Genomic DNA, 57,122 nt, shown 5'->3' on the forward strand with positions numbered 1-57,122 from the left:
GCGAACGGAGCACCGAGCATCCTGTAGCCCCATTGTTCGTGCAGCGTGACGCAGGGATAGCGAGTACGCACATACCCCCGCGGCCCCGCCCCACAACCGAACAACAGGCGCCCCAGCCACAACGCACCCGCACCCGCACCCGCACACACCCCACCCCTCCCTTGACCGGCAGAAAGCTTCGGGATATCCGTTGCTCCTGAAAGTAACTTTCCCCAGCCCGCAGGAGCCCCCCGTGCCCCACCCCGAAGACCGCGACCGCGACCGCGACCGCCATCGCGACCGCAAGCTCCGCGACCTCATCGGCACGATGCCCCTGGAGGACAAGGTTGGCCAGCTCTTCGTGATGCACGTGTACGGGCACACCGCCACCGACCCGGACCCCGCCGACGTCGACACGAACCTCCGGGAGCTAGGCGTCCGCGACGCCGCAGAACTGATCGCCCGCTACCGTCTCGGCGGCGTCATCTATTTCGGCTGGGCCCACAACACCCGCTCCCCGCACCAGATCGCCGAACTCTCCCACGGCATCCAGCGAGCGGCGGCGACCGCCACCGACCCCGTCCTCCCCGTGCTCATCTCCGTCGACCAGGAGCACGGCGCCGTCGCCCGCATCGGCGCCCCCGCCACGCTCCTGCCCGGCGCCATGGCCCTCGGCGCGTCCGGCTCGCACGAGCACGCCCGCGAGGCCGCCCGCATCGCCGGCGCCGAACTGCACGCCCTCGGCATCCGCCAGGACCACGCCCCGGACGCCGACGTCAACGTCGACCCCGCCAACCCGGTCATCGGCGTACGCTCCTTCGGCGCCGACCCGGAGGCGGTCGCGGGCTTCGTGACCGCGCAGATCGAGGGCTACCGGAGTTCCGGCATCGCGACCGCGGCCAAGCACTTCCCCGGGCACGGCGACACACGGGACGACAGCCACACCGAGCTGCCGCACATCCACCACACCCGCGAGGAGTGGGAGCGCTACGACGCGCCCCCGTTCCGGGCCGCGATCGCCGCCGGCGTCGACTCGGTGATGACCGCCCACATCGTGGTGCCCGCCCTCGACCCGTCGGGCGACCCCGCGACGCTCTCCCACCCGATCCTGACCGGCCTCCTGCGCGAGGAACTCGGCTACGACGGCGTGATCGCGACGGACTCGCTCGCGATGCGCGGCGTACGGACGAAGTACGGCGACGACCGCGTGGCCGTACTCGCGCTGAAGGCGGGCGCCGACCAGCTCCTGAATCCGCCGCGCCCGGACGTCGCATGGAACGCCGTGCTCAAGGCGGTGGCGGACGGCGAGCTGACGGAGGAGCGCATCGACGAGTCCGTACTGCGCGTGCTCCGCATGAAGGCGGACGTGGGCCTCCTCACCGACCGACTGGGCGAACAGCCGACCACGCACCCCACCCCCGAGGCCGTCGACGCCACCGTCGGCACGCCCGCACACCAGGTCACCGCCGACCGCATCGCCGACGCCACCACGACCCTGCTGCTCAACCCCGACGGGCTCCTCCCGCTGTCGCCCGACACCCACCCCGACATCCTGGTGGTCGGCGCGGACCCCAGTTCGCCGTCCGGCACCACGGGCCCGCCGACCACCGTCCTCGCGGGCGCCCTCAACAGCCTGGGCTTCCGGGCCGTGGCCCTGCCCACCGGAACGGCGCCCGACGAGGCGACGATCGAGAAGGCCGTGGCGGCGGCGCAGGAGCAGGACGCCGTCCTGGTGGCGACGTACAACGTCACCACCCACACGGCCACCAAGGACAACACCCAGGCGGCCAACACGGAGCTGGACACGGACCTGGACGCGAGCCCGGACAGCCGGGGGAGGCCGCTCGGGGCTGACGAGAGCGCCGACGGCCAGGCCACCCTGGTGGCCGCCCTCAAAGCCACCGGCCTGCCCGTCGTCACCCTCGCCATCCGCAACCCGTACGACGTGGCGCACCTGCCCCCGGTCGACGCCGCCCTCGCCTCCTACTCGTGGACGGACGTCGAACTGCGCGCCGCCGCACGCGTGATCGCGGGCAGGACGGCACCCCAGGGGCGGCTGCCGGTCCCGGTGCGCCGGGCGGACGACCCGGCGCGGGTGCTGTACCCGGTCGGCCACGGCCTGACGTACTGACACACGGATCGGCGGCATACGACGGAACAAGGCGTACGACGGGACAAGGCGTACGACGCGTCAGAGGGGCCGAAGCAGCGCCTCGGCCCCTCTGACGACGGGCAGAACCCGTCAGAGCGTCAGAGCCCGTCTTTGAACCGCCGACGCCTCACGGCCGCAGCGTCAGCTCCCTCTTGACGTCCCGCCGGTCGAGCTTCTTGTCGTACGGGGCGAGCGGCTTGCCCGAGGCCGACGGGGAGGAGACCCCGGCCCACGCCTGGATGCGCTCCGTCGCCTTCGCCTTCTGGTCCGCGACGAGCTGCGAGACGCTCGCCCCGTGGTTCGCGCCGGGCGCGGTGAAGACGTAGCTGTCGTGGCCGGCGCCGCGCGCGGGACGGAACGGCTCTGCGCCCCACGGGTCGTTCTCGCCGTAGACGTACATCATCCGCCGCGCGTTGTGCCGCACCCACCGGTCCACGTCCTGGATCGGCTGCTGCCGGAACCTCATCGGGATGTCGCGCGGCACGAAGTTCCGCGGCGGCTGGTAGCCGTAGCGGCTCAGCTTGCCGAGCCAGGGCTGCTTGATGTCGGGCGAGCCGAGCTCCGTGCCCGCCTGGTAGTAGTACGGCGTGTAGGCGCTGAGGTCCTGGTCGGTGTAGGAGGACCAGCCGCCCACCGAGTCGACGTAGTCGTAGAGCGCCTGGTCGGTCGCGGTGGCCGCGTCCGGGATCTTCCCGCAGGCGGTGGCGGCGGGCTGGTACTGCCAGAAGCCCCACACCAGGTCCAGGACGACGGCCTCGAAGGCCTTGTCGAGCGTGCCGACGGTGTTGAAGGTGTAGCCCTCCGCCGCCGCGTAAGCCGCGAGCTTCGCCGACAGCGGTTCCCTGCGCACCAGCGCCTCACGCTGGACGGCCTGGATCCTTTCGCGGCACTCCTTGGTGCCGACGCGCGCGAGGAACCTGTCGTAGGCCGAGTCCTCCTTGTCGACCACGTCATTGGGCGCGACGTAGGAGACGATGCCCGCCATGTCGCGCGGGTAGAAGCGCTCGTAGTACGTCGCCGTCATGCCGCCCTTGGAGGCGCCCGTGGCCAGCCACTTCTTGCCGTAGATCGGCTTGAGGGCCTGGTGGATGCGGTGCTGGTCGGAGGCGGCCTGCCAGATGTCCAGCTTGGACCAGTCGGCGGGCTCGGGCCGCGAGGGCGTGAAGAAGCGGTACTCCATGGAGACCTGGTTGCCGTCGACGATCCGTGTCGGCTCGCTGCGGCCGGGGTTCGTGGAGACGCCGTATCCGCTGGTGCTGAAGACCGTCGGGCGGGCGGTGTCCTTGTGCAGCACGGTCAGGCGCTGCTTGAAGGTGCCCTTGGACGGGTGCCGGTGGTCCACCGGCTGGGTGTAGTTGAGGACGAAGAAGCGGTAGCCCGGATACGGCTTCTCCTCGATCAGGCTCATGCCGGGTATGGCGAGCAGCCTGTCCTTGATGTCGGTTTCAGTGCTGTTGGCACTGGTGGTCCCGTCCGGTTCCGCGGCTGTGGCCGCCCCGGTCGTCGCTCCGGCCACGCCCACCGTGCCTATCAGCACCACGAGCGACAGCAGCCATCTGAGCGCCTTGCGCATGCACCCTCCCCTGTCGACACAGCAATGCCCCGGAACCTAACGGAGCAACTGAATCCGCACCAGGGGGAATTGCCTTGCGGCAACAGCGGGCACAGCCCGCATCAACAGAGAATCCAGCCCGAACTGACCCCGCGCCCGCCGACCTTCCCCTTCACCCAGACGCAGCGGTGACCGGCGTGGACCGTCACCGGGCCCGCGTGGTGGGTGTAACGGCCCGCGTCGCGCGCGGGCCTGCCGCCGCGCGCCTTGATGCTGACGGACATCGTCCTGCGGCCGCCGGAGTGCTTGGCGAAGACCACCGCGCAGACGTAACCGCGGCTCTTGAAGACGTCGACCCGGCCGCCGCTGAAGGGCAGCGTACGCACCTTGCGGCCGGCGCAGGGGGCGACTGCGGCCTCCGCCGACGCGGTGCCGGGGCCCGCGAGGGCGAGCAGGACGGCGCCTGCGAGCACGGCGGTGCCGAGCGCCAGCCGCCGTCGTATCCGACCACCGCCGCGACCACTGCTCACAGCTGCCCCTCCCGTCACACCTGACGCGTCTGCCACGCCCGCCACATCTGCCTCACGTTCTGATGTACGGACGCAGCCCGTGCCCCGTGCGGTTGCGCGATCCTCCGCCTTTTCCGTCCGCCCCGCCCAGGGTCCCTAGGGGCTGCCCTCAGACCGCTTCCACCGGCTCCCCCACGAACGTCCGCCACAGTCGCGCGTACCGACCGTCCAGCGCGAGGAGCTCCTCGTGCGTGCCGTCCTCCGCGACCCGGCCGCCGTCCATCACGACGACGCGGTCGGCGCGGGCCGCCGTGGTCAGGCGGTGGGCGACGACCAGGGTGGTGCGCTTGCCCGCGATGCGGTCGGTGGCCTGGTTGACCTGCGCCTCCGTGGCGAGGTCGAGCGCGGCCGTCGCCTCGTCGAGGAGCAGGATGTCGGGGTCGACGAGTTCGGCGCGGGCCAGCGCGATCAGCTGGCGCTGTCCTGCGGAGAGGTTGCGGCCCCGCTCGGTGACCTCGTGGAGGTAGCCGCCGTCCAGCGTGGCGATCATGTCGTGCGCGCCGACCGCGCGGGCGGCGGCCTCGACCTGGGCGTCGGTGGCGTCGGGACGCCCGTAGGCGATGGCGTCGCGGACCGTGCCCGCGAAGAGGTACGCCTCCTGCGGCACCACACCGAGGCGGTGGCGGTACGCGGTGAGGTCGAGGGAGCGCAGGTCGGTGCCGTCGACGGTGACGCGACCGCCCGTGGGGTCGTAGAAGCGGGCGACGAGCTTCACGAGCGTCGACTTGCCCGCGCCGGTCTCGCCGACGAAGGCGACGGTCTGCCCCGCGGGTATCCGCAGGGTCACACCGCTGAGCGCCTCCTCGGGCGCGCCCTCGCCGGTGGCCGCGTACGCGAAGTCCACGCCCTCGAAGGCGATGTCGCCGCGCAGCGAGGCCACCTCCTTCGGCTCCTCGGCGGTCTTCGTCGACGTCGGCTCCTGGAGCAGCTCCTGGATGCGGCCGAGCGAGACGGTGGCTTGCTGATAGCCGTCGAAGACCTGGGAGAGCTGCTGCACGGGGGCGAAGAAGAGGTCGATGTAGAGCAGGTACGCGACGAGCGCGCCGGTGGTCAGCGTGCCCGCCTCGACCCGGCCCGCGCCCACGATCAGCACGGCGACGACGGCGACGGACGACAGGAACTGCACGAACGGGAAGTACACGGAGATCAGCCACTGGCCGCGGATGCGGGCCTGGCGGTAGCTGTCGCTGTTGCGGGCGAACCGCTCGGCGCCCGTGCGCTCGCGCCGGAAGGCCTGCACGATGCGCAGCCCCGCGACGGACTCCTGGAGGTCGCCGTTGACCACGGACACGCGCTCGCGCGCCAGCTCGTACGCCTTCACGCTGGACTTGCGGAAGAAGTACGTGCCGACGACCAGCAGCGGCAGTGTCGCGAAGACGACGAGCGCGAGCTGTACGTCGATGACGAGCAGGGCGGCCATGATGCCGAAGAAGGTGACGACGGAGACGAACGCGGTGACGAGTCCGGTCTGCAGGAAGGTGGACAGCGCGTCCACGTCGGTCGTCATCCGGGTCATGATGCGCCCGGTCAGCTCCCGCTCGTAGTAGTCGAGCCCGAGCCGCTGGAGCTGCGCGAAGATCTTGAGCCGGAGCGAGTAGAGGACCCGTTCCCCGGTACGTCCGGTCATGCGCGTCTCGCCGGTCTGCGCCGCCCACTGCACGACGACGGCGGCGAGGGCCAGCCCGGAGGCCGCCCAGACGGCGCCGAGCGCCAGCTGGCTGACGCCCTCGTCGATGCCGTGCCGGATGAGGACGGGGAGCAGCAGCCCCATGCCCGCGTCGACGGCGACGAGCAGCAGGCTGAAGAGCAGCGGAAGCCCGAACCCGGCGAGCAGCCTGCGCAGCCCGTAGGACTCCTCGGGGGTGACGGCCCGCGCCTCGTCGATGCCGGGGGTGTCGTCGGCCGGGGGCAGCGCCTCGACCTGCGCGAGGAGTTCGGGCGTGGACGGCATCCCGGAGAGGGCGGTGTCCTTGGGCTCCCTGTCGCCGGTCCACAGGGCGGGCGTGATGCCGCGCTCGGCGTCGAACTCGGCGTCGAGTTCGTCGCGTACGGAGGTGTCCTCGGGCAGGTCGGCGGGGAGTGCGTGGCCCGGCGAGACGCCGCCGAGCTCGTCGGGGTCGGTGAGCAGCCGCCGGTAGAGGGGCGAGCGCTCCTCCAGCTCGGCGTGGGTGCCGAGGTCGGCGAGGCGTCCGTCGTCGAGGACTGCGATGCGGTCGGCGAGACCGAGGGTGGAGCGGCGGTGGGCGATGAGGAGCGTCGTACGCCCCGCCATGACGCTCCGCAGCGCCTCGTGGATCTCGTGCTCCACGCGCGCGTCGACCGCCGATGTGGCGTCGTCGAGGACGAGGAGGCGGGGGTCGGTGAGGATGGCGCGGGCGAGCGCGATGCGCTGGCGCTGGCCGCCGGAGAGGGTGAGGCCCTGCTCGCCGACCTTGGTGTCGTACCCCTCGGGGAGGTCGGATATGAAGCCGTGGGCCTGGGCGGCGCGCGCGGCGGTCTCGATCTCCTCGCGGGTCGCGTCCGGATGGCCGTAGGCGATGTTGGCGCCCACGGTGTCGGAGAAGAGGAAGGAGTCCTCGGGGACGAGCCCGATGGCGGCGCGCAGGGAGTCGAGGGTCAGCTCGCGCACGTCGCGGCCGCCGATGAGGACGGCGCCGTGCGTGACGTCGTAGAAGCGCGGCAGGAGCAGCGAGACGGTGGACTTGCCGCTGCCGGAGGAGCCGACGACGGCGAGGGTCTCGCCGGGGGCTATCCGGAAGGTGAGTCCGTCAAGGACGGGGCGGCCGTCCTCGTACCCGAAGCCCACCTCGTCGAACTCGACCGTCGCGGGGGCGTCGGCGGGCAGCTCCTTGGTGCCGTCGCTCATGCTCGGCTCGGTGTCGATGAGTTCGAGTACGCGCTCGACGCCTGCGCGGGCCTGCTGTCCGACGGTGAGGACCATGGCGAGCATCCGCACCGGACCGACGAGCTGGGCGAGGTAGGTGGAGAAGGCGACGAACGTGCCGAGCGTGATCTCGCCCTTGACCGCGAGCCAGCCGCCGAGGGCCAGCATGGCGACCTGGCCGAGCATGGGGACGGCCTGGAGGGCGGGCGTGTAGCGGGAGTTGAGGCGGATGGTGCGGAGCCGTCCGGCGAACAGCTTGCGCCCGACCTCCCTGAGCTTGCCGGTCTCCTGGTCCTCCTGGCCGAAGCCCTTCACCACGCGTACGCCGCTGACGGCGCCGTCGACCACTCCGGCGACGGCTGCGGCCTGGGCCTGCGCGTACCAGGTGGCGGGGTGCAGGCGGGAGCGGGAGCGGCGGGCGATGAACCAGAGGGCGGGGGCGACGGCGAGGGCGACGAAGGTGAGCGGCAGGGAGAGCCACGCCATGATCACCAGGGAGATCACGAAGAGCAGGATGTTGCCGATGGTCATCGGCAGCATGAAGAGCAGGCCCTGGATCAGCTGCAGGTCGCTGGTGGCGCGCCCGACGACCTGCCCGGTGGACAGCTCGTCCTGGCGCCGCCCGTCGAGCTTCGTGATCGTTCCGTACATCTCGGTCCGCAGGTCGTGCTGGACGTCGAGGGCGAGCCGGCCGCCGTAGTAGCGGCGGATGTAGGTGAAGACGTAGACGAGGACGGCGGCGCCGATCAGCGCGCCGGCCCAGGGGCCCATGGAGCGGTCCCCGCCCCGGCCGTCCTGCCCGATGACGTCGTCGATGATCACCTTGGTGATCAGCGGCACGAGGGCCATGACGGCCATGCCGGCGAGCGAGGAGCCCAGCGCGAGCACGACGTCCTTCGGATAGCGCCACGCGTATCCGGTGAGTCGCCTTGCCCAGCCGGATTTCTCCCGCTCGGCTCCACCCCGTTGCTCCGCCACGTGCTGCCTCCCGTCGACCTGACCTGCCGAGAGGCCCAACACGGCGCGATGCGATTTTCATCCCGCCGCAACAAACCCGCGCCCCATGAGGGGCGCGGGAGCTGCGCGACGAGCCACGGCGGAGCCGCGGCTGCCCGAGTGGCTCAGGCCGCAGGCACGGCCACGAAGGCCTCCCGCGGCGTGTCCGTCGGCACGTACCTGTTCACCGCGGACGCGCGGGGCGTGAGGTCCTTGTGGATGGCCTTGGCCACGCCCTGGATGGTCGCGACGCCGTAGTTCATGGTGCTGTTGCCGTGTGTGAGCACGGAGATCGTGTAGTCGTGGCCGCCGCCCTTGAACGCGCCGATGCTGTGCACCCGCCAGCCGTGGGTCGACCGCTGCAGCCAGCCGTTCTTGACGTGGATGGCGACACCGGAGGGCGCGCCCGCGGGGGTGCCCCAGCGCTGCGAGGAGGTCACCTTGCCCATCAGCTTGAGGATGTACGCGCGCGAGTTGTCGCTCAGGACGGCGTTCTTGGCGGTGACCAGGGCGAGGAGCTTCTGCTCGTCGGCCGCGTTGATCCGGGTCAGGCCCCAGTAGCCGCCGGTGCCGGGCACCGTCTTCGTCATCTTGGCGGCCTTGAGGAAGCCCTTGACCTTGCCCGTGCCGAGCTGGCGCCAGAGCGCGCTGGTCGCCGCGTTGTCGGACTTGGTGATCATGGCGTACGCGAGGTCGGACTCGCGGGTCGTCAGCCTGCGCTCGGTCTTCTTCGCGTCCCACAGGAGCGTGGCGAGGACGGTGACCTTGACGACGCTCGCCGAGTCGAACGAGGTGCCCGCGTTCAGGGTGCAGGTGGTGTCGGTGGTGCGGTCGCGCAGACCGACGGCGATCGTGCCCTTGCGGTTCTTCAGGGCGGCCGTGATGTCCTTCTTCAGCTTGGCGGCCAGGCCGGCCTGCGCTGAGGTACAGCTGACCTGCGGCGCCGCGGTGGGCGTGGCGGCGGTGGCAGGCGTGGCGGCCGCGGCGAGCGGCACGAGCACTCCGGCGGCGAGACCCGCCGAGAGTACGCGGGCACGGCTGGATATACCGGATGTCCGGTGAGTCATGGAGCTTCCCATCCCCTTGTGTGAAACGAGTGCACCCCCGGCGCACTCGCCTCACTTGACTCACCCATGGTGGCGAAAGGTTGCACTAAAACAGAAAATGTGTGCGAAATTTCACCAAGGCTCGGCTGCTCCGGCCCCGCCGCCCCGCCGCGCCGCCGAGCTCCCGGGCCCAGCCGCGTCGGCCGAGGGCTCAGCCGCTCAGCCCAGATGCGTCGGCGCGAACATCCGCAGCAAGAGCTAGACGATCTCCCCCATCCACATCCGCCGTCCCAGCTCATCGAGATCCGCTCTGCGCTGCTCATACTCGGGCAGGGCGATCCGCACGAGTCGCCAAAAATCCGCGCGGTGTCCCGGTACTGCAACATGCGCCAGCTCGTGCGCGATGACGTAGTCGATCAGGTGCATGGGGAGCTGGAAGAGCGGCCATCCAAGACTCATCAGGCCCGGATGCCCCGCTCCACCCGGTGGACGGTAGGAACCCCACCGCTGTCCGAGATCCCGCACCTCAAGCGTTGGCTCGACCACTGCCATGCGGGCCGCCCAGGGCTGGAGCCGGTTCCGCGTCCAGGCCCGGCCAGTCCGGCAGTACCAGTCGACCAGCGCCGCCCGGCCCGTCTCCGGGTCCTCGGCCACAGCCCGTCCCATGACGAGCCGCCCCGCCATGAGCCGGACCCGGACGTCCGCCTCCTCGCCGTCCGAGAGGGCGAGCCGGTACGTCCTGCCGAGATAGCGGAAGAGTTCACCGTCGATCAGCCGCTTCGCCGCGTTGACCGGCCGGACACGTTCCCGCTCCGCGAGCTTGGTGACCAGCCACGACCGGTGCCCTCGAACAAAGCTCTCCGCCTCTCGGACCGTACGCTCCCGCGGCATGTGCAGCACGAGACTGGCGTCGGGCGTGACGGTGAGTGCGAACCTCTTCCTGCGCGCGCTGACCCGCATCCGCAGGGCCAAGCCGTCGACGGTGAGCAGCTCACCGTCGACAGGGGCGGTCTGATTCTCGGCGAGGGCGGTCACACCCTCTATTCTCCCCGGGCCCTGCCCAGGAATCTCGGCCGGTTGTCCTGCGCGTATGCGGCGAGTCGCTGAGCCGCCGCCTCCAAGGCTGTCCAGTCCCCTCCGGCCGGTCTCAGCCCTCCCTTGATCAGGTCGGTCTGGAGAGCACTGGCGAGAGTCGTGATGTCCTGATGCTGCCCTTGGTAAGAGGCCTTGGCCATGGTGTAGGCGGCGGTGTCGCAGACCGCGCTCACGAGGGGCCGGACATCGTCCACGGTACGGCGGATACCGGGGCTCTCCGCCACGAGCTGCTCCACCAGGCGGTAGACCTTCTGTTCCAGCGGGGAGAGACCGGCGAGCGCGGGGTCCTCCTCCTCTTCCTGCCTGGCCTCGTCGATCAGCTCCTTGAACTTCTCCACCTGTTCCTCGAAGCGTCCGGGGATCTCCCGCAGGATCTCTTCGAGCCGCTGGGAGAGCCGGGTGTACTTCTCGGGGTCCTCCCGCTTGACGCGCTCCTCCAGGTGGAAGCGGAGTGCGTGCCCCATCTCGGCCGCGGCGTCCTTCGCCGGCAATGGGCGTACCGCGTCGTCGAAGCCGTACGCCGCGATCGAGACCGGCGGGATCGCCTGCTCGATCTCGGGCCCTTCCAGATGGTCAGCGATCATGGCCCGGACCTTGCGGCCGTAGCGACGCATCGTGAAGGTCCCGCCCTCGCCGTCCCGATGCAGGCGACGAATGCGCTTCTGAAGCAGGGCCCACCGCCGGGCGTCCGCCACGTAGTGGAGAGCCTCTTCATGGGGCAGTACGCGTTCCATGGTGGCGAGGAAGGCGTGCAGGACCTCGTCGTAGCCGAACCGGACGTCTTCCGCGTCGAACCGCGCCAGGGCGTCCCGCAGCCGGACGGGGTCGGCCAGGTCCGCGTCCGTGACGCCGTTCCGGAGCAGGAACGCACGCACGGTGTCGGCGGCCGGTTTCAGGGCGTCGACCTCGGCGGACATGCTGCGCATGGTGTCGTCGACATCGGCGTCCCGGTATCCGGCCAGGGCCTCGGTGAGGTGTCCGAAGATGCCGTAGTAGTCCACGACATACCCGATTTCCTTCCCCGGGTACGGCCTGTTGACGCGGGCGACCGCCTGCAGCAGCTCGGCGTCCCTGATCGGCCGGTCAAGGTAGAGCACCTGCTCGCGCGGGGCATCGAATCCCGTCAGCAGCATGGACTTCACGATCAGGAAGGCGATGGGGCTCTCTGGGTGCACGGGGTCGGGAACGGTCCGCCGCTTGGCCCCCTGTCCACCTGCCGGGGCTTCGGACCAGGGAGCATTGCCGCTCCCCGAGCCTGCCTCATTGTGCCCGTCACTCGGTGCGGGAGACGGGTACAGGGGCGTCGTGGCCACCCACTCGGGCTCCGGCGCCGGCTGCGGGAACCCCTTCTGGAAGCGTTCGATATACGCCTCCTGCCGCTTGCCGTCGGTCCACTCGGCCCACCGGCCGCGCTTGTCGTCGGCACTCGACGAAATGACGGGCACGAAGTCGATACGGCGAAGCAGCGACCGGAAGCGATACGCCTCATGGAGATACCGAAGCCGCCCCCCGAGCTTCTCCGGCGGGATACCAGCCACGGACTCCGGGTCGTAGCCGTCGAGTTCCGCAAGCAGCCGGTCGCGCGCCGCCCGCAACGCGTGGTGGTACTGCACGGCCGCCTTACGGCTTACGGCCGCGACCTGAGCCTTGAAACTCCCGCCGGACAACACGGTTGTCACCCAGTGCTCCAGCATGTCGTCGGCCTTCGCCGCGATCATCGGCACGGATTCGGCGACGTCCCGCTCGGTGGGCCACCGTCTGAGCAGGGCTGCCCGCTCTTCGGTGCTACGATCCCGCACCAAGTCGTCGAAGTTCCGGTCGAGGCTCGCCCCGTCCCGGACCTCGCCCTCCCCGGTGCGCCCTTCGTAGCGGATACGGACGACGACGCCGTCGTGCTCGGCGTCCTCCATCCGGTACTCGTCGAGGAAGCCCCGCTCGGAGTCCCCGCGCCCGAAGATCCGCCGGGTGTCCTCCTCCCTGCCGGTGACGATGGGTGTTCCCGTGAAGCCGATCTTCGCGGCGTTGGGGATCGCCTTGCGCAGGGCGGCGTGCAGGAAGTTGGTGTGTGAGCGGTGGGCCTCGTCGACGAGTACGAGGATGTCGGACGAGGTGCTGCACTCGGGGAAGTCGGGCTCCCGCTTCTTGTCCTTGCCGCTCTTTTTGGCCTTCTTTGCTTTCTTGGCCTGCGCGTATTCCTCGACGAGATTCCGGTCGTCGGCCTCCGAATCGGCCTCCCCGGAGAAGGCCAGCCCAGCACCGTACTTCTGAATCATCCCGAAGACGACGCGCGGCCCTCCGTCCCTCAGCAGCCCCTCCAACTGCGTCCGCGTGATGGCTGTCTCGACATCGGACTCGCTGAGCTTCAGCGTCCGCGTCAGCTGGCGCTGCAACTGAGTCCGGTCGGTGACGACCACGACCATGAACTGGCTGAGCCTGGGATGCAGATGGATCCGCCGCACCAGGAACGTCATGGTCAGACTCTTGCCTGAGCCCTGGGTGTGCCAGATGACCCCGCCGCGCTCGTCCTCGTCACCGGTCTCAGGCCGAGTCCTGCCGGTCAGCAGCCTGCGTACGGCCTTCTCGGCTGCTCGATACTGCTGGTGCCGGGCCACGGCCTTGACGAGCCGTACAGCCCCGTCATCGGACTCGACGGGCAGCGGGATGATGTAGTGACGTACGACGTTGAGCAGCGCCGCCGGACGCAGCACGACACCGACGAGCTTCTGCTGTTCGGTGAGAGGCCGAGGGCGGTCCAAACTTCTGCCGTCATCGGTCGCGACCAGCTCGGCGTCGCGCAACTCCCGCCGCAGTGTGCTCTCTTCCTCAGGCTGGACGCTGCGCCAGGGGTGGAAGTGTGCGGGGGTGGAACTTATCGTTCCCAAGTGCGCGGTGTCACCGGTGGCGGCGACGAGGAGCTGCACGGTCCGGAAGAGCTCGGGCACCTCAGCGGGCGCCGTCACCTCGGCGCTTGCCCGAACGTCGTCATCGTCCTCGTCGAGCGGATCGCCCGCGTAGTGCCGCAGATCCATAACGGCCTCACGGACCGGCTCGGCCAGATCTGGACTCTTGCATTCGACGGCCACGAGCGGGATGCCGTTGACGAAGAGGACGATGTCGAGAATGGACAGCTCACCGGAGCTGTTGATGACGCGGAGCTGATCAACGACCGTGAAGTCGTTGGCGTCGACGCGGTCCGGGGCCCACTCGACGTACTGCACGGTGGCGGAGGGGCCACCGTGCCCGGCAGAGGGCGCGTTGAGCACATGCCCGTTGAGCAGAAGGTCGGTGGCGGCGAGGTTGGCGGTGAAGACGCCCTGGCCGAGCGGCACGGAGGCGAGCTCTTGGATGGAGCGCTCGATGTCATCGCGGTCCATCCACGGTGCGCCGTCGGCAGCGCGGAGGTTGATGCGCCGCAGCGCGTCGGCCAGCTTGCCCTTGAGTAGCGGCATGCCCGCGTCGAGCGTGCCGACGTCCGCACCGGACTGGTGTTGCCACCCCATTGCCTTCAACTGCGCGACGAACGGCCGCTCCACCTCGTCCCGCTCCACCTGTGCCACCGTGAACCCGCGCCTCTCTTCGCACAAATGCCCTGGTGGTCCATTGTGCGCTTTGGGTGCGGAGTGCGGGAGGGGAATCCGGGGCTCAGATGGTGAGGCCCCTGTCCGTTTCTCCCTCCTCGTCTCCCACTTCCTCTTCGTCACCCTCCTCTTCGGGATCGTCGTCGTACACGGGTACGGGGAGGCGGGCCCCGCGGCTGCGGGCGATCCGGGTCACATCTCGCAGGGACTCGGCCATGCGGGCGGCCATGTAGCGGAGCTGGGGCGCGGTGGCCCTCGAGTCGCCGGCCAAGTCGTCGACGTGGCCGAGTAGTTCGTCGGCCATGCCGAGCTGGATGGATTCGATGTTGTCGGCGACACGGGAGACATGGCCGGTTCCGTCGCCGATGAGGTAGCAGGGGTTGCCGTCGGGGGTGGACCAGGGGAGGAGCCGGGGAGCAGTGGTGTCGGTGGAGGAGGTCTCGGCGGCGTTCGGTGTCATCACGCGGTGGCCACCTCGATGCCATGGATATGGCGGGGGCCTACGTCGACGCCGTGTACGGCGAGCCACAGGGCGCGGCGGCGGGCGCGTTGACGCTTAGCTTCCTCCTGCTGTCTGTGGGTGAGCAGGTAGGGGCGGACGAGGGGGGTGTCTTCGCCGCGCAGGATGGTGTCGTGTGGGAGGGGGCGGCGTGGCGGGCAGCCATCTACGGATAGGTCCCGTCCGCCTCCGGGCTCCACCCCCGCGAGGCGGTGTCGCCCGGAGGCGGGCAGCAGAAACCGCAACAGCGGCTCTGCGAGGCGGGTGATACGGCGCAACACGTCTTCAACTCCTGAGTGGGGGTCTTTGTGTGCGGGCCGGCCGTAAAGGCCTCAGCACCGCATACGCATCGCTGTGTAGCGATCCACTCACAGAGTGAGACGGGTCGGACTACTCTCACCAGGGGGAAGCGCGTGACGAAGCGCCTGTCACACGGGAGCTGACGATGAGCAACATCTATGGGGAATGGCTGAGGGCCCAACGGGAAGCCGCTGGGCTCACACAGCAGGAGCTGGCTGACATGGCACTCATGACGCGTTCGCACATCGCGCACATCGAGGCGGGCCGCCGGATCCCTTCCAAGGAAGACGCGCGGAGGCTCGACAGGGCGCTGGGCACGGGAAATGTACTGAGCAGCTTCCTGCCGGACGATGACATGGCGGTGGCCGAGTACTTCGAGACGGCACTGCAACTCGAACAACAGGCGACGATGATCCGGGAGTTCGCCCTGTCGTTCATTCCCGGCATCCTCCAGACGGAGAGGTACGCGCGTGCGGTTCTGGGCACGTCGTTCCCTCCTGTGAGTGAACAGGAATGTGACAGGCGCCTTGTCACACGCCTAGAACGCGCGAAGATCCTCGACGATCCTGTGACGCCCGTAGTGTGGGCGCTCCTGGATGAGGCAGTGCTGCGCCGCCAGATCGCTGGACCGGAGGTCATGGCAGAGCAGATCCACCATCTGGTACGCCTCTCCGAGAGCCGCAGGATCCAGGTGCACGTGTTGCCGTTCGAGTTGGGCCTCCACCCTCTCTTGAACAACATGCTCACGCTGATGTGGTTCGAGGACCAGCCGCCCATGGCGTACGGCGAGGGCCTGCACATGGGGAGGATCCACGACAGCCCGTCCGTGGTCCAGGAGCTCCAACATCGCTACGATTTCGCATTGGCCAACGCACTCCCCCGTAAAGAGTCATTGGCTCTGCTCAGGGCAACAGCAAAGGGTTACAGACCATGACTGACCAAAACGTCCCGAACGCTACAACGCTGAAGGGCTGGCGGAAGTCCTCCTACAGCAATGACCAGGGCGGGAGTTGCGTCGAAGTCCTGGATGGCTACCCGGCGGGCATACCCGTGCGCGACTCCAAGTTGCCGCACGGCCCTGCACTGGTCTTCCCGTCGACGGGCTGGTCCTCGTTCATCACGGCGCTCAAGTCCGGCCACCTCACCGACTGACGCCCCCGCTCAGGCGAGCGTGACAGCCTCCCCGTCACACTCTTCCAACCGCCCCTCCTAAGGATGAACCTCGGCCTTCAGGCCTCCATCGCCACCTTGACTCGCCCGGAGAGCAAGTCATCCACGAGCCCTTGCTTCAGCTTGCGGAGCTTGACAATCTCCGCTTCTTGGAGCGCGATCTCGCGCAGTGGAGCAGCACCCAGCTCGGAAATCCTGGTCTGCTCACCTCGCGGTGGAACCGGAATTCTGAAGTCCCGCACATCCGACTTGGTGATGTTTGGGTCCTTGCGTGTACTGGCCGCGACCCGTCGCCACCTGTGTCGACCATGCTGCAGCGCAAGAAGGAGATAGCTGGGGTCAAGTTCAGAGTCCGGGATCAGGACAGAAATCGCCTGGTTCACGGCAGAGGGGCGTTTGAGAATCGCCGTACGGCCGATCTGCTCCCACCCCCCGTACATAGCAACCAGGACTGCGTCCACGGGGTAGATGCGCATTCCAAGTTCACCTACGGCCGCCGAAGTCAGCGCCTCATCCGTGGACGAGATAAGGCCCTCATTTAGATCAAGGGTCTTCACCCACGGCGTGCCCTTGTTCGTAAAGTACGCGGCCCCGGCAGTTCTTGGCGGAGTTGCTCCTGAACCGAGGCGGCAGAGATCGCCGATCGATGCGGTAGGCCAGTCCCTCCGAAACGCAGAATCAAGAAGGCCTTGCCTGAGGTACCGCAGCTTAGCGATCGACGCCTCAATGCCACGCTCCAGCGCCGTGACACTGCCGATCACCTCAACAATCCGCCGCTGCACCCCCAGCGGAAGCCGCGGAACACGAAGGCGACGGAGAGTCTCACCGGAGATCTTGACCATGCTCTCCGAGGTCCCTTGGGCCATCGCCATGATGCTCCGCCGGGTCCGCGGCCAGCGCAGCACGATCTCCAGAAATTCGGTCAGGTACTCATCAGCCGGACGAAGACGCATCATCAGGTCCGGATAGATGCAGGGGGTACCAACGTCCCGGTAGATTCCTGCCAGCCCCACCAGGGCCCGGGTGTTCGCACGGCTAACCAACAGGTCGCCATCCTCAAGGGCAGCTGAGTGTGTCGCTTTCACCGACGAGGGAGCGTTCTTCAGCTGGGCAGGTGCAAACCCATCCGGTGAAAGACAACCCAGGCCTAGCATTTGCACCCCGGTCCACGCCTCACTCTCAGCGGGCGAAAACCCGTTACGGATCGGCTCAGCCAGGACATCGCCGAGCGGCAGCGTCGGCCATACCTCATCCGACATAGCCCAGCTCCTTCAAAAACCCATCCAGCTCCCCCGCAGCCCGCTCCCGCCCCTCCCGAATCTCCCGCAACGAAACCCCGTACTTCCCCTCCCAAACCTCATAAGACGCCGCCAACTCCCGCTGCCACCGGACCACATGGCCCTCCAGCTTCGCCGCCAAGTCATCCCGCAGCAGGTCCAGCACCACCCGGCGTCGCCCTTCCTCCCCCAGCTCGTCCCGCGCCTGGAACAAGCGGGGCGGCTCCTCGCCCAGCTTCGGCGGATCGCTCGGGTACGGCTGGTACCAGAACTCCGCCTCAAGCCGCTTGATCGTCGCGTTGGCCTTCGACCGGGCCTTCTTCACAACGGCGATCTCGGCCAGCAGCTTCTCCAACTCCTCGACGGATAGCGCCACTTCCTCGACGCCCACCGCGTCATCGGTGTCCGGGTGGGCGGCCTCGCCCCCGCCCTCGTCGCTCTCCCCCTCGGACGAGGAACCCGGCACCCGCCCCTCCAACTCCTTCAGCCGCGCGTCCAGCTCCGCCTTCTTCGCGTCCGCCTTCGCCAGCTCCTCCAAGAAGTCGGGCACGATCGCCGCGACCACCTTGTGGTCGTACGCCTGGCGCCGCTCGGCCGCCGTCCGCTTCCGCAGCTTCCGCGTACGGGGGTCCTGTTCCGGCGCCAGCATGGTCTCCACGTTCTCGACCCAGCCGTCGATCACGCCCTTGAAGCCGTTCTCGGACAGCGCCATCAGGTCGTACTTGGCCTCGTACCACCAACCGGCGACCGCCCCCGCCAGCGCGTATCGGTCAAGGAGTCCGACCTCGCTCAGCCGCTCCACGAACGACTTCATCAGCGACGCCCGCACCCGCATCAGCGCGGCCTTCCGCTCCGATGCCGTCGACGTAGCCAGAGACTCCTTCGTCGCCGCCACCGCCTCCAGCTCACGGGCCTCCGCGGCCCACCACGCGGTGAATGCCTCCCGCAGTGCCTCCTCCCGGGGCCGGGCCAGCTCGCTCATGTCAGGGCGCTCGCCCTCCCCCCGGAAGTCCACATACGCCGGGTCCGCCGGCTCCCGCTCCACGAACAGGTCCCCGACCCCGATCCCGTACGCGTCGAGCAGCGGCTTCTTCGCCTCGATCTCCGCGCGTGGCACCCCACCCACTAGGTGGGCCCGCACGTCCTGCGGCTCGGGCGGCGGCGTGTTATCCACGTAGCGGCGGATGTTGAGGTTGTCGTCGTTGGCGGCCAGTTCCTCGCGGCTGACGACCCGTGAGAAACCCGGGACCTCCGCCCACGAGCGGAACGTGGACGCGATCTTCTCGGCATGCTCGGGCAGCAGTACGTTCTGCGCGCGCTCCGCATGGAATTCCCGGTCCGCGTTGATGAACAGAACACCCTTGTTCGTCCGCTTCCCCGGCGGGCGCAGCACCAGGATGCAGGCTGGGATGCCCGTCCCGTAGAAGAGGTTCGGAGCCAGTCCGATGACGGCCTCAACCGCATCGTCCTCCAACAGCTGCGTGCGGATGGCCTGCTCACCGCCGCCCCGGAACAGCACCCCGTGCGGCATGACCGTGATGACCATGCCACCACGCCCCTCCCGCTTCGTCTCCCACAGCATGTGCTGGAGGAACATAAGGTCGGCCTTGCCGCGCTCGCTCGTCGCCCCGTACTTCGTGCGCTCGGTCCGGTGTGCCAGCTCTTCGAGGACGTAATCCATGGAGAATGGCGGGTTGCTGAGCACCCCGTCGAAACGGTCGGCGTCCGATTTCGGCACATGCGTGGGGTGCGCGAGGGTGTCGCCGGTCGTGAGGTCGAAGCGGCGTACCCCGTGCAGGACCATGTTCATCGTCGACATGATCCAGGAGCCGCTGTTCGCGTCCTGGCCGGCGAAGAACATGTCCGAGGTGTCGCCGCCGTGCTCCTCCACGTACTCCTTGGCGTGGATCAGCATGCCTCCCGAGCCGACGCACGGGTCGTAGATCCGCATGCCCTGCTTCGGGGCAAGGAGCTCGACCATCATGCGGACCACGGCACGCGGGGTGTAGAACTCACCGCCCTTGCGGCCCGCGGAGTCCGCGAACTCCTTGATCAGGTACTCGTAGGCGGCGCCGATCAGGTCGGGGAACTCGAAGTCGTCCGTACGCAGCCGAATGCGCCCGAAGTGCGCGATGAGCAGCCTGAGCCGCTGGTCGGCGAGCTTGGCCGCGCCCGAGGCGACACCGGATCCGCCGATGCGGTTGAAGTCAAGGTGGTCGAAGAGGCCCTTGAGCTTGTCGTTCTGCCCTTCGAGAGCCTGGAGGGCCGGGCGCAGGGCGCTCTCGTTGATGTTGGAGGCAGCGGCGGAGATCTCCTGCCAGCGGGCTTCGGCCGGCACGAACAGCACATCGCGCTGGCGGTACTCCGACGGCCGCTCCAGGTAGGTGTCCAAGTCCTCGCCTTCGAGGCGGAGCTCCTTCGCCGCGTACTGCTTGATCTCCTCCCGCGCCGCCTCGAACTCGTCATTGGCCCGCTTCAGGAAGAGCAGACCGAAGATGTAGTCCTTGTACTCGGAGGCATCCATCGTGCCTCGGAGAATGTCCGCGGCGGCGAAGAGATGCCGCTCCAGCTGGGCGAGCGTGAGCTTGGCCACGTACCGACTCCCTACGACCTGTGATGACGGGCAAAGACTATGGCCCGCCCAGGCCGATACCGAAATCAGTCAGTACGTGGTGATCCCGAGCCCTTTCTCCACAAGCTTGAAGACGTCTGTGTACGGATCTCTGTCGATCTTCTGCACGTGGTCCCCGTGTTGAGCGTTCATCCGCTCGGCGTTCTTCTTCGCCGTCTCATAACGCCCAAGGACCTGGTGGGGGAGCACGATCTTGGGGTTCTTTGCGTCGGCAGAGCCCCGCGCGAAAGGCAATCGGTCGGCCACGAGGTCGCACACCCCGGAAAAGTTGCCACTGACCGCGCGGTAGTGGGCAAGGCGCCACACCTCGAAACACGGATGCGAGAAGGCGACCTCGACACCGGCCGCCTTGGCCTGTTTCATGGCTTTTGCGAGATACGGGTAGTTGTCGTGGTCGAAGACGCACCACACCTGAGGCAGGAGTTCCTTCTTCAGCTCGTCGCGCTTGGCCTCACGGGTCTTGTCCCGCATGAGATCGGCTGCCTTCGCGACCATGTCGAGCGGCTTGCGATCGTTCTTCCGGTGGCGCTCTTGAATGTGGATCACGACCTGGAGACCCGGATCCTCGTAGACGCCGTGCTTCGCGATGATGTCGAGGTAGTAGGGCTCGGTGTCCTCACCTTCGGTGTAGATGTAGACCTCGCGCCTACGCCGCCCCTTGCCCTTGGCCCGCGCCAGCGAGTCCCTGCCCCGGTCCCCCCGCGCCATCAGTCCTGCCCCACCTGGTCGGCCATCTCCTCGTACGCACCGAACTCGCGCGCGGCGTAAGCCCGCCGAGCGATCTGGCCCTCCAGCAGCGAGGGCACTCCGCCGAAGACACCGGCCAGATAGGACCGGGTCAGATCCTCGTCCTTACCCGGGTCGGCGTCCGTCAGCGGATAGAGGGTCGTCGCCCCATCCCTGTCCTTCTCCGTCAGCCACACCTGGCCTGGGTCAAGAAGCCGCTCGCCGATCGGGGTGGTGAGGACCGTCGCGTCGTGCGACGTGAAGACCAGCTGGGCCCCGTTCGGGTTCGCCTGCGGGTCGTGGAAGAGCCGGATGACCTCCGCGGCGAAGCGTGAGTGCAGGCTCGCGTCGAGCTCGTCGACGAGCAGAACCGCGCCCTCGTCCAGGGCCAGGAGCATCGGCCCCAGAAGGGCGAACCAGGAGCGTGTGCCGAAGGACTCGGCCTGCCAGTCGAAGGGGACGTCTCCAGCGGCCGAACGGTGGGTCAACTTCACCCCCTGCTGCCCGGGCCTTTCCTGGACCACCTCCGCACCGGTGATTCCGAGGTCGGCCACGCGAAGCAGCTCCCGGATACGCAGTGCCCTCTCACCCGAAAGTTCTCGGGTGGTGAACTTCTCGCGCTGGGGCCGATCGTCCTCCGGATTGATCATCCACAGGTTGCGCCGGAACCAGTGGAACAGGGGGGACAGCTGCGGGTGGTTGTCTGTACCCGCCGTGGACAGCAGGAGTGCGTTCGGACGCGTGCGGCGCATGAGTTGGGCCCTGTCACGGACGCGTCCGCCCGGCCATTTGAAAGCATCCGCACGCGAGGCATCGCGGTCAAGCCACTCCTGACGGCGACCGCGCGGGTAGCTGTGCAGCCATTCCGACTCGACTCGCGTGGGCCCCAGCTCGAAGCCGTACGTCCAGCGGACCGAGTCGATGACGATGTCGACTTCGAAGAAGGACGGTTCGTCGTCACTCTTGGGGCTCAGGGCGAAGACCTTGCGTTTGATGCCTTCGTACGACGCCCAGTACGCATAGGAGTTAAGGACTGCGTCGCGCATGTCGCCCATGGCAGCCAGCACATTCGACTTGCCTGACGCGTTCGCGCCGAAGATGCCGAGCAGAGGGTACACCTCGACGGAGTCGCCTCCCGCAAGCTCCAGCGGATTCGCCGCCCCGTCCTGTCCCTCCTCGGGTGCGATGAAGGACAGTTCCTGCTCGTCACGCAGGGAACGTACGTTCGCGGCACGGAACCTGAGCAGCACACCGTCCTCCTCTCCGAGTTCTCCGATTCTCCGAGCTCAGCGTAGTCGGCGGCTCCGACATCAGCTCGGCCGGGAACGCCCGCGACCTCGGGCAAGATACCCCTCGCCACGAGTCGCGGGCAGCCGAACGGGTGATCAGTTCCCGGTGAGATGCGTCGGCGCGAACATCCGGAGCACCGCCGGAAGCACCACCACGCTCGGCCCCGGCTCGGACAGCGCCTTCGCCAGGTCGTCCCGGAGCGTCTCCGGAGAGGACCGCACCCCCGGCACCCCGAAGGACTCCGCGAGCTTCACGAAGTCCGGCCGCGCCAGCTCCGTCGCCGTCGCCTCGCCGAAGGCGTCGGACATGTACTCGCGCAGGATGCCGTAGCCGCCGTCGTCGACGATCAGCCAGGTCACGGGCAGGTCGTACTGCCTGGCCGTCGCCAACTCCGCGATCGAGTACATCGCGCCGCCGTCGCCCGAGACGGCGAGGACCGGGTGGGAGGGGTCCGCGACCGCCGCGCCGAGCGCCGCGGGGAAGCCGTAGCCGAGACCGCCCGCGCCCTGCGCCGAGTGCATGGTGTTGGGGCGCCGCGCGTCGAACGCCGACCACGCCCAGTACGCCAGGATCGTCATGTCCCAGAAGGACGGCGACGTGTCCGGCAGGGCCTCGCGGACGGCGGCGAGCACCTGCCGCTCCAGGGTGAGGTCCTGCGCGTCGATGCGCTCGCGGACCTTGTCGAGCACCTGGGCGACCCGCTCGGGCGCCGACGGGTCCTCGCGGGGCGCGTCGATGGTCTCCAGGAGTGCGGACAGGGCGATCCGCGCGTCCGCGTGGATGCCGAGCCCGGGGTGGTTGGACTCCAGCTTCCCGGCGTCCGCCTCGATCTGGATCACCCGGCCGCGGGGCTTGAACGTGTGGTAGTTCGAGGACAGTTCGCCGAGGCCCGAGCCGACCACGAGCAGGACGTCCGCGTCCTCCAGGAAGTCCGTGGTGTGCCGGTCCTCCAGCCACGACTGGAGCGAGAGCGGGTGCTCCCAGGGGAAGGCGCCCTTGCCGCCGAAGGTGGTGACGACGGGGGCGTTCACGAGTTCGGCGAGCGCGCGGAGCTTGCCGGAGGCGTCCGCCCTTACGACGCCGCCGCCCGCGATGATCGCCGGGCGCTCGGCGCGGGAGAGCAGGTCGGCGGCGACCGCGGTCAGCTCGGGGCGCGGGACGACGTCCTCGGGCGTCGCGTCCATCGCCGTCACGGCGGGCAGGGTCGTCTCCGCGAGCAGCACGTCCTGCGGGATCTCCACCCAGACCGGGCCGTGCGGCGCGGTGAGCGCCGACTCCCAGGCCGCGGCGATGGCGGAGGGGATCTGCGAGGCCGTGCGGACGGTGTGCACGGACTTGACGACGTCACGGAACGAGGCCTGCTGGTCGCGCAGTTCGTGCAGATAGCCGTGGCGGCCGCCACCGAGCCCGGCCACCGGGACCTGGCTGCCGATGGCGAGGACCGGCGACGAACCCGCCGCCGCCTCCTGGAGCGCGGCGAGCGAGGTCAGCGCGCCGGGCCCGGTGGAGAGCAGCAGCGGGGCGACCTCGCCGGTGACGCGGCCGTACGCGTCCGCCGCGAAGCCCGTGTTGTTCTCGACGCGGAACCCCACGTACGAGAGCGAGGAGCGGCGCAGCGCGTCGAACATGCCGAGCGCGTGCTGGCCGGGGAGCCCGAAGACGGTGGTCGCGCCGAGACCGGCGAGGGTCTCGACGACGAGGTCGCCGCCGTTGCGCCCGGGGGGCGGGTTCAGGGCGGCCTCGGTCTGGCGCGGCGTGGGGCGCAGCACCACGTCGTGGTCGTGGGTCATGCGGCGTCTTCTCCTTCTCGCCCGGGCTCCGGCCCGGCGGGCTCTCCGGCCGCCGGGCCGTACGGGCCCGGCGTACCTAGGCGTTCAACGGCGTTGTGGCCGCGCTCACTTCGCGTTCTGCTCCGCGTCCCGGGCGCGTCCCGCGGCGATCTGCCTGCTCATGATCGTCGTCAGTTCGTACGCGGTGTGGGAGGCGGCGACGGCCGTGATCTCGGCGTGGTCGTACGCGGGGGCGACCTCGACGACGTCGGCGGAGACGAGGTTGCAGGAGGCGAGGCCGCGCAGGATCTCAAGGAGCTCACGCGACGTCATGCCACCGGCCTCCGGCGTGCCCGTGCCCGGGGCGTGCGCCGGGTCGAGGCAGTCGATGTCGATGGAGATGTACAGCGGGCGGTCGCCGATGCGCTGGCGCAGCTGGTCGGCGACCTCGTCGGCGCCGCGGCGGTAGATGTCCGCCGAGGTGACGATGCCGAAGCCCATCTTCTCGTCGTCGGTGAGGTCCTGCTTGCCGTAGAGCGGGCCGCGCGTGCCGACGTGGGAGAGCGCCTCGGTGTCGAGGATGCCCTCCTCGACGGCGCGGCGGAACGGCGTGCCGTGGGTGTACTCGGCGCCGAAGTAGGTGTCCCAGGTGTCCAGGTGGGCGTCGAAGTGGAGCAGGGCGACCGGGCCGTGCTTCTTGGCGACCGAGCGGAGCAGCGGGAGCGCGATGGTGTGGTCGCCGCCGAGGGTCATCATGCGGGCGCCGGAGCCGAGGAGGTCGTCGGCGGCGGCCTCGATGGTCTCCACGGCCTCGTTGATGTTGAACGGGTTGGCGGCGATGTCGCCCGCGTCGGCGACCTGCGCGAGCGCGAAGGGCGAGGCGTCCTGCGCCGGGTTGTAGGGGCGCAGGAGGCGCGAGGCCTCACGGATCGCGTTGCCGCCGAAGCGGGCGCCGGGGCGGTACGAGACACCGGTGTCGAAGGGCACGCCGACCACCGCGACATCCGTCCTGCCGCCGACCTCGTCGAGGCGGGGCAGCCGGGCGTACGTCGCCGGGCCCGCGTACCGCGGGATGCGGGAGGAGTCGACGGGGCCGCGGGGCGTCTCGTTGCTGCTCATGGGGTGCCTTCCTTTGTGCGTCTCTGCACGCTTCGATGCGCTTTGTGGGCGCTTTCTGAACTCTACTGAGGGAGGGGGGACTGAGGTACGGGGGCCGGAGGGGCCTCGGGCTCCGCTCCCCGCCCGGCGAGCCGCTCGCGCCAGGCGGCGAGCACGGCCGCGTCGGTGGGCTTCGTGGCGAGGGAGACCACGACGTAGACGGCGAGGGAGGTCAGCAGGCCGTAGTAGACGGGCTCGTTGGCGAGGATCCCGTACCCCCACATGAGCCCGATGACGGAGAGACCGCCGGTGGCGACGGCGGCGAGCGCGCCGGCCGCGGTGCCGCGGCGCCAGAGCAGGCCGCCGAGGATCGGCACGAGCAGTCCGCCGACCAGCAAGTTGTACGCGACGGTCAGGGCCTCGACGACGTCGTTGAGCGCGATGGAGATGACGATCACGCCGACACCCATGACGAGGATGAAGACGCGGTTGCCCCTGACCTCGTCGTGCGGCTCGTCGCCGCCCTTGGTGACCGTGCCCCGCAGCCGCGACCAGATGTCGTTGTTGGCGACGGTCGCGCAGGCGATGAGCGCTCCGGAGGACGTCGACATCACCGCGGCGAGCGCGGCGGCCAGGACCAGCCCCCGGACGCCCACCGGCAGCTCGTCCTTGACGATGGTCGCGAAGGCCGCGTCGGCGCTCGGCAGGTGCGGGTACATGACCTTGGCCGCGGTGCCGATGACAGCGCCCGCGACCGCGTACAGCAGACAGTAGGTACCGGCGACGGTTCCGCCGTAACGGGCGACCTTGTCGCTGCGCGCCGTGAAGACGCGCTGCCAGATGTCCTGCCCGATGAGCATGCCGAACGTATAGATCAGCACGTACGTGAAGATCGTCTCGCCGCCGATGCCCAGCGGGTCGAAGTACGCGGTGGGCAGCTCGGCCTTCATCTCACCGAAGCCACCGGCCTTGACGACCGCGATGGGCAGCAGCAGGAGCAGCACGCCGACCGTCTTCACCACGAACTGCACCATGTCGGTGAGCGTGATGGACCACATGCCCCCGAGCGTCGAGTACGCGACGACGATCGAACCGCCGAGGACGATCGCCAGGGTGCGGTTCATGTCGAAGATGACGTCGAAGATCGTGGCGTACGCGATGGTCGAGGTGACCGCGAGCATCAGCGTGTACGCCCACATGACGACCCCGGAGATGACGCCCGCGCGCCCGCCGTAGCGCAGGTCGAGCATCTCCGAGACGGTGTACACCCTCAGGCGCGCGATGCGGGCCGAGAAGAACACGCTGAGCGCCAGGATGCCGAGGCCGATGGTGACGACCATCCAGGCACCGGAGAGGCCGTACTGGTAGCCGAGGCCGACGCCGCCGATGGTGGAGGCGCCGCCGAGGACGATCGCGGCCATGGTCCCCGAGTACATCCACGGCCCGAGGCGCCGCCCGGCGACCAGGAACTCGGCCTTGGACTTGGCGCGGCGCATGCCCCACCAGCCCATGGCCAGCATCCCGGCGAGATAGACGACGATCACTGTGTAGTCGACGGCCATAAGGGGGGGGCCTCCTTCGCGCACCTCGGTGGCGTGTCGTGCAGATGGAGTGGGGGTGGCGACCGGCCGCGGGGACATCCGCCCGTACCCGCTGCCTGTGGTCGGCACGACCTTAGGTGGCCGGAATGCGACGCTGAAGTGTACGTTTCCTCTACTCTCCGCGACGGATATGGAGGAATCGTCCACCATGACCGACCCCGCCGCCGGACCCGCCACCCCACCGGCGGTCCCCCCGACCCCGCCCGTCCCGCTCGCCGCGCTGCTCGCCCGCGACGACCTGGGCCTGCGCCAGATCGCCGGACCCGACGCGCGGGCCGCCGGTACGGCCGTGCAGTGGGTGCACACCTCGGAGATGCGGGACCCGTACCCGTATCTGCTCGGCGGCGAGCTGCTGCTCACCGCGGGCGTGCACATCACGGACCCGGCGGCCCCGGACGGCCACCTGGACGACTACGTGGCCCGCATCGTCGCGGCGGGCGGCGCGGCCCTCGGCTTCGGTGTGGCACCCGTGCACGACACGGTGCCGCGCGCCCTGGCCGAGGCCTGCGACCGGTACGGCCTGCCGCTCGTCGAGGTCCCGCCCCGCACCACCTTCAGCGGCGTCGCCCGCGCCGTGTGGCGGCTGATGGCCGAGGCCAGGCACGCGGAGCTGCGCCGGGTCACACAGGCGCAGCAGGGCCTCGCCACGGCGGCGGCGCGCCCCGACCCCGTCCCCGCCGTCCTGCGCCAGCTTGCGGCCCGGCTGGGCGGCGCCGCGGTGCTGTACGGGCCGGACGGGGCGGAGTCGCAGGCAGCGGGGCAGCCCCTGGCCGACGGCGTACGGGACGCGCTGCGGGAGCTGACCGGGATCGTCCGCCGCACCGCCCCCGCCTCCCCCGCGTCCGCCGCCGACACCGCGGGGGCCACGCACCTCGCCGCCTACGCCCTGGGCGGCGGCCGCGGCTTCGCGCTCGGGCTCGCCACGGACCGCCGCGAACCGGGCGACCACACCATCGCCGGAGCCGCGGTCGTCCTGCTCTCGCTCCTCACCGGCGAACACCAGGGCGCCTCCGAGGCGGCCCGCTCGGCGGCCCTCGTACGGCTGCTCCTAGGGACGCCGGTCGACGAAATCGGCCCTCTCCTGGGGAGCGGTCCCTGGACCGTGGTGCACGCGCGCGGGGAGCACGGTCCGCTGGCCGCGTCGGCGCTCGCCACGGCGCTGGGCAGCGCCCTGGTGGACCCGCGCGAGCCCGGGGACGCGGTACGCCTCCTCGTCCCCGCCGACCGCGAGATCACGCCCGCCGACGGCTGGACCCTGGGCGTCTCCGCCGCCGCACCGCCCGGGGAGCTGCCCGCCGCCGACGCGCAGGCGGCCCGCGCCCTGCGCCGCGCGGAGGCCACCCGCGTCCCCCTCGTACGCCACCACGAGACCGGCATCGCCGCCCTGGTCGCCCCCGAGGAGGCCGACGCCCACGCGCGCGTGCTGCTCGCCCCGCTCACTGGCAACGAGGCCCTGACGACGACCCTGCGCACCTGGCTCTCCCTGCACGGCAGTTGGGACCGCACGGCCCTGGCCCTCTCCGTCCACCGCAACACGGTCCGCCAGCGCATCGCCCGCTGCGCGTCCCTCCTGACCACGGACCTGAACGACCCGGACGTCCGCATGGAACTGTGGTTCGCGTTGAGCAGGCCCGGTTAGAGCCTGTGTCATATCCCCGGTCGGATCAGTGGGCGTCGTCTGGTGCGTGCGATCGCAAGGCGCCGGGAAGTCCTCGGTGGGGGTCCCCCCGGGCCGTTCAGGCCTGGGGGAGGAGCTACTAGGGCTTTTCGGCAACGCGGCGAGCGTGCGTGCCAGGCGGCGACCACCCGGCCGGGGATATGACACAGGCTCTCAGAGCGCCCCGGTGGACATCGGGTCCCCGGTGCCGGGGCATTCAGGCGCCGGGGGGAGCTTTCAGGCGCCGGGGGGAGCTTTCAGGGGCGCGGGGAACCGCGCGACAAGCCCCCACGGTCCCGCACCCGAAAAAACAAACCGCCCCACCCCGTCGCCGCTCGACACAACAGCCAACGCCGACCAGGAAATCCCCGAGGCCCCGCGGCCCGAGCACCGGCACAATGGGGGCCATGCCCATACCCACCCGTGCCGACCTGGTCGCCCATCTCATCCGCACCCGCATCGCGGGCGACGTCGCCACCCCCCGCGAGAACAACCTCAGCCACTACAGGAAGCTCGCGAACGGAGACCGCCACTACTGGCTCGGTCTGGAGCTCGGCGACCGCTGGACCGACGAGCAGGACGTCCTCGCGGTGATGGCCGAGCGCTGCGGCGTCATCGACGACCCGCAGTTCCGGCACGGCCAGGACACCATCGACCCGGAGCTGACGGTCGACGCCCTGGAGCGGATGGCGGCCCGCCTGCGCAAGGCGGCCGCCGCCAAGGAGAGCGTGCTGTTCGCGACCGGCCACCCCGGCGGCCTGCTCGACGTGCACCGCGCGACCGCCGCGGCCCTGCGCGCGGCCGGCTGCGAGATCGTGGTGATCCCCGAGGGCCTGACGGCCGACGAGGGAATGGTCTTCCAGTTCGCCGACGTCGCGGTGCTCGAGCGCGGCGCGACGCTGTGGCACACGCACTCGCCCGAGCCGATGAACGCGATCCTGGACGGCCTGGAGCGCGAGGGCCGCCCGCTGCCCGGCCTCGTCGTCGCCGACCACGGCTGGGCGGGGCGCGCGGGCCAGCGCGGCCTGGACTCCGTGGGGTACGCGGACTGCAACGACCCGGCGCTGTTCATCGGCGAGGCCGAGGGCACCGTGCAGGTGACCGTGCCGCTCGACGACCACGTCACGAGCCCGCGCCACTACGACCCGCTGACGGCCTACCTGCTCGACGCCGCGGGCCTTGTGCCCGGCTCCTGAGCCGGTCCCGGCGTGGGGTCCAGGTAGACCCGCCTGATCGCGGGGAAGCGCTCCTGGATGCGGCGGGCCATCCGGTCGCAGGCCCGCTCGATGTCCCCGGCCGACGACACGTCCCGGAAGTCGACCTTCGCGGCGACCAGCGCCTCCTTGGGACCCTGGAGGAGCGTGGTCAGCTCCAGTACGTCCACGACGTGCGGGTCGGCGAGGAGCTCGGCGCGGATCGCGGCGCGCATCTCCGGCGGCAGCGGACGCCCGATGAGCAACTCGGAGTTGGCATGGCCGAGGACCCAGGCCACGTACACGAGGAGCACGCCGATGCAGAGCGAGGCGATGCCGTCCCACGCGCCGGATCCGGTGAGCTGCCCGCCGAGCAGCCCGGCCGCGGCGAGCACGAGGCCCACGAGGGCTGCCGAGTCCTCCATCACGACGGCCTTGACCGCGGTGTCGGGGGTCTGGCGGAGGTAGCGCTTGATGTGCACGCCGAAGCGGTCGGCCTCGCCGCGCGCCTGCTTGAGGCCGGTGCGCAGCGAGTAGCCCTCCAGGAGGAAGGCGACGGCGAGGACGATGTACGAGACGAGCGGGTCGCCGGGGTCCTCGCCGTGGGTGAGGGTGTGGATGCCGTCGTAGACGGCGAAGACGCCGCCGCCGACGAAGGTGGCGACGGAGGCGAGCAGCGCCCAGATGTAGCGGGCGCCGCCGTAGCCGAGCGGGTGCTCCTCGTCGGCCGGCTTGTCGCTCGCCTTCAAGGAGACGAGCAGCATCAGCTCGGTGACGGTGTCGGCCACGGAGTGCGCCGCTTCGGAGAGCATGGCGCTGGATCCGCTGATGACGCCCGCGACGGCCTTGGCCAGTGCGATCCCGAGGTTGGCGACGGCGGCGACGACGACGGTGAAGGTGCTCTCGCCGTTCTCCTGGTGTCCCGTGTTCTCCGACATGTATCGGACGGTATGTCTGATCAGCGGGGAACGCGAACGACGCCCTCCTGGATGACGGTGACCGCGAGCCGCCCGTCCTGCGTCCAGATCCGCGCCTGGCCGAGACCGCGCCCGCCGGACGACGTGGGCGACTCCTGGTCGTACAGCAGCCATTCGTCCGCGCGGAAGGGCCGGTGGAACCACATGGCGTGGTCGAGCGAGGCGCCGACGACGTCACCGACCGCCCAGCCGCCGCGGCCGTGCGCGAGCAGCACGGAGTCGAGCAGCGTCATGTCGGAGACGTAGGTGGCGAGGCAGACGTGCAGCAGGGGGTCGGCCTCGTAGTCGGCGAGTTTGCCGTTGGCGCGGAACCAGACCTGGGAGCGCGGTTCGCGGGGCTGCCCTACGGTGCCCCAGGGCGGCGCGTCGGCGTAGCGCAGGTCGACCGCGGCGCGGGTCTCCAGGAGCCGGTCGGCGACCTCGCGCGGCAGGTGCCTGGGCAGCATCTCGGCGGCGGTGGGCAGCGTCTCCGGGTCGAGCGCGGGCGGCATCACGGCCTGGTGCTCCAGCCCCTCCTCGTACGTCTGGAAGGACGCGGAGAGGTGGAAGATCGGCTGCCCGTGCTGGACGGCGACGACCCGGCGCGTGGTGAAGGAACGGCCGTCGCGGATGCGGTCGACCGTATACACGATGGGCGCGCCGGGGTCCCCGGGCCTCAGGAAGTAGGCGTGCAGGGAGTGGGCAGGCCTGTCGTCGGGGACGGTGCGGCCCGCGGCGACGAGGGCCTGCGCGGCGACCTGGCCGCCGAAGACGCGGGGCACGAGCGCCGAGCGGCTCACGCCCCGGAAGATGTCCTCCTCGATCTGCTCCAGGTCGAGCAGATCGAGGAGGGCTTCAAGTGCCTGGTTCATGAAGGTATTTCTACAGGCGTTCTACAGGCCCATGTTCTTGGCGATGATCATCTTCATGACCTCGCTGGTGCCGCCGTAGATGCGGTTGACGCGGTTGTCCGCGTACAGGCGGGCGATGGGGTACTCGTTCATGAAGCCGTAGCCGCCGTGCAGCTGGAGGCACTTGTCGATGACGCGGTGCGCGACCTCGGTGGTGAACAGCTTCGCGGACGCGGCCTCGGCGGCGGTCAGCTCGCCGGCGTCCAGCGCCTCAAGTGCGCGGTCGGCGACGGCCTCTGCGGCGTCCACCTCGGCCTGGCAGGCGGCCAGCTCGAACTTGGTGTTCTGGAAGGAGGCGACCGTCTTGCCGAAGACCGTGCGGTCCTTGACGTACTCCTTGGCGAACCGGACGGCGGCCTTGGCCTGCGCGTACGCGCCGTAGGCGATGCCCCAGCGCTCGGAGGGGAGGTTGCTGCCGAGGTAGTAGAAGCCCTTGTTCTCCTCGCCGAGGAGGTCCTCGACGGGGACCTTGACGTCGACGAAGGCGAGCTCGGCGGTGTCGGAGGTCCTCAGGCCCAGCTTGTCCAGCTTGCGGCCGATGGAGTAGCCCTCGGACTTGGTGTCGACGGCGAAGAGCGAGATGCCGAAGCGACGGTCCTCCGCGGTGGGCGCGGAGGTGCGGGCGCAGACGATCACGCGGTCGGCGTGCACACCGCCGGTGATGAAGGTCTTGGAGCCGTTGAGGACGTAGTGGGTGCCGTCCTCGGAGAGCTTGGCGGTGGTCTTCATGCCCGCGAGGTCGGAGCCGGTGCCCGGCTCGGTCATCGCGAGGGCCCACATCTCCTCGGCGGAGACGAACTTCTCCAGGTAGCGCTTCTTCTGCTCGTCGGTGGCGAGCGCCTTGATGTACGGCAGGGCGAGCAGCACGTGCACGCCGGAGCCGCCGAAGCTGACGCCCGCGCGGGCCGTCTCCTCGTACTGGATGGCCTCGAACTTGTGCGTGTCCATGCCCGCGCCGCCGAACTCCTCGGGGACGTTGATGCCGAAGAGGCCGAGCTCGGCGAGCTTGTAGTAGAACTCGCGCGGCACCTGACCGGCGGCGAACCACTCGTCGTGGACCGGGACGACCTCGGCCTCGATGAAGGCGCGCAGGGTCTCCCGGAACGCCTCGTGGTCCTCATTGAAAACGGTACGGCGCACGGAGAACTCCTTCTGCCTGCATCTCGCCTGCATCGACTAAGCGCTTGCTCAGAGGCAGGTTACCCGGCGGTCACCAGAGCGTCCAGAGACGCGTGTCACTCGGCGGCGGCCGCGAAGGCCCCCCGTGCCAGGCGGTGCAGGAGGTCCGCCATGGCCGACCGGCTCGGCAGCGCGTCGCGGCGGCTCAGGTGCGGCGTGGAGTTCAGCAGCCCGAAGACCGCGTGCACGGCCACGCGCGCCGCGTTCTCGGCGAGGTCCGGATAGACCTTGCGCACGACGTCGACCCAGATCTCCACGTACTGCCGCTGGAGCTGGCGGACCAGCTTGCGGTCGCTGTCCCGCAGGCGGTCGAGCTCACGGTCGTGCAGGGTGATCAGGGAGCGGTCGTCGAGCGCGAAGTCGATGTGCCCCTGGATCAGCGCGTCGAGGACCCGCTCGGGCGCGCCCCCCACCTCGGCCGCGCAGCGCTTGCCGCCCGTCAGGAGCTGGCCGCTGATGCCGACGAGCAGCTCGGCGAGCATCGCGTCCTTGCCCGCGAAGTGCCGGTAGAGACCAGGTCCGCTGATGCCGACGGCGGCCCCTATCTCGTCGACTCCCACGCCGTGGAAGCCCCGCTCGGCGAAGAGCCGGGCGGCCTCCTTGAGGATCTGCTCGCGCCGGGTGGGCGCGTCGGTTCTGGTGGCCATGGAATTGATTCTAGACAGGCCGGTTAGCGGTCGTTAACCTGAAGGAAACGCGTTAACGGTCATTAACCGCTCCGGGCGACGATCCGCCGGGCCCGGGGAGACCGAACGGACCGAGCAAGGGGGCTCGACTGATGCGGCAGGCACCAGTGCTGGCGAGCGCGGCTGACCCCGCGTCCGAGGCATGGCGGGCGAACGAGGCGGCGCACACCGCCCTCGTCGAGGAGTTGCGGGCCAAGCTCGCGGCGGCCGCCCTCGGCGGCGGCGAGCGGGCGCGGGCCCGCCATGTGGCGCGCGGCAAGCTGCTGCCGCGCGAGCGCGTGGACACACTCCTCGACCCCGGCTCCCCCTTCCTCGAGCTGGCCCCGCTCGCGGCGGACGGGCTGTACGGCGGGGGCGCCCCGGCGGCCGGTGTCATCGCGGGGATCGGCCGCGTCTCCGGGCGCGAGTGCGTGATCGTCGCCAATGACGCGACCGTCAAGGGCGGCACGTACTACCCCATGACGGTGAAGAAGCACCTGCGCGCGCAGGAGGTGGCCCTGGAGAACCGGCTGCCGTGTCTCTACCTGGTCGACTCGGGCGGCGCCTTCCTGCCGATGCAGGACGACGTCTTCCCCGACCGCGAGCACTTCGGGCGGATCTTCTACAACCAGGCCCGGATGTCCGGCGCCGGCATCCCGCAGATCGCCGCCGTCCTCGGCTCCTGCACGGCCGGCGGGGCGTATGTGCCCGCGATGAGCGACGAGGCGGTGATCGTCCGCAATCAGGGGACGATCTTCCTGGGCGGCCCGCCGCTGGTGAAGGCCGCGACCGGCGAGGTCGTCACCGCCGAGGAACTGGGCGGTGGCGAGGTCCACTCGCGGACCTCCGGAGTCACCGACCACCTCGCCGAGGACGACGCGCACGCACTGCGCATCGTGCGCACCATCGTCTCCACCCTGCCCCCGCGCGCGGAGCTGCCGTGGCCGGTGCGGCCGGTGGAGGAGCCCAAGGTGGACCCCCTGGGGCTGTACGGCGCGGTGCCGACGGACTCCCGCACCCCCTACGACGTCCGCGAGGTCATCGCGCGCGTGGTGGACGGCTCCCGCTTCGCCGAGTTCAAGGCGGAGTACGGCCAGACCCTGGTGACCGGCTTCGCCCACATCCACGGCCACCCGGTCGGCATCGTCGCGAACAACGGCATCCTCTTCTCCGAATCCGCCCAGAAGGGCGCCCACTTCATCGAGCTGTGCGACCAGCGCGGCATCCCCCTCGTCTTCCTGCAGAACATCTCCGGCTTCATGGTCGGCCGGGACTACGAGGCGGGTGGCATCGCCAAGCACGGCGCCAAGATGGTGACGGCCGTGGCCTGCACCCGCGTGCCGAAGCTGACGGTCGTCGTCGGCGGTTCGTACGGCGCGGGCAACTACTCGATGTGCGGCCGGGCCTACAGCCCCCGCTTCCTGTGGATGTGGCCGAACGCCAAGATCTCCGTGATGGGCGGCGAACAGGCCGCCTCCGTCCTCGCCACGGTCAAGCGCGACCAGATCGAGGCCCGCGGCGAGGAGTGGTCCGCCGAGGACGAGGACGCCTTCAAGGACCCGATCCGCGCGCAGTACGACGAGCAGGGCAACGCCTACTACGCGACGGCCCGCCTCTGGGACGACGGCGTCATCGACCCCATGGAGACCCGGCAGGTGCTGGGTCTGGCCCTGACCGCGTGCGCGGGCGCTCCCCTGGGCGAGCCCGGCTTCGGCGTCTTCCGGATGTGAGGAACGAATGACGATGTTTGACACAGTTCTGGTCGCCAACCGCGGCGAGATCGCGGTCCGCGTCATCCGTACGCTGCGGCAGCTCGGCGTCCGCTCGGTCGCCGTGTTCAGCGACGCGGACGCCGACGCCCGCCATGTGCGCGAGGCCGACACGGCGGTGCGGATCGGCCCGCCGCCGGCCACCGAGAGCTATCTGTCCGTGGAGCGCCTCCTGGAGGCGGCCGCGAAGTCCGGCGCCCAGGCCGTCCACCCGGGCTACGGCTTCCTCGCGGAGAACGCCGGCTTCGCCCAGGCGTGCGCGGACGCCGGTCTCGTCTTCATCGGGCCGCCCGCGAGCGCCATCTCCCTCATGGGCGACAAGATCCGCGCCAAGGAGACCGTGAAGGCGGCCGGTGTGCCGGTCGTCCCCGGCTCCTCGGGCAGCGGCCTGACCGATGCCCAACTGGCCGACGCGGCCCGGCAGATCGGCACCCCGGTGCTGCTCAAGCCGAGCGCGGGCGGCGGCGGCAAGGGCATGCGCCTGGTCAGGGACGAGGCGCTCATCACCGAGGAGATCGCGGCCGCCCGCCGCGAGGCCCGCGCCTCCTTCGGCGACGACACGCTGCTCGTGGAGCGGTGGGTCGACCGCCCCCGCCACATCGAGATCCAGGTCCTGGCCGACGGCCACGGGAACGTGATCCACCTCGGCGAGCGCGAATGCTCCCTCCAGCGCCGCCACCAGAAGATCATCGAAGAGGCGCCCTCCGTCCTCCTCGACGAGGCCACCCGCGCGGCGATGGGCGAGGCGGCCGTCCAGGCGGCCCGCTCCTGCGGGTACGCGGGCGCGGGCACGGTGGAGTTCATCGTCCCCGGCTCCGACCCCTCCTCGTACTACTTCATGGAGATGAACACCCGTCTCCAGGTGGAGCACCCGGTCACCGAGCTCATCACCGGGCTCGACCTGGTGGAGTGGCAGCTGCGGGTGGCGGCGGGCGAGCGCCTGCCCTTCTCCCAGGACGACATCACGCTCACCGGGCACGCGGTAGAGGCCCGCGTCTGCGCGGAAGACCCCGCGCGCGGCTTCCTGCCCTCCGGCGGCACCATCCTGTCCCTGCACGAGCCGCAGGGCGCGGGCGTGCGCACCGACTCCGGCCTCAGCGAGGGCACCGAGGTCGGCAGCCTCTACGACCCGATGCTGTCCAAGGTCATCGCGTACGGCCCCGACCGCGCCACGGCCCTGCGCAAGCTGCGCGCCGCCCTCGCCGACACGGTCACCCTGGGCGTGCCGACCAACGCGGGCTTCCTGCGCAGGCTCCTCGCCCACCCGGCCGTGGTCGCGGGCGATCTGGACACCGGCCTCGTGGAGCGCGAAGCCGACGGCCTCGTCCCCGACGGCGTACCCGACGAGGTGTACGAGGCGGCGGCCGCCGTCCGCGAGGCCGCCCTCGCCCCGGCCGGCGAGGGGTGGACCGACCCCTTCTCCGTCCCCAGCGGCTGGCGGCTCGGCGGCACTCCGGCACCCGTGACTCACTGGCTGCGCGCACCGGGACTCGAACCCGTCGCGCACCGGCTCCGCGACCCCGGCCACACCGTCACGCCCGACCGCGTCTCGGTCACCCTGGACGGCACCCTGCACACCTTCCGCCGCGCCGGCGACTGGCTCGGCCGGGACGGTGACGCCTGGCACATCCAGGACCACGACCCGGTGGCCGCCTCCCTCACCGGCGCCGCACACGCGGGTGCCGACGCCCTCACCGCCCCCATGCCCGGCACCGTCACCGTCGTCAAGGTCTCCCCCGGTGACCAGGTCGCCGCGGGCCAGAGCCTCCTGGTCGTCGAGGCGATGAAGATGGAGCACGTCATCTCCGCCCCGCACGCGGGCACCGTCACCGAACTCGACGTCACCCCGGGCACGACCGTCGCCATGGACCAGATCCTCGCCGTCGTCACCCCCGAGGAGGAGCAGGAATGACCACCGATCCGACGGCCGCGCAGGACCCCGGGGACACCCCCCTGGAGCTGGCCGAGGCCCCGCTCCCCATGGTCGTGCCGACCCGGGGCCTGCCGTCCCGCGTCCGCATCCACGAGGTGGGCGCCCGCGACGGCCTGCAGAACGAGAAGACGGTCGTTCCGACCGGGATCAAGGCGGAGTTCATCCACCGCCTCGCCGACGCGGGCCTGACGACCGTCGAGGCGACCAGCTTCGTGCACCCCAAGTGGGTGCCCCAACTGGCCGACGCCGAGCAGCTGTTCCCGCTCCTCGACGACCTCCCGGAGGTGCGCCTGCCGGTCCTGGTGCCGAACGAACGCGGCCTGGACCGCGCCCTCGCGCTCGGCGCCGGGCGCGTCGCCGTCTTCGCCAGCGCCACCGACTCGTTCGCCAGGGCCAACCTCAACCGCACGGTGGACGAGGCGCTCGCCATGTTCGCGCCGGTGGTCGCTCGCGCGCGCGAGCAGGGGGCCCATGTCCGCGGCTATCTCTCGATGTGCTTCGGCGACCCCTGGGAGGGCGCCGTGCCCATCTCCAAGGTCGTCCGCGTCTGCCGCGCCCTGATCGACATGGGCTGCGACGAGCTGAGCCTCGGCGACACGATCGGCGTGGCCACGCCGGGCCACGTCTCCGCGATGCTCGCCGCGCTCAACGCGGTACAGGTGCCGACCGAGCGCATCGGCGTCCACTTCCACGACACGTACGGCCAGGCGCTCACCAACACCCTCGCCGCGCTCCAGCACGGCGTGAGCACGGTGGACGCGTCGGCGGGCGGCCTCGGCGGCTGCCCGTACGCGAAGAGCGCCACCGGCAATCTCGCCACCGAGGACCTCGTCTGGATGCTGCACGGCCTCGGCATCGAGACCGGGGTCGATCTCGTCCGCCTCAGCGCCACGAGCGCCTGGATGGCCGAGCAGTTGGGCCGACCCAGCCCGTCCCGCACCGTCCGTGCCCTCACGGCCCGCTCCCACGAAGAGCAGACCGCGCCGGGCGACGCCTGAACCCAGGAGCAGTGAACAACGATGGACCACCGTCTGAGCCCCGAGCACGAGGAACTGCGCCGTACGGTCGAGGCGTTCGCCCACGACGTCGTCGCCCCGAAGATCGGCGACTTCTACGAGCGCCACGAGTTCCCGTACGAGATCGTGCGCGAGATGGGCCGCATGGGCCTGTTCGGCCTGCCCTTCCCCGAGGAGTACGGCGGGATGGGCGGTGACTACTTCGCGCTCGGCATCGCCCTCGAAGAGCTCGCCCGCGTCGACTCCTCCGTGGCGATCACCCTGGAGGCGGGCGTCTCCCTCGGCGCCATGCCGATCCATCTGTTCGGTACGGAGGAGCAGAAGCGCGAGTGGCTGCCGAGGCTGTGCGCGGGCGAGATCCTCGGCGCGTTCGGTCTGACCGAGCCGGAGTGCGGCTCGGACGCGGGCGGCACACGCACGACGGCGGTGCGCGACGGCGACGACTGGGTGATCAACGGCTCCAAGTGCTTCATCACCAACTCCGGCACGGACATCACGGGCCTGGTCACGGTCACCGCCGTCACCGGCCGCAAGGAGGACGGCCGCCCGCTGATCTCCTCGATCATCGTGCCGTCCGGGACGCCCGGCTTCACGGTGGCGGCGCCGTACTCGAAGGTGGGGTGGAACGCCTCGGACACCCGCGAGCTGTCCTTCTCCGACGTCCGGGTCCCCGCCGCGAACCTGCTGGGCCAGGAGGGCCGCGGGTACGCCCAGTTCCTGCACATCCTCGACGAGGGCCGCGTCGCGATCTCCGCGCTCGCCACCGGGCTCGCCCAGGGCTGCGTGGACGAGTCCGTGAAGTACGCCAAGGAGCGGCACGCCTTCGGCAGGCCGATCGGCGCCAACCAGGCCATCCAGTTCAAGATCGCCGACATGGAGACCCGGGCGCACATGGCCCGCGTCGGCTGGCACGACGCGGCCTCGCGCCTGGTCGCGGGCGAGCCGTTCAAGAAGGAGGCGGCCATCGCCAAGCTCTACTCGTCGACGGTCGCGGTGGACAACGCCCGCGAGGCCACCCAGATCCACGGCGGGTACGGCTTCATGAACGAGTATCCGGTGGCGCGCATGTGGCGGGATTCCAAGATCCTGGAGATCGGCGAGGGCACCAGTGAGGTGCAGCGCATGCTGATCGCCCGGGAGCTGGGGTTCGCGGGCTGAGGCCTCAGGACGGGGCCGGAGCCCTCAGGACGGGGCCGGAGTCCTCGGCCGGGCGTGACACGAGGGGTCGCCGAGCCGGAAGTTAGCTTAGGTTAGCCTAAGCTCTAGTTCCGGCCAGCGGCCCCGCTGCCGTACGTCACGAAAGCAGAGACCCTCATGCCCCAGGCCCGCTTCCCCCAGCTCTCCCGTCGCGGCGTCCTCGCCGCCGGTGGCGCCCTCGGCCTCACCGCCGCCCTGGCGGCCTGCGGCACCGAGAAGAAGGACGGGTCCGGCAAGACCGGGGGCGGCGGCAAGACCGGGCCCTGGAGCTTCAAGGACGACCGTGGCACGACCGTGAAGCGCGACGCGACGCCGAAGAACATCGTGGCGTTCACCGGCGTCGCCGCCGCCCTGTTCGACTACGGCATCGAGGTCAAGGGCGTCTTCGGCCCGACGAAGACCAAGGACGGCAAGGCCGACGTCCAGGCTGGTGACATGGACGTCAGCAAGCTGACGGTCATCGGCAACCAGTGGGGCCAGTTCAACATCGAGAAGTACGCGGGCCTCGCCCCGGACCTGCTGATCTCCACGATGTTCGACGACCAGGGCACCCTCTGGTACGTGCCCGAGGAGAGCAAGGACAAGATCCTTAAGCTTGCTCCGAGCGTCGGCATCAGCGTCTACGACCGCCAGCTCACGCACCCGTTGCAGCGCATCCAGGCGCTCGCCGAGTCGCTCGGCGCGGACGTGAAGTCCGACAAGGTCGTCAAGGCGAAGAAGCGCTTCGAGGACGCCTCGGAGCGGCTGCGCAAGGTCGCCAAGGCGCACAAGGACATCAAGGTCCTCGTCGGCTCCGCGAGCCAGGACCTGTTCTACGTCTCCGGCTCGAACCTCTCCGTCGACCTGGAGTACTTCAAGGCGCTCGGCGTGAACCTCGTCGAGCCGCCGGAAAAGGCCAAGAACGAGTCCGGCGGCTGGTTCGAGAACCTCAGCTGGGAGAACGTCGACAAGTACGACGCGGACGTCATCATGATGGACAACCGCACCTCCGCGCTGCAGCCCGCCGACCTGGACAAGTCCAAGCCGACCTGGCGGAAGCTGCCCGCGGTCAAGGCCGGGCAGGTCATCCCGCGCGTCGCCGAGCCCATCTTCTCGTACGACAAGTGCGCGCCGATCCTGGAGGACCTGGCCACCGCGATCGAGCGGGCGAAGAAGCTCAAGTAGGACCGGCTAGCCGGCGGGCCAGGGCACCTGCGGCGACCTGTAGTAGCCGATGCCCAGCGCGTCCCAGCGCGGGGCCTGCGCGGCGAGCCGCACCTTGTACGTGTCCCAGTCGTGCGTGGCCGCGGGCGACCAGCCCAGCTCGGCGATGCCGGGCAGCCGCGGGAACGCCATGTAGTCGAGGTGCGCGGTGGTGGAGAGGGTCTCCGACCAGAGCGGCGCCTCGACGCCGATGACGGAGTCCGCCGGGGCGCCCGCCAGATACGTGCCCGGGTCCCAGTCGTAGGACCGCCGCACCTCGACGTAGCCCGCCCAGGAGAGTCCGAGCGGGGTGTCCTTGGTGTACTTGTGGTCGAGGTAGGAGCGGTCGGCCGGCGAGAGGACCAGCTTGGTGCCGTTCCTCGCGGCGTTCGCGACCTGCTCGCGCTCGGCGGCGCCCGTCCTGTCGTAGCCCCAGTACTGCGCGACGGCGCCCTCTACGGGCTTCGCGCCGGTCAGCTGGTGCCAGCCCACCACCGTCTTGCCGTACTTGGCGACCACCGGCTGCACCTTGTCCATGAAGGCGACGAAGTCCTCGTGGCTGGTGGAGTGCGCCTCGTCGCCGCCGATGTGGAGGTACTCGCCGGGCGTCATCGCGGCGAGCTCGCGGATGACGTCGTCCACGAAGTCGTAGGTGACGTCCTTCTTCACGCATAGCGAGCTGAAGCCGACCTCGGTGCCGGTGTAGAGCGGCGGCGCGACGCCGTCGCAGTTCAGCTCGGCGTACGAGGCGAGTGCGGCGTTGGTGTGCCCCGGCATGTCTATCTCGGGGACGACCTCCAGGTACCGGGACGCGGCGTAGTCGACGATCTCCTTGTACTGCGCCTTCGTGTAGTAGCCGCCCTTGCCGCCGCCGACCTGCGTCGAACCGCCGTACGTCGCGAGGCGCGGCCAGGAGTCGACGGCGATGCGCCAGCCCTGGTCGTCACTGAGGTGCAGGTGCAGCTTGTTCATCTTGTAGAGCGCCGCCTGATCGATGTAGCGCTTGACCTGGTCGACGGTGAAGAAGTGCCGGGAGACGTCGAGCATGGTGGAGCGGTAGCCGTAGCGCGGCGCGTCCTTGATGGTGCCGCCCGCGATCCGCCACGGTCCGCGCTGCCGCGTCGTCCTGTCGACGGCCGCGGGCAGTTGCTGGCGCACCGTCTGCACGCCGTGGAAGAGCCCCGCGCCGGTCCGGGAGGTGACGGTGAGGGAGCCGCGCGCGGAGACGAGGCGGTACCCCTCGTCGCCGAGTGCCCTGGTCGCCGGGTCGGCGCTGATGCGCAGCCGGATGCCGTCGCCGCCCTTGCCGGTGGTGACCGGGAGCCGGTAGCCGGTGGAGGGCCGCAGCACATCGGCCAGGTACTCGCCCACACGCCGTTCCTCGGAGTCGCCCTTGCCCACGATGATCCGGGTCCTGGCGGTGATCTCGTACCCGGCCCCGCCCGCCTCGGCCTTCAGGGGCGCGGGCACCACCTGGCCGAGCGGTGTGACGGGCGGCTCCGCCGGGTGCGGGGCGGGCGCGGCGGCGAACGAGGAGATTCCGGCGGCCGCCACGAGCAGCAGCGCACCGAGTAGTCGTGTCGATCTTGTCTGCGATCTCACAAGCGGGTCCCTCCGACGGGCCGGCGCCGCGGTGGGGCACGGGTGCGGCGCGTCTGTGGTGGCGCGTGGCGCAACTGTGGTGCATCGCAATCGAATCGAACGGTCCCCATTGGTAACCCGGGCCCCGCGAGGGGTCAAGGGTCAGGAGGCATGCGGCCGGGGAGGCATGAGGGCAGGGAGGCGCGGGGCAGAGGGACATGGGGGCAAAGGGGGGTGGACCGTACGTCCACGTGGTCGGTGCGACAATCCCCGCATGGCGGAAATCATCCAGCGTGACGGGACCTGGACCTTCGACGGAGAGACGCTGCGCCTGGTGCCGGGCCACGACAAGAACGTCTCACTGCTGCGCAGGACGCTGGGCGAAGTGACCGTGCCCCTGGCGGCGTTGACGGGCATAGCCTTCGAACAGGGCAAGAAGTCGGGACGGTTGCGGCTGCGCCTGCGCGACGGCGCCGATCCGCTGCTCCAGGCGACGGGCGGGAACCTGCCGGACTCGGCGGACCCGTACCAGCTGCACGTCGAGCCCGACCGGTACGGGGTCGCGGAGTATCTGGTCGACGAGGTCCGGGGCGCCCACCTGCTCGAACAGGTGCCGAGCACCCCCTGCGACAGCTACCTCCTCACCGGCCCTTCCGTGCCGCTGTCCGTCTCCGCCGGGGACGGCACGGCGAGCTTCGACGGGGAGAGCGTCCGGCTTGAGTGGAACTGGAAGACGGAGGAGGCGAAGTCGGCGGCGGGCCCGCGGTCGCTGGCGCTCACCGACATCGCGGCCGTGGAGTGGCTGCCCGCGGCCGGTCTGGAAAACGGCCACCTCCGGTTCACCGTGCGGAACGCCCCGACCAAGGCCCCGGCGAAGTACGACCCGAACGCGGTCGAGCTGTGGGGCTTCAAGAAGGACGCCCTGATGGCGCTGGTGGCCGCCGCCGTGCAGGTGCGCCTGCCGCACCCCGCGGCCCCCGCCGCGGCGAAGTCGCTCACGGCCGCCCCCGCCGACGCGACGGCCGCCCCGACCCCGCCCCCGCAGGCCCCGGCCGACGACCACGACGCCCTGCTGCGCCGCCTGCGGGAGCTCGGCGAGCTCCGCCAGGCCGGAATCCTCACGGACGACGAGTTCGCGACGGCCAAGCAGGCGGTTCTACGACGCATGTGAGCGCCCATTCCGACACGACCCTGCCCGATTTCGGGCAGGATTCTTGCGAATGGGCATGCGATACCCCAGGATCAACGAATGCACGACGACCTGGTGGATCACCTCACCCGCAGCACCCCGCTCCAGCGGGGCGAAGCGCTGCGGGTCGTCCAGGACGTGCTCGCCTACTTCGACGAGACGACCGAAGCGTTCGTCCGTCGCCGCCACCGCGAGCTGCAGGGTCAGGGCCTGCTGAACGCGGCGATCTTCCAGCAGATCTCGGCGGATCTCGAATACCGCGCGGTCGCGCCGCCCGAGCTCACGCTCAGGCAGCTGCGCCGCATCGTCTACGGCTAGGAATCCCTCCATGTGCGGAATCGTCGGATATATCGGCAAGCGTGACGTCGCCCCGCTCCTCCTCGAAGGCCTGCAGCGCCTGGAGTACCGCGGCTACGACTCCGCGGGCATCGCCGTCACCAGCCCCAAGGCCGCGGGTCTGAAGATGGTCAAGGCCAAGGGCCGCGTCCGTGACCTGGAGGCCAAGGTGCCCGCCCGCTTCAAGGGCACGACCGGCATCGCGCACACCCGCTGGGCCACCCACGGCGCCCCCTCCGACGAGAACGCCCACCCGCACCTGTCCCAGGACGAGAAGGTCGCCGTCGTCCACAACGGCATCATCGACAACGCCTCCGACCTGCGCGCCAAGCTCACCGCCGACGGCGTCGAGTTCCTCTCCGAGACGGACACCGAGGTCCTCACCCACCTCGTCGCCCGCTCCCAGGCCGACACCCTGGAGGAGAAGGTCCGCGAGGCCCTGCGCCACATCGAGGGCACGTACGGCATCGCGGTCCTGCACGCCGACTTCAACGACCGCATCGTCGTCGCCCGCAACGGCTCCCCCGTCGTCCTCGGCATCGGCGAGAAGGAGATGTTCGTCGCCTCGGACGTCGCCGCGCTCGTCTCCCACACCCGCCAGGTCGTCACCCTCGACGACGGCGAGATGGCCACCATCAAGGCCGACGACTACCGCACCTACACGACCGAGGGTTCGCGCACGACCGCCTCGCCGACCACCGTGGAGTGGGAGGCCGAGTCGTACGACATGGGCGGCCACGACACGTACATGCACAAGGAGATCTTCGAGCAGGCCGAGGCCGTGGACCGCGTGCTGCGCGGCCGCATCGACGACCGCTTCTCCACCGTGCACCTCGGCGGCCTCAACCTCGACGCGCACGACGCCCGCAAGGTGCGCCGCGTCAAGATCCTCGGCTGCGGCACCTCGTACCACGCGGGCATGATCGGCGCCCAGATGATCGAGGAGCTGGCCCGCATCCCCGCCGACGCGGAGCCGGCCTCCGAGTTCCGCTACCGCAACCCGGTCGTGGACCCCGACACCCTCTACATCGCGGTCTCCCAGTCCGGCGAGACGTACGACGTGCTCGCCGCCGTCCAGGAGCTGAAGCGCAAGGGCGCCCGCGTCCTCGGCGTCGTGAACGTCGTCGGCTCGGCGATCGCCCGCGAGGCCGACGCGGGCGTGTACGTCCACGCGGGCCCGGAGGTCTGCGTCGTCTCCACCAAGTGCTTCACCAACACCACGGTCGCCTTCGGCCTGCTCGCCCTGCACCTGGGCCGCATCCGCGACCTGTCGGTCTCCGACGGCAAGCGGATCATCGAGGGCCTGCGCAAGCTGCCCGGCCAGATCTCGGAGATCCTCAAGCAGGAGGACGAGATCAAGAAGATCGCCAAGAGCTACGCGGACGCCCGCTCGATGCTCTTCATCGGTCGTGTACGCGGCTACCCCGTCGCCCGCGAGGCCTCCCTCAAGCTCAAGGAGGTCTCGTACATCCACGCCGAGGCCTACCCCGCCTCCGAGCTGAAGCACGGCCCGCTCGCCCTCATCGAGCCCGCCCTCCCCACGGTCGCGATCGTCCCGGACGACGACCTCCTGGAGAAGAACCGCGCCGCCCTCGAGGAGATCAAGGCCCGCAGCGGCAAGATCCTCGCGGTCGCGCACCAGGAGCAGGAGAAGGCCGACCAGACGATCATCGTCCCGAAGAACGAGGACGAGCTGGACCCGATCCTGATGGGCATCCCGCTGCAACTCCTCGCCTACCACACGGCGTTGGCGCTCGGCCGGGACATCGACAAGCCGCGCAACCTCGCGAAGTCCGTGACCGTCGAGTAGTGACAGCCGAGTAGTGGCAGTCCAATAGCGCCCGTCGACCGGCGGAAAGCTCCACACGAACGGCCCCCTGTGCGTGCCACCAGCACACAGGGGGCCGTTCCTCGAGGGGCCGGGGTCGCCCATTACCCCGGCCCAGGAGATTGGTGGACGGACCAGGAGGAAGCGCCCGAACTCCCCGGCCAGGTTGGCCGAGAGTGGCGGTGCCGCTTCCCGTGGAGGCGTCTTTGCGTGTACCCGCCTACGTACCCTTCACAAGGGCACAAAGCACCTCTACGCGTGAGTAGATTTATCTGCGCGCAAAGCCGCCGCACGACGGGTGTTGATGGTGCGTCCGCTCAGTCGCCCGCTCAGCGCCCGCTCAACTCGCCGCGGGGGCGGGGGCGTTACGGAATGACGACGACGGGCCGCTGCGCACGGCGGGCGAGCCGTCCCGCGACCGAGCCGAAGATGCGGCCGACGATGCCGTGCGTGGAGCCGACGACGATCGCGTCCGCGCTGTACTCGCGGCCGACCTCCTCCAGCTCGTGGCAGATGTCGCCGCCGCGCTCGACGAGGATCCACGGCACCTCGGACAGATAGTCCGCGCAGGCCAGCTCCAGGCCGAGCACCTCGGTGCGGTGGTCCGGCACGTCGACGAAGACCGGAGGCTCGCACCCCGCCCACACCGTGGTGGGCAGCCGGTTGGCGACGTGGACGATGATCAGACCGGAGCCCGAGCGGTGGGCCATTCCGATCGCGTACGCGAGGGCACGCTCACTGGAGGTCGAGCCGTCGAAGCCGACGACGACGCCGTGCTGGAACGCGGGGTCGCAGGGGTGGCGTGGTTCTTCCGCCGCTCGGGGGGTCGCTGTCGGATCGGCGACCTGCCTCTTGCGGTCCGCGGGTTCGGAGAATTCGTGACCGGCCATCGGTGTCTCGGCGAAGGAGTCCTCTGTGGGAGGGTCGGCTTTTCAGGTGACGCGGAAGTTCAGGACCTGGAAGGTCGTCCGGGAATCATCTTCCCAACGCCATACCCCCAAGGGTACGGCGACACTCCCCTCCTGCCCAGAGCCCGTGTAAACCCCCGCACGGAGCCCCGGAGTGGCCTGCACAGGCCTCCCGGCGTTCACCGGAGCATGCACGAGCCTCGCCCGTATGGCAATGGTTGCTGCCTCCTACAGGCGGTTTGCCCACCCGTCCGGCGCCACCCCGCACCCTCCCCAGTGACCGGTCGCGGGACCGGGCGTTGAACCTTCGTACCTCACTGCCACAGGGAGCACGCCGTGCCTCGATTCCCGACCGCGCCCCCACCCTCCACCCGCTTCCCTGCTTCACCCGAGCAAGCCGCGGAGGGTCAGCAGGCCCAGTGGGCGCAAGCGAACCAGCAAGCCGATCACGGTGGGCGCGCCCCGGCGCACGGCCGCCGGCGCCCGCCCGAAGGAGCACGGGAGCGCCGCTCCGCCGCCGGGGCGTCGGCACCGCGCGGCCCCGCGCCGCACGGCGCGCCCGCCCAGGATTCCGTGAGCGACGTGGTCCGCTGGGCGGCGTTCAGCTGCGTCCTGGTCCCCGTCGTCCTCGTGGGATACGGAACCTCACTGGCCGGCGCCACCGGCTCGGCGCTCGGTCTCGTGGCCGTCACCGGGGTCTGCCGGCTGCTCCTGCGGCAGTCCGAGAGGGGCGCCGCGCGACTGCTTGCAGAACAGAACAACGCGCACCGCGGACGGCACAGCAGAACGGGTTCGGGGGCGCACAGGGGCACTCGTCACAGTGCCGACAGTGCGCCGGTGGACTGACTGATTCACACACACGCTCCCATAGCTTTTCAGCCAACTTCCGGGGCTCGCCGATCCCCTGGCCGAACGCCCCCTCAACCCCCGTCCGACCAGGGCTGAAAGGTGCTCTCGGGCCGCGCGCACCCTACGGGGACCGGCCATGGAGCCGAGGCGCACTTCCCAGCGGGCCGCGCGAGTGCAACGCTTCGTGATCGAACGCTTCACGCCAAGTTGCCATGTCGACAATCTGCCGAGTGATGAACTGGTCACCCCGGCAGCACGGGACGCAGTAGATTCGATCTTGACTGTATTACGGCGGGGGACTGGTGGAGGACCGAGGGGAAACGTGCAGGAGCGACAGGCCCAGCAAGCACGTCAAGAACAGGGAGCGACGACCGAGGGGGGTTTAGCACCATGAGCCACGACTCCACTGCCGCGCCGGAGACCACGGCTCGGAAACTCTCGGGGCGGCGCCGCCGGGAGATCGTAGCGGTGCTGCTCTTCAGCGGCGGTCCCATCTTCGAGAGTTCCATACCGCTCTCCGTGTTCGGCATCGACCGGCAGGACGCCGGCGTCCCCCGCTACCGGCTGCTCGTGTGCGCCGGCGAGGAGGGACCGCTGCGGACCACCGGCGGGCTCGAACTCACCGCGCCACAGGGGCTGGAAGCGATCGGCCGGGCGGGCACGGTCGTCGTACCGGCCTGGCGGTCGATCACATCTCCGCCGCCACCGGAGGCGCTCGACGCGCTGCGGCGCGCACACGAGGAGGGCGCCCGCATCGTCGGGCTCTGCACCGGCGCGTTCGTGCTCGCCGCGGCGGGACTGCTCGACGGGCGCCCCGCGACCACCCACTGGATGTACGCGCCGACGCTCGCGAAGCGTTACCCGTCCGTCCACGTGGACCCGCGCGAGCTGTTCGTCGACGACGGGGACGTCCTGACGAGCGCGGGCACCGCGGCCGGAATTGATCTCTGTCTGCACATCGTGCGCACGGACCACGGCAACGAAGCGGCGGGCGCGCTCGCCCGCAGGCTCGTGGTGCCACCGCGTCGGGCCGGCGGCCAGGAGCGCTACCTCGACAGGTCTTTACCCGAGGAGATCGGCGCCGACCCGCTCGCCGAGGTCGTCGCCTGGGCCCTGGAACACCTCCACGAGCAGTTCGACGTGGAGACCCTGGCCGCGCGCGCGTACATGAGCAGGCGCACCTTCGACCGCAGGTTCCGCTCGCTGACCGGCAGCGCGCCGCTGCAGTGGCTGATCACCCAGCGGGTGCTCCAGGCACAGCGGCTCCTGGAGACCTCCGACTACTCCGTCGACGAGGTCGCGGGCCGCTGCGGCTTCCGCTCGCCGGTGGCGCTGCGGGGCCACTTCCGGCGCCAGCTCGGCTCGTCCCCCGCCGCCTACCGGGCCGCCTACCGCGCCCGCAGGCCACAGGGCGAGCGGGCGCTGGAGTCCGTGGCGGCGACGGCGCAGTCGGTGCCCACCCTCGTGGAGGCGGGCCCGGTGCCGACCCAGACCCGGCGCACGGCTGCCGCCAGCGCGCTCGGTCCGTCGGCCTCGGTGCCCACCGATCCCGGCAAGCCGCACTCGGACGCGTACGCACCGGGACGCGCTCCCCTGCCCGGCCAGAGGAGCGCGCCGTAGGGTAAGACGCATGAACGACCGCATGGTGTGGATCGACTGCGAGATGACCGGGCTCTCGTTGACGGACGACGCACTTATCGAGGTGGCCGCACTGGTCACCGACTCGGAACTGAACGTGCTCGGCGAGGGTGTGGACATCGTGATCCGCCCGCCGGACGCGGCGCTGGAGACCATGCCCGAGGTGGTGCGCACCATGCACACCGCCTCGGGGCTCCTCGACGAGCTGGCCGGCGGCACCACGCTGGCCGACGCCGAGGAGCAGGTCCTGGCGTACGTACGTGAGCACGTCAAGGAGCCCCGCAAGGCTCCGCTGTGCGGAAACTCGGTCGGCACCGACCGCGGCTTCCTCGCGCGGGACATGCGGACCCTGGAGGAGTACCTCCACTACCGGATCGTCGACGTCTCCTCGGTCAAGGAGCTGGCCCGGCGCTGGTATCCGAGGGCGTACTTCAACAGTCCGGACAAGAACGGCAACCACCGCGCGCTCGCCGACATCCGCGAGTCCATCGCCGAGCTCCGCTACTACCGCGAGGCGATCTTCGTCCCGCAGCCCGGACCGGACTCGGACACCGCGAGGACGATCGCGGCCAAGCACGTCCTGCCTGCGGATTAGCCTCCGCACACGCCCCGTGTACGGGGTCCGGAAAAGGTGTGCGCGAGCACCCCTTCGGACCCTGTACACTTTTTCTCGGCCGGTCGGAAGAACGACAGAAGACCGGACATGGTGGGTGTAGCTCAGTTGGTAGAGCACCTGGTTGTGGTCCAGGTGGCCGCGGGTTCAAGTCCCGTCACTCACCCTGAATGATCAAGGCCCGGCCTGCGAAAGCAGGCCGGGCCTTCTTCATGCCCAAATCTCTGGGAACAGAATGGGAACCGATCATGGGTGTCCGGGCGCAGCCTCCCGCCATGGCCAGCATCGTGATCCACCGGAGAGCCGGGTCCCACCGGCGCCTCGGGCAGGCCTGACGAAGACGGCAACGACGGCGCGGCGCGCAGACCTGCCGGGACGGCTACTCGCTTCAGGCACCGGCTGACGATCCGGACGCGCTCGTGTGCCGTCGCAACGGCGCACCCGACCCGAGCCTGACGACAAGCCACGCCCTGAAGCGGCCGCCCTTGATCCAGCCCGCCGCCAGTACCCATGACGCCAGCCCCTCCAGCCTTCGGGCGGGAGGGGCCTTCGTCATGCCCCGATCGCGTTGAAGACCCGCTCGGTGTCGGCAAGATCGGCGAGCACGACCTCGGCGCCGGCGTCCTGAAGCTCAGTCCTCGCTGTCTTGCCAGTGGCGACCGCCACCACCCGCACACCGGCCTCGTGCCCGCCCGTTACATCAGCAGGGGTGTCCCCGAGGAACACGGCGTCCGCGGCAGGAACATTCGCCCGGGCCAGCGCCGCGCGCAGCAGTTCGGGGCGTTCCTCGCCGTCCTCTCCGTACGCACCGTCGTCCAGGCAGAGGTACGTGTCGAGGCCGAAGGTCGCCAACTTCACCTCAGCCACGGCACGGACGTTGCCGGTCACCACCGACTGCCGCACACCATGTTTGTCGAGTGCTGCCAGGACGGTGGCGGCCCCGGGCAGCGCGTGTCCGCGTTCGCGCAGCTCGGCCGCCCGACGCAGGTGGACGGCACCGAGCGCGCCAGCGAACCGCGCGAACAGGTCCTCGCTAAAAGGGATGTCGTGCAGGCGCGCCGTCTCGCGCAAGATCACTCGTTCCGTCGATCCGGTCACGGACGCCTGCTCGCGCAGCGGCACACCTGTCACCTCTTCGAACGCGACGGCCCACAGCTCACCGCCGAGCCCCCGCATCGCCATCAACGTATGGTCGATGTCCCACAGCACCAGCTTCGCCACGGTGCCCCCTCTCTCGATGGAATACCGTGTCCCCACCTTGCGGGCACCCTGCGCTCAGAGAACAGCGCGAGGAGCGGGCGCATGGTTGCAGCGGACCTCCCCATCGGGGACCGGATCAGGCACTACCGCGGCGGTCGCCGACAGGACGCGGTCGCCGGACTGGTCGGCATCTCACCGGGCTACCTGTCGCAGATCGAGCGCGGCCTCAAGGTTCCTTCGTTGCCCATCCTGTACGCCCTGGCGGAGGAGCTGGGAGTGCCCACCGCCGCCCTGCTGTCGGAGAAGCCACCTGCCGCAGAGGGCACGGCGGACACGGCAGAGGCCGCAGTGGGGCGGGCGCTCCTCGGCTACGGTCCGCCCATCAACGCTGCGTGTGCCACGGCAGCCGAGCTGAGGGGCCGGGTGGAAGCCGCGTGGCAGTCCTGGCAGACCGACAGTGATCGCTTCACGCAAGCGGCGACAACGCTGCCCAACCTCGTCGCCGACGTCGAGTACGCCGTTCGCGCCGTTCGCGCCGGGACAGATCCAGTCGAGCGCCGCGGCGTGCTGCGGGCGGCCGCAGATCTCTACTGCCTGCTCCGGTCCTACCTGCGCCGCACCGGCCGCGTCGACCTTGCCACCATCGCAGCCGACCGCGCGATGCGGGCCGCCGAGGACGCCGACGACCCTCTTCGCATTGCCGCCGCGCAGTGGAACCTCGGCCACGTTTTGCTCGCCGCCGACCGACCCAGCGAGGCGGAGGAGCTGGCACTCCAGGCAGCCGAGCAGGTGGCCACCACGCGGATGCCGGAGGCTGAGCGAGTGGCGATGGGCGGCGCCCTCCAGCTCGTCGCTGTACTCGGAGCCGCGCGCCGCCGCCGGTGGCCGGAGGCCCGCGACCGCTTGCGTGAGCAGGCTGCGCTCACGGCCCGCACGGTGCTCGACAGCAGCAACGTGGGCTGGACGGTGTTCGGGCCGACCAACGTGGCTCTGCACGCCCTGTCCATCGACATGGAGGCGGGCGAGACCGGCGAGGCTCTGCACACCGCAGACGCCATCGACACGGGCGGCCTGCCGAGCGTGGAGCGCGAGTTCACATTCGGCCTAGAGGTCGCGGCCTGCCACAGTCAGCGGCGAGAGGACGCCGCCGTGCTGCTGTCCCTGCTTGGCCTGGAGGTCGTCGCGCCGGAAGACCTGGCCCGTACTCCCCTCGCACGCCAGATGGTCCTGACGGTGATTCGGCGGGCTCGGGTGATGCATGCACGGCAGGCCGAGCAACTCGCCTTACGGATTGGCCTGGTGTAGTTCACGAGCCTGTGGTTCACCCGAGCTGTCTGTTCGGGTGAGCCCAGCGCGGGGAACCTACGGTCACTGGTGTGAGGCAGACCACCAGACGATGGGCCCCCGGATGAGTACGCAGAGAGCGACATCAGCAACCGCAGATTGGCTCGCACGTTCCCTGCAGGAGCCTGCGCAGGCCCGCCGGGAGTGGGCGGATACCGGCGTAGCGCTGCTCCCGTGCGGCCGCAGGTTCGATGCGGTCCGCCTCCCCGAGCGCCTTGTGCGCGCTGCGGTGCGCTCCACCGACCCGGAGGTGGTCGCGGCCCGGCTCGCGCAGCAGCTCGACGGCCCTGTGATCTATGACGGCCGCACCATGGGCGGCACGTACTACGCCCTCACGAGGCGACGCCGTAAAGGAACGTGGCGGCATCAGGACGTCGCGCCATGGCTGGGGGTTGACACCTTCCTCGGCGTGCCGAGGCTCGACCGCACCGAACCGCCCGGCACGCACTGGGTGGTCGTGCCCCGCTTCGAGGGCGATCTGTGCGAGCCCCTCGCCGTGGAGGCCCTCAGCCGCATCGGACGCAGTGCCGAGGAGGGGGCAGAGCAGTGCTGACGGAACGGACAGCCGAGGAGCGCCAAGAGCAGGAGACGTACCAACGTCTCCTCGCGCACCTCGACGGATGCGACCCCTGCCAGGCCATGACGGACTGCGAGGAGGGCGGGAGGATCCGGCGCGCGCTCCGCGCCGCCCGGGCCGCACGGGCAGAGGCCCCGGGCCTACCGAGGCCGCCCTCGACCACGACGGCCTGACCCATTCCCCCAACTCCCTCCGCGCACGCGGAGGGTCATCAGCCCCTGGCCGAACCCTGGGACTGGACCACTCAACAGGAGGCACCCCATGGGCACGCTCACGAACGGCCGCACCACCATCCCCTACGAGCAGTACACCGCGCCCGGTCCGGACTGGCGCAAGGCCGGGCGCACCGACCTGAACTCGATCCTCAAGGACTGCGTGATCCTCGCGGACGCCGGTGTCGCGAAGGGCAGCCCGCACCACAGCATCCCGAACGGCACCCGGCTCATCGCGATCCCTGAGACAGCTGCCCCGCCCCCGGGGTGGCTACTCCGGAACCCGGTTGTACCGCTCGAGGACTGACTTGGAAGTCCCGTCCTCCATGAGCCGCAGCTCCCAGGGACCGGTATTCACGTCGAACTCCTTGCCGAACCCCACCCATTTACCAGCCATGCGCCGCCCCGTCGGCTCGGCAAGCATCTGGAGTGCGCCGAAGTACCGAGCGCCTCGGTAGTACCCCTCTGATGCCGTCTGCTCCGTCCACGTCCCCGTCACGGTCGTGCCGTCCACCTGGAGATCGAGCGTGAGGGGGCTGTTCGGGTTGAGAGACGCGTTCGGCAGGGAACGGCCGGTGAGGCGGTTCCCGTGCTGCAGCAGCACGACGTTGTGCTTCCCGGTGAAGACCTCGCCCCCGCGCCCCGAGGAGACGTACTCGTACGTCGACAACCACACTCCCGTGTAGTTGCCGCGCGGTGCGGTAAGTGGCGTGGACGCGCCGGCCGGAATGCTGAAAGTGGCGTCGTCGAGGTCGTGGCCGCCGTGTCCGTCCTCGGATACGGCGACACCGGGCACCCCGAAACCGAGGGCTTCTATGGGCAGGCCGGTGACACGCTCCAGGGCACGCGCATACAGCGGACGGGGGCCGGCGGTATCGCCGGACTCCCAGCGCTGGACAAGTCGCTTGGAAGCGTCGTTGGGTTGGTCGAGTTCATGCCCGGCGTCACGCAGCGCACGGGCGAACTCGTCCTGAGACATGAGCAGGCCCATGCGGACCGCGCGGAGAGTTCCATTCGGAGTCGCCATAGATCGACCGTACGCGCCCCCGCTACGGAATGACACCGAAATGTCGCCCCCTGTGACGTCGCTTTGACGCCCAAGCTGTCATCGCGGTGCGTGCCATGTCGGGACGAACGTGGTCTCCGACGAAAGCCCCGGCGACCGCGAGAACGGCCCCAGGGCATGGCCAACTGCGAAGGAGCCGACATGGTCGAGAACATGGGCCCAGCCCTCAGCGCGGGAAGTGGCGCATCTCCGCCCCGGGTGAGCGCCGTCTTCGACTGGCTGGCGCGCGCTCAGGCCGAGCCGCGACAGGCATACCGGGAGTGGACGGGGTGCGGTGTCGCCCTGCTGCCGCTCGGCCGACGGTTCAACGCCGTGCGGCTGCCCGCCCGGCTCGTGCACGCGGGCGTCGGGACCGCCGACCCCGACGTCGTCACCGCGACGCTCACCGAACTGCTCCATGGCCCCGTGATCCACAACAGCCCGTTGCAGACGTATCACGCGCTCCTCGAGCCGTACCCACCCCACAGGTGGGCCTACGCTCACGTCGCGCCCATGCTCGGCACCGGGCAGTTCCTCGGCGTCCCCGCCGCCGACCTCACCGGGCCGACCGGCCTGCACTGGGCAGTACGGCCCCACGCGGTGGGAGCCCTGTGCTCCCCGCCATCCGTCGCCGCGCTCGCGGCCCTCGGCGTACGACTGCTGCCGCGCCCGGCGGACATCCGATGACCCTCGCCACCCCCCTCTCGGCCCCACAACTCCCCTCGGTCGGCACACTCTCCGACGGCCAAGTGCGCGGCCGGGACTGCGTGTTCTGCGGCATCACCCTCACCGCGGCCACCGCCGTCGACCTCGGCACCCACGACATCACCCGGCTCGGCACCGTCACGCACTGGTTCCCCCGCACCTGCCGCTCCTGCGCCGCAGGCGGCTACCTCGACTGCCTCCTGGACGCGGCGTTCTCCGCGTGCCGGGAGCTGCCACCCGTGGAACAGCTGCTCGACCTCTACCTCCGCCTACGCCACGAAGTACGCAGACGCCTCCCCGCCGTCGAGCAGGCCGCCGCCATCGCAGGGCGAGGCACCCTCACCTGGCACGCACACCAGCGAATCGCGGACGCCGCCACCGACGCACTGAACGACATGACCGGGGACCAGCCCAGCCCTCTCGCACTGGCCATGCGCTGCTCCGAGTTCGGCAGACGTTTGCGCGACCTCACCCCCTACGAACCGTGCGGTGCAGGGTGAGGCTGCCTTCTCCGCGGTGCGTGCGGCCGGCTACTGCTGGGACCAGAGCTGCTCGGGAGTCCCGTCACTCACCCTGATGAAGAAGGGCCGGTCCGCGAAAGCGGGCCGGCCCTTCTTCTTGTGCGCGCTTCGTCGTGTGCGCTCGCTCGTGTTCTGCTGCACCAGCACTCGTGTCCTGCTGCACCAGCACTCGTGTCCCGCTACACCACCGGAGCCCTGTCCGCCGCGGCCCTGAGGCCGGCGACCGTGAGTGCCACTACCAGGAGGGCGGCCAGCGCCGCCGCCACCGCCGACAGGGCGGGGAGTGCCGCGGGCATTCCGTCGGGGCGCAGTACGTAGGCGAGCGTTCTGGAGGCGAGGCGGTCGTCCAGGAGATGGCCGACGGCCAGCGCGCCGGCGATCAAGGTGCTCACCACGGCCACGACCGGCGACCGGCTCAGGCAGAGCGCCACGCCCGCCGCTGCACAGAGGAAGGAGACACCGGCCGCGGCGGCCAGGCCGAGGGTGGGCGTGCCCGTCCAGCGCAGCGGGAGATGGGCCGCGGCGCAGAGCAGGAGGAGTACGCCCGCCGTGCGGCGCGGCCAGGCCAGCGGCGTGCTGCCCTTGGTGCGTGTGGCCGCGGCGGCCGGGGCGCCGTGCACGGTCCCGGCGGGCGGCTTGGCCGGCACCGGCGGGGCGGCCGGGGTCCTGGCCTCGACGCTGTCGGTGACCCGGTGGTCGCGCAGGCTGCCGATCAGCTGCATCAGGTCCTCGACGGACCTGGTCGTACCCGCGGCGTGCACCGCCTCGGCGCCGCTGTGCGGGTCGCAGGGCGGACGGGAGAGCAGGTGGACGAGGCGGCTCACCTCCGGAATGGGTCGTTCCTCGATGGCGTGCCGGATGGCCTCGTCCATGTGGTTGGCCGGGCGCTCCGGCGGACCGAGGCGTTCCACCAGCTGGGTGACGTCGTCGACAGAGCGGGCGACAGCGGCCAGCCGGAGGACCGACTTGGCAGTTGGCATGTCCTCGGGCGACTGCTCCAGGAGGGTGACGAGGTCGACCACGTCATCCAGGGGCCTGGACACCACGGCGACTCGTATGAGCTCTTCCACCGCTTCGTCCTCGGTGTCCCGCACCGGCTCTTCCGAGGACCGGTCGATGGCGGCGGGCGCGGGCCGTTCCGACGGCACGTCACCGGTGGCGGGGCCGGGGGCCGGGCCGGTGCGGTGATCGGTGCCGGGGTCGGCTGCCTGGGGCCATGGCGCGGACTCGGGGCGTGGCGGGGCGCCGAGCTGCGCGGTGCCCCAGTGGAGCGACGTCGAAACCAGAGGTTCGCCGGTCCCTGACGTATCCCCAGCGGCAGAGAATGACTCAGCGGCCATTTCACTTCTCCATTTCAGCGGGACGTCCTCGCCCCGCAGTGAGCGTGTATCCCGTTCTATGCACGCTTCTTGCGGCCCGCCACTGGAGAAGCCGTTCGGCGGTCCGCACGCGGTCGCGGCGAGCACGCGGGAACAGCGCGGGAGCCGACCCGTGAAACCGGGTCGGCTCCCGCTCGTGCCGCGCTCTGTCCGTGCCGTTCCGCTCCGGTCAGCCCTGGGCCCTGTGGATCTTCCAGTCGCCGACGTCCGAGCTGCGGTTGACGTACGCGTTGGTGCACAGGTCGTACTTGCCGCCGGTGGCCGTGGAGACGTTGTTGGTCTCCAGGAAGCCGCCGTTGTCGCCGTAGAGGTTCCACAGGTGGACCACGTCGCCCGCCCTGACGTTCTGGTCGGCCGGGCTCGAACTCCGGGCGAAGATGCGCCAGCGGCCGGTGCCCGGCGCGCGGTCCCGTGCCTCGGAGGTCGACACGTCGTACTTGGCGCCCGCGGTCTTCTGCACGTCACTCGCGTGACCGTTGGTGTCGAGGTAGCCGCCGTCGCCGCCGTACAGGTTGCGCAGGTACACCACGTCACCGCTGACGACGGGCTGGCCCGCCGACTTGCCGGACGCGGAGAGGATCTCCCAGGTGCCGGTGCCCTTGCCCCGGGAGGGCGAATCGGCGGTCGACACCTGGTACTTGCCGCCGCTGGCGGCGCTGTGACCGTTGGTGTCGAGGTAGCCGCCCTGCCAGCCGTTGTAGCCGTTCTGCAGATGGATCTGGTCGCCGTACTTGAGCTCGTTCGCCATCGAACTTCCCTTCGTGGACGACGCCGCATGCCGCTGCCGGCCCGACAGCTCGGCCGGTCGGCGGGGACAGCAGCCATCTTGGCAATTCAGCTCATTACCGCGACCCGATTGACAAACCTGGCGAAAACTCGTGTGACTCGCTTCCAGCCACGAAGCGGACAAGATCGTCAAGGCCCTGCCGTCGCCCGCGCTGTCGTTCGTATGGCGGTCAGCGGTCGCGAACGGGCGAGTACTGCGATGAGTTGGACTCGCACGCGTTCCCGAACCCTTGGAGGTCTTCCATGCGTCGTGCCCGTGTACTCACCGCAGCCGTGCTGCTGTCGGGGCTGACCGTTCTGGGAGGTGCCGGTACGGCCCTCGCCGACGACGGCCCCACCGGTACGACCGGCAACAGCCCCGGCATCCTCTCCGGCGACAACGTGCAGGTGCCCATCCACGTCCCCCTGAACGTCTGCAACGTCGGCGTGGACGTCCTGGCGCTCCTGAACCCGGTCTCCAACAACAGCTGCGCCAACAGCTGACCGCTCTCGTAGCGAAGAGCCCCCGTCTCGGACACGCGAGACGGGGGCTCGGTCACG

The 57,122-nt window shown here is 70.2% G+C and carries 47 protein-coding genes and 1 tRNA gene; 23 read left to right on the forward strand and 25 right to left on the reverse strand.

Annotated features, from left to right (window positions below; translation table 11 throughout):
• Nucleotides 1–307: 307 nt before the first annotated feature.
• Entirely contained in the window at nt 308–2,110 is a 1,803-nt protein-coding gene (locus ACFVYR_RS21125) for a glycoside hydrolase family 3 protein (RefSeq protein ID WP_384254102.1), read from the forward strand.
• A gap of 148 nt (nt 2,111–2,258) precedes the next feature.
• Here the strand turns inward: ACFVYR_RS21125 and ACFVYR_RS21130 are convergent, their stop codons facing one another.
• The 7 genes from ACFVYR_RS21130 to ACFVYR_RS21160 form a co-directional block, all read right to left on the reverse strand.
• Nucleotides 2,259–3,704, reverse strand: a complete 1,446-nt coding sequence (locus ACFVYR_RS21130; protein ID WP_384254072.1) for an aminopeptidase — start codon at nt 3,702–3,704, stop codon at nt 2,259–2,261.
• Between the two features lie 101 nt (nt 3,705–3,805).
• Complete coding sequence (locus ACFVYR_RS21135; RefSeq protein ID WP_384254070.1) at nt 3,806–4,213, reverse strand: hypothetical protein; 408 nt, start codon at nt 4,211–4,213, stop codon at nt 3,806–3,808.
• A gap of 148 nt (nt 4,214–4,361) precedes the next feature.
• The gene (locus tag ACFVYR_RS21140) at nt 4,362–8,114 is read right to left on the reverse strand and encodes an ABC transporter ATP-binding protein (RefSeq protein WP_384254068.1); all 3,753 of its coding nucleotides are present in this window, start codon (nt 8,112–8,114) and stop codon (nt 4,362–4,364) included.
• A gap of 143 nt (nt 8,115–8,257) precedes the next feature.
• Entirely contained in the window at nt 8,258–9,199 is a 942-nt protein-coding gene (locus tag ACFVYR_RS21145; RefSeq protein ID WP_384254065.1) for a serine hydrolase, read from the reverse strand.
• 237 nt (nt 9,200–9,436) lie between these two features.
• Nucleotides 9,437–10,213, reverse strand: a complete 777-nt coding sequence (locus tag ACFVYR_RS21150; RefSeq protein ID WP_384254063.1) for a M48 family metallopeptidase — start codon at nt 10,211–10,213, stop codon at nt 9,437–9,439.
• A gap of 5 nt (nt 10,214–10,218) precedes the next feature.
• Nucleotides 10,219–13,830, reverse strand: a complete 3,612-nt coding sequence (locus ACFVYR_RS21155; protein WP_389612270.1) for a type I restriction endonuclease subunit R — start codon at nt 13,828–13,830, stop codon at nt 10,219–10,221.
• A gap of 85 nt (nt 13,831–13,915) precedes the next feature.
• Nucleotides 13,916–14,311 carry a hypothetical protein gene (locus tag ACFVYR_RS21160; RefSeq protein WP_384254100.1) on the reverse strand — a complete coding sequence of 132 codons (396 nt, stop codon included), beginning with the start codon at nt 14,309–14,311 and terminating at the stop codon, nt 13,916–13,918.
• Between the two features lie 484 nt (nt 14,312–14,795).
• Between ACFVYR_RS21160 and ACFVYR_RS21165 the strand changes: the two genes are divergently transcribed.
• Together ACFVYR_RS21165 and ACFVYR_RS21170 are read left to right on the forward strand one after the other, a co-directional pair.
• Nucleotides 14,796–15,584, forward strand: a complete 789-nt coding sequence (locus ACFVYR_RS21165; protein ID WP_384254058.1) for a Scr1 family TA system antitoxin-like transcriptional regulator — start codon at nt 14,796–14,798, stop codon at nt 15,582–15,584.
• Nucleotides 15,581–15,802 (forward strand): DUF397 domain-containing protein, encoded by a 222-nt coding sequence (locus ACFVYR_RS21170; RefSeq protein WP_384254055.1) that lies wholly within the window; start codon nt 15,581–15,583, stop codon nt 15,800–15,802. The genes ACFVYR_RS21165 and ACFVYR_RS21170 overlap by 4 nt, the downstream gene beginning before the upstream one ends.
• A 77-nt stretch (nt 15,803–15,879) precedes the next feature.
• Here the strand turns inward: ACFVYR_RS21170 and ACFVYR_RS21175 are convergent, their stop codons facing one another.
• The 7 genes from ACFVYR_RS21175 to ACFVYR_RS21205 form a co-directional block, all read right to left on the reverse strand.
• The gene (locus ACFVYR_RS21175; protein WP_384254053.1) at nt 15,880–17,079 is read right to left on the reverse strand and encodes a restriction endonuclease subunit S; all 1,200 of its coding nucleotides are present in this window, start codon (nt 17,077–17,079) and stop codon (nt 15,880–15,882) included.
• On the reverse strand, nt 17,069–19,690 hold the full coding sequence (locus ACFVYR_RS21180; RefSeq protein ID WP_384254050.1) for an N-6 DNA methylase: 2,622 nt from the start codon (nt 19,688–19,690) through the stop codon (nt 17,069–17,071). The genes ACFVYR_RS21175 and ACFVYR_RS21180 overlap by 11 nt, the downstream gene beginning before the upstream one ends.
• A gap of 69 nt (nt 19,691–19,759) precedes the next feature.
• Nucleotides 19,760–20,437, reverse strand: coding sequence for an RloB family protein (locus ACFVYR_RS21185; protein ID WP_384254048.1), 678 nt, complete (start codon nt 20,435–20,437; stop codon nt 19,760–19,762).
• Nucleotides 20,437–21,705, reverse strand: a complete 1,269-nt coding sequence (locus tag ACFVYR_RS21190) for an ATP/GTP-binding protein (RefSeq protein ID WP_384254046.1) — start codon at nt 21,703–21,705, stop codon at nt 20,437–20,439. Before ACFVYR_RS21190 ends, ACFVYR_RS21185 begins: the two co-directional genes overlap by 1 nt.
• 135 nt (nt 21,706–21,840) lie before the next feature.
• Nucleotides 21,841–23,535 carry a thiamine pyrophosphate-binding protein gene (locus ACFVYR_RS21195; RefSeq protein ID WP_384254043.1) on the reverse strand — a complete coding sequence of 565 codons (1,695 nt, stop codon included), beginning with the start codon at nt 23,533–23,535 and terminating at the stop codon, nt 21,841–21,843.
• Nucleotides 23,536–23,640: 105 nt separating this feature from the next.
• Nucleotides 23,641–24,633, reverse strand: a complete 993-nt coding sequence (speB, locus tag ACFVYR_RS21200) for an agmatinase (RefSeq protein ID WP_384254041.1) — start codon at nt 24,631–24,633, stop codon at nt 23,641–23,643.
• Between the two features lie 62 nt (nt 24,634–24,695).
• Nucleotides 24,696–26,174 carry a sodium:solute symporter gene (locus ACFVYR_RS21205; protein WP_384254039.1) on the reverse strand — a complete coding sequence of 493 codons (1,479 nt, stop codon included), beginning with the start codon at nt 26,172–26,174 and terminating at the stop codon, nt 24,696–24,698.
• A 187-nt stretch (nt 26,175–26,361) separates the two neighbouring features.
• Here ACFVYR_RS21205 and ACFVYR_RS21210 point away from each other — a divergent pair, with 187 nt between their 5' ends.
• Both ACFVYR_RS21210 and ACFVYR_RS21215 read left to right on the forward strand, forming a co-directional pair.
• The gene (locus ACFVYR_RS21210; RefSeq protein WP_384254036.1) at nt 26,362–27,852 is read left to right on the forward strand and encodes a PucR family transcriptional regulator ligand-binding domain-containing protein; all 1,491 of its coding nucleotides are present in this window, start codon (nt 26,362–26,364) and stop codon (nt 27,850–27,852) included.
• Between the two features lie 425 nt (nt 27,853–28,277).
• Nucleotides 28,278–29,066 (forward strand): phosphatase, encoded by a 789-nt coding sequence (locus ACFVYR_RS21215; RefSeq protein WP_384254034.1) that lies wholly within the window; start codon nt 28,278–28,280, stop codon nt 29,064–29,066.
• Here the strand turns inward: ACFVYR_RS21215 and ACFVYR_RS21220 are convergent.
• The 4 genes from ACFVYR_RS21220 to ACFVYR_RS21235 all read right to left on the reverse strand — a co-directional run bounded on the left by ACFVYR_RS21220 (nt 29,027) and on the right by ACFVYR_RS21235 (nt 32,756).
• On the reverse strand, nt 29,027–30,001 hold the full coding sequence (locus tag ACFVYR_RS21220) for a cation diffusion facilitator family transporter (RefSeq protein WP_384254031.1): 975 nt from the start codon (nt 29,999–30,001) through the stop codon (nt 29,027–29,029). The two genes, ACFVYR_RS21215 and ACFVYR_RS21220, sit on opposite strands and share 40 nt — an antisense overlap.
• Before the next feature lie 20 nt (nt 30,002–30,021).
• Entirely contained in the window at nt 30,022–30,891 is an 870-nt protein-coding gene (locus ACFVYR_RS21225) for an acyl-CoA thioesterase (RefSeq protein ID WP_384254029.1), read from the reverse strand.
• 21 nt (nt 30,892–30,912) lie between these two features.
• Nucleotides 30,913–32,070: an acyl-CoA dehydrogenase family protein gene (locus ACFVYR_RS21230; RefSeq protein ID WP_384254027.1), complete on the reverse strand. Its 1,158-nt coding sequence runs from the start codon at nt 32,068–32,070 to the stop codon at nt 30,913–30,915.
• Between the two features lie 95 nt (nt 32,071–32,165).
• Nucleotides 32,166–32,756, reverse strand: a complete 591-nt coding sequence (locus ACFVYR_RS21235; protein ID WP_384254024.1) for a TetR/AcrR family transcriptional regulator — start codon at nt 32,754–32,756, stop codon at nt 32,166–32,168.
• Between the two features lie 131 nt (nt 32,757–32,887).
• Here ACFVYR_RS21235 and ACFVYR_RS21240 point away from each other — a divergent pair, with 131 nt between their 5' ends.
• The 5 genes from ACFVYR_RS21240 (at nt 32,888) to ACFVYR_RS21260 (ending at nt 39,853) form a co-directional block, all read left to right on the forward strand.
• Complete coding sequence (locus ACFVYR_RS21240; RefSeq protein WP_384254021.1) at nt 32,888–34,504, forward strand: carboxyl transferase domain-containing protein; 1,617 nt, start codon at nt 32,888–32,890, stop codon at nt 34,502–34,504.
• 13 nt (nt 34,505–34,517) lie between these two features.
• Entirely contained in the window at nt 34,518–36,455 is a 1,938-nt protein-coding gene (locus ACFVYR_RS21245) for an acetyl/propionyl/methylcrotonyl-CoA carboxylase subunit alpha (RefSeq protein WP_384254019.1), read from the forward strand.
• On the forward strand, nt 36,452–37,474 hold the full coding sequence (locus tag ACFVYR_RS21250) for a hydroxymethylglutaryl-CoA lyase (protein ID WP_384254016.1): 1,023 nt from the start codon (nt 36,452–36,454) through the stop codon (nt 37,472–37,474). The genes ACFVYR_RS21245 and ACFVYR_RS21250 overlap by 4 nt, the downstream gene beginning before the upstream one ends.
• Nucleotides 37,475–37,495: 21 nt before the next feature.
• Nucleotides 37,496–38,650, forward strand: coding sequence for an acyl-CoA dehydrogenase family protein (locus tag ACFVYR_RS21255; RefSeq protein ID WP_384254014.1), 1,155 nt, complete (start codon nt 37,496–37,498; stop codon nt 38,648–38,650).
• 156 nt (nt 38,651–38,806) lie between these two features.
• On the forward strand, nt 38,807–39,853 hold the full coding sequence (locus ACFVYR_RS21260; RefSeq protein ID WP_384254012.1) for an ABC transporter substrate-binding protein: 1,047 nt from the start codon (nt 38,807–38,809) through the stop codon (nt 39,851–39,853).
• 6 nt (nt 39,854–39,859) lie between these two features.
• Here ACFVYR_RS21260 and ACFVYR_RS21265 read toward each other — a convergent pair whose 3' ends face one another.
• A complete protein-coding gene (locus ACFVYR_RS21265; RefSeq protein ID WP_384254010.1) occupies nt 39,860–41,473 on the reverse strand; it encodes a beta-N-acetylhexosaminidase in 1,614 nt (537 codons plus the stop codon).
• A gap of 253 nt (nt 41,474–41,726) precedes the next feature.
• Between ACFVYR_RS21265 and ACFVYR_RS21270 the strand changes: the two genes are divergently transcribed.
• The 3 genes from ACFVYR_RS21270 to glmS all read left to right on the forward strand — a co-directional run bounded on the left by ACFVYR_RS21270 (nt 41,727) and on the right by glmS (nt 44,787).
• Nucleotides 41,727–42,623 carry a DUF4429 domain-containing protein gene (locus tag ACFVYR_RS21270; protein ID WP_384254006.1) on the forward strand — a complete coding sequence of 299 codons (897 nt, stop codon included), beginning with the start codon at nt 41,727–41,729 and terminating at the stop codon, nt 42,621–42,623.
• A 78-nt stretch (nt 42,624–42,701) separates the two neighbouring features.
• A complete protein-coding gene (locus ACFVYR_RS21275) occupies nt 42,702–42,959 on the forward strand; it encodes a hypothetical protein (protein WP_384254004.1) in 258 nt (85 codons plus the stop codon).
• A 10-nt stretch (nt 42,960–42,969) separates the two neighbouring features.
• A complete protein-coding gene (glmS, locus tag ACFVYR_RS21280) occupies nt 42,970–44,787 on the forward strand; it encodes a glutamine--fructose-6-phosphate transaminase (isomerizing) (protein WP_384254002.1) in 1,818 nt (605 codons plus the stop codon).
• 383 nt (nt 44,788–45,170) lie between these two features.
• Here the strand turns inward: glmS and ACFVYR_RS21285 are convergent, their stop codons facing one another.
• The gene (locus tag ACFVYR_RS21285) at nt 45,171–45,695 is read right to left on the reverse strand and encodes a universal stress protein (protein WP_384254000.1); all 525 of its coding nucleotides are present in this window, start codon (nt 45,693–45,695) and stop codon (nt 45,171–45,173) included.
• Nucleotides 45,696–46,286: 591 nt separating this feature from the next.
• On the opposite strand from ACFVYR_RS21285, the gene ACFVYR_RS21290 reads away from it, so the two are divergent.
• The 4 genes from ACFVYR_RS21290 to ACFVYR_RS21305 all read left to right on the forward strand — a co-directional run bounded on the left by ACFVYR_RS21290 (nt 46,287) and on the right by ACFVYR_RS21305 (nt 48,979).
• The gene (locus ACFVYR_RS21290; protein WP_384253997.1) at nt 46,287–46,559 is read left to right on the forward strand and encodes a hypothetical protein; all 273 of its coding nucleotides are present in this window, start codon (nt 46,287–46,289) and stop codon (nt 46,557–46,559) included.
• A gap of 393 nt (nt 46,560–46,952) precedes the next feature.
• Nucleotides 46,953–48,182: a helix-turn-helix domain-containing protein gene (locus tag ACFVYR_RS21295; RefSeq protein WP_384253995.1), complete on the forward strand. Its 1,230-nt coding sequence runs from the start codon at nt 46,953–46,955 to the stop codon at nt 48,180–48,182.
• Between the two features lie 10 nt (nt 48,183–48,192).
• Nucleotides 48,193–48,795: an oligoribonuclease gene (gene orn, locus ACFVYR_RS21300; protein WP_384253992.1), complete on the forward strand. Its 603-nt coding sequence runs from the start codon at nt 48,193–48,195 to the stop codon at nt 48,793–48,795.
• 111 nt (nt 48,796–48,906) lie between these two features.
• Nucleotides 48,907–48,979, forward strand: a tRNA-His gene (locus tag ACFVYR_RS21305).
• Nucleotides 48,980–49,365: 386 nt separating this feature from the next.
• On the opposite strand, the gene ACFVYR_RS21310 is transcribed toward ACFVYR_RS21305, so the two are convergent.
• Complete coding sequence (locus ACFVYR_RS21310) at nt 49,366–50,034, reverse strand: HAD family hydrolase (protein WP_384253989.1); 669 nt, start codon at nt 50,032–50,034, stop codon at nt 49,366–49,368.
• 81 nt (nt 50,035–50,115) lie between these two features.
• Here ACFVYR_RS21310 and ACFVYR_RS21315 point away from each other — a divergent pair, with 81 nt between their 5' ends.
• From ACFVYR_RS21315 to ACFVYR_RS21325, 3 genes are all read left to right on the forward strand, one after another.
• Entirely contained in the window at nt 50,116–51,318 is a 1,203-nt protein-coding gene (locus tag ACFVYR_RS21315; RefSeq protein ID WP_384253987.1) for a helix-turn-helix domain-containing protein, read from the forward strand.
• Nucleotides 51,319–51,574: 256 nt separating this feature from the next.
• Nucleotides 51,575–51,910 (forward strand): hypothetical protein, encoded by a 336-nt coding sequence (locus tag ACFVYR_RS21320; RefSeq protein WP_384253984.1) that lies wholly within the window; start codon nt 51,575–51,577, stop codon nt 51,908–51,910.
• Nucleotides 51,911–52,195: 285 nt separating this feature from the next.
• Nucleotides 52,196–52,453: a hypothetical protein gene (locus ACFVYR_RS21325; protein ID WP_384253982.1), complete on the forward strand. Its 258-nt coding sequence runs from the start codon at nt 52,196–52,198 to the stop codon at nt 52,451–52,453.
• Here the strand turns inward: ACFVYR_RS21325 and ACFVYR_RS21330 are convergent.
• The gene (locus ACFVYR_RS21330; RefSeq protein ID WP_384253980.1) at nt 52,418–53,173 is read right to left on the reverse strand and encodes a helix-turn-helix domain-containing protein; all 756 of its coding nucleotides are present in this window, start codon (nt 53,171–53,173) and stop codon (nt 52,418–52,420) included. The two genes, ACFVYR_RS21325 and ACFVYR_RS21330, sit on opposite strands and share 36 nt — an antisense overlap.
• 180 nt (nt 53,174–53,353) lie before the next feature.
• Here ACFVYR_RS21330 and ACFVYR_RS21335 point away from each other — a divergent pair, with 180 nt between their 5' ends.
• Complete coding sequence (locus ACFVYR_RS21335) at nt 53,354–53,878, forward strand: hypothetical protein (RefSeq protein ID WP_384253978.1); 525 nt, start codon at nt 53,354–53,356, stop codon at nt 53,876–53,878.
• Nucleotides 53,875–54,396: a hypothetical protein gene (locus ACFVYR_RS21340; RefSeq protein ID WP_384253976.1), complete on the forward strand. Its 522-nt coding sequence runs from the start codon at nt 53,875–53,877 to the stop codon at nt 54,394–54,396. The genes ACFVYR_RS21335 and ACFVYR_RS21340 overlap by 4 nt, the downstream gene beginning before the upstream one ends.
• A 30-nt stretch (nt 54,397–54,426) precedes the next feature.
• Here the strand turns inward: ACFVYR_RS21340 and ACFVYR_RS21345 are convergent, their stop codons facing one another.
• The 3 genes from ACFVYR_RS21345 to ACFVYR_RS21355 form a co-directional block, all read right to left on the reverse strand.
• Nucleotides 54,427–54,558, reverse strand: a complete 132-nt coding sequence (locus ACFVYR_RS21345) for a hypothetical protein (RefSeq protein WP_384253974.1) — start codon at nt 54,556–54,558, stop codon at nt 54,427–54,429.
• 38 nt (nt 54,559–54,596) lie between these two features.
• The gene (locus ACFVYR_RS21350) at nt 54,597–55,757 is read right to left on the reverse strand and encodes a hypothetical protein (protein WP_384253972.1); all 1,161 of its coding nucleotides are present in this window, start codon (nt 55,755–55,757) and stop codon (nt 54,597–54,599) included.
• A 208-nt stretch (nt 55,758–55,965) separates the two neighbouring features.
• On the reverse strand, nt 55,966–56,544 hold the full coding sequence (locus ACFVYR_RS21355; RefSeq protein ID WP_384253969.1) for a hypothetical protein: 579 nt from the start codon (nt 56,542–56,544) through the stop codon (nt 55,966–55,968).
• Nucleotides 56,545–56,825: 281 nt separating this feature from the next.
• Between ACFVYR_RS21355 and ACFVYR_RS21360 the strand changes: the two genes are divergently transcribed.
• The gene (locus tag ACFVYR_RS21360; protein WP_384253967.1) at nt 56,826–57,065 is read left to right on the forward strand and encodes a chaplin; all 240 of its coding nucleotides are present in this window, start codon (nt 56,826–56,828) and stop codon (nt 57,063–57,065) included.
• Nucleotides 57,066–57,122: the final 57 nt, after the last annotated feature.

The sequence above is a fragment of the Streptomyces sp. NPDC058284 genome, from assembly GCF_042881135.1.
Lineage (GTDB): Bacteria > Actinomycetota > Actinomycetes > Streptomycetales > Streptomycetaceae > Streptomyces.

Excerpts from the sequence above, each read along its gene's own strand:
- ACFVYR_RS21125 (WP_384254102.1), top strand. The coding sequence starts at position 308 with ATGCCCCTGGAGGACAAGGTTGGCCAGCTCTTCGTGATGCACGTGTAC.
- ACFVYR_RS21130 (WP_384254072.1), bottom strand. The coding sequence starts at position 3,704 with ATGCGCAAGGCGCTCAGATGGCTGCTGTCGCTCGTGGTGCTGATAGGC.
- ACFVYR_RS21145 (WP_384254065.1), bottom strand. The coding sequence starts at position 9,199 with ATGACTCACCGGACATCCGGTATATCCAGCCGTGCCCGCGTACTCTCG.
- ACFVYR_RS21160 (WP_384254100.1), bottom strand. The coding sequence starts at position 14,311 with ATGACACCGAACGCCGCCGAGACCTCCTCCACCGACACCACTGCTCCC.
- ACFVYR_RS21165 (WP_384254058.1), top strand. The coding sequence starts at position 14,796 with ATGAGCAACATCTATGGGGAATGGCTGAGGGCCCAACGGGAAGCCGCT.
- ACFVYR_RS21170 (WP_384254055.1), top strand. The coding sequence starts at position 15,581 with ATGACTGACCAAAACGTCCCGAACGCTACAACGCTGAAGGGCTGGCGG.
- ACFVYR_RS21175 (WP_384254053.1), bottom strand. The coding sequence starts at position 17,079 with ATGTCGGATGAGGTATGGCCGACGCTGCCGCTCGGCGATGTCCTGGCT.
- ACFVYR_RS21185 (WP_384254048.1), bottom strand. The coding sequence starts at position 20,437 with ATGGCGCGGGGGGACCGGGGCAGGGACTCGCTGGCGCGGGCCAAGGGC.
- ACFVYR_RS21195 (WP_384254043.1), bottom strand. The coding sequence starts at position 23,535 with ATGACCCACGACCACGACGTGGTGCTGCGCCCCACGCCGCGCCAGACC.
- speB (WP_384254041.1), bottom strand. The coding sequence starts at position 24,633 with ATGAGCAGCAACGAGACGCCCCGCGGCCCCGTCGACTCCTCCCGCATC.
- ACFVYR_RS21205 (WP_384254039.1), bottom strand. The coding sequence starts at position 26,174 with ATGGCCGTCGACTACACAGTGATCGTCGTCTATCTCGCCGGGATGCTG.
- ACFVYR_RS21210 (WP_384254036.1), top strand. The coding sequence starts at position 26,362 with ATGACCGACCCCGCCGCCGGACCCGCCACCCCACCGGCGGTCCCCCCG.
- ACFVYR_RS21215 (WP_384254034.1), top strand. The coding sequence starts at position 28,278 with ATGCCCATACCCACCCGTGCCGACCTGGTCGCCCATCTCATCCGCACC.
- ACFVYR_RS21220 (WP_384254031.1), bottom strand. The coding sequence starts at position 30,001 with ATGTCGGAGAACACGGGACACCAGGAGAACGGCGAGAGCACCTTCACC.
- ACFVYR_RS21225 (WP_384254029.1), bottom strand. The coding sequence starts at position 30,891 with ATGAACCAGGCACTTGAAGCCCTCCTCGATCTGCTCGACCTGGAGCAG.
- ACFVYR_RS21235 (WP_384254024.1), bottom strand. The coding sequence starts at position 32,756 with ATGGCCACCAGAACCGACGCGCCCACCCGGCGCGAGCAGATCCTCAAG.
- ACFVYR_RS21240 (WP_384254021.1), top strand. The coding sequence starts at position 32,888 with ATGCGGCAGGCACCAGTGCTGGCGAGCGCGGCTGACCCCGCGTCCGAG.
- ACFVYR_RS21245 (WP_384254019.1), top strand. The coding sequence starts at position 34,518 with ATGTTTGACACAGTTCTGGTCGCCAACCGCGGCGAGATCGCGGTCCGC.
- ACFVYR_RS21250 (WP_384254016.1), top strand. The coding sequence starts at position 36,452 with ATGACCACCGATCCGACGGCCGCGCAGGACCCCGGGGACACCCCCCTG.
- ACFVYR_RS21255 (WP_384254014.1), top strand. The coding sequence starts at position 37,496 with ATGGACCACCGTCTGAGCCCCGAGCACGAGGAACTGCGCCGTACGGTC.
- ACFVYR_RS21260 (WP_384254012.1), top strand. The coding sequence starts at position 38,807 with ATGCCCCAGGCCCGCTTCCCCCAGCTCTCCCGTCGCGGCGTCCTCGCC.
- ACFVYR_RS21270 (WP_384254006.1), top strand. The coding sequence starts at position 41,727 with ATGGCGGAAATCATCCAGCGTGACGGGACCTGGACCTTCGACGGAGAG.
- ACFVYR_RS21275 (WP_384254004.1), top strand. The coding sequence starts at position 42,702 with ATGCACGACGACCTGGTGGATCACCTCACCCGCAGCACCCCGCTCCAG.
- glmS (WP_384254002.1), top strand. The coding sequence starts at position 42,970 with ATGTGCGGAATCGTCGGATATATCGGCAAGCGTGACGTCGCCCCGCTC.
- ACFVYR_RS21285 (WP_384254000.1), bottom strand. The coding sequence starts at position 45,695 with ATGGCCGGTCACGAATTCTCCGAACCCGCGGACCGCAAGAGGCAGGTC.
- ACFVYR_RS21295 (WP_384253995.1), top strand. The coding sequence starts at position 46,953 with ATGAGCCACGACTCCACTGCCGCGCCGGAGACCACGGCTCGGAAACTC.
- orn (WP_384253992.1), top strand. The coding sequence starts at position 48,193 with ATGAACGACCGCATGGTGTGGATCGACTGCGAGATGACCGGGCTCTCG.
- ACFVYR_RS21315 (WP_384253987.1), top strand. The coding sequence starts at position 50,116 with ATGGTTGCAGCGGACCTCCCCATCGGGGACCGGATCAGGCACTACCGC.
- ACFVYR_RS21325 (WP_384253982.1), top strand. The coding sequence starts at position 52,196 with ATGGGCACGCTCACGAACGGCCGCACCACCATCCCCTACGAGCAGTAC.
- ACFVYR_RS21330 (WP_384253980.1), bottom strand. The coding sequence starts at position 53,173 with ATGGCGACTCCGAATGGAACTCTCCGCGCGGTCCGCATGGGCCTGCTC.
- ACFVYR_RS21335 (WP_384253978.1), top strand. The coding sequence starts at position 53,354 with ATGGTCGAGAACATGGGCCCAGCCCTCAGCGCGGGAAGTGGCGCATCT.
- ACFVYR_RS21340 (WP_384253976.1), top strand. The coding sequence starts at position 53,875 with ATGACCCTCGCCACCCCCCTCTCGGCCCCACAACTCCCCTCGGTCGGC.
- ACFVYR_RS21350 (WP_384253972.1), bottom strand. The coding sequence starts at position 55,757 with ATGGCCGCTGAGTCATTCTCTGCCGCTGGGGATACGTCAGGGACCGGC.
- ACFVYR_RS21355 (WP_384253969.1), bottom strand. The coding sequence starts at position 56,544 with ATGGCGAACGAGCTCAAGTACGGCGACCAGATCCATCTGCAGAACGGC.
- ACFVYR_RS21360 (WP_384253967.1), top strand. The coding sequence starts at position 56,826 with ATGCGTCGTGCCCGTGTACTCACCGCAGCCGTGCTGCTGTCGGGGCTG.